A 55,625-nucleotide genomic window follows, 5' to 3' on the forward strand; every position below is an offset into this window, starting at 1 on the left:
CCGTGAAAATACCATGTTTCCACAGACTTGCCATGCTGACGCAGTGCATCTTCTAATAAATACGCATGCTCAATGGATACATTCTCATCCAGCTCCCCATGAATGATTAAGACAGGTGCTTCAATTTGGTGCACATCATTCAAAGGCGTTCTAGCCTCATATGCTTCTGGTACCTTATGCGGAGGACCTCCTATTACACGCTTCATCATTCTTCTCATATCCACACGTTCTTCATAGGTGAGCTTCATATCACTTACGCCTCCCCATGTCACAAAGGAAGCGGCCTCATGCTTCATTTCAACAGCGGTCCATATGCCCATAATTCCGCCACGGGAAAAACCAAAGATATGAATGCGCTCCTGCTTCACCTTTTGATGATGTTTCAACAGCTGAAATGCAGCAAATGCATCTTTCCGATCTTCTCCGGCAAAATCCTCGTTCCCTTCGCCTCCTTGATTCCCTCGGTAGAAGGGCGCAAAGACGACAAACCCTTGCGCAGCAAATTGCACAATTCGGCCAGGTCTAACCATTCCCACATTTTTAATGCCGCCGCGTAAATATAAAAAACCGTCATAGAGACCTTCTCCGGCCGGTTCAGCGAGCAGCCCCTTCATCCGAAGTCCATCGGCCTCATATGTCACTGTATATAAGTGAATATGCGGATGTGGCGACGGGAACCTTCTCTTTTCCACAATCACTTGAATTCTCTCCTTTTCATTCGGTGTTACGTCAAATGCTTGATGATGGCTTCTGCGACGAGCTGTCCTGATTTTGTCACCATCGGAGTGCCGCCGCCTGGATGACTTGTGCCGCCAACAAACCAAAGCCCTTCAATATCCTTTGATTGATTATTGATTCGAAAAAACGCCTGCTTGAATGAGTTTGACGACATGCCATAAATGGCCCCATGATACGCTCCCGTTTTTTGCTGCAAATCAAGCGGGGTTTGTACCGCTTCAAATTCTACAAGCTGGTCAAGATCAAAGAGACCCTTTTCCTTTAGTTTTGTTTTCATATGCTGGCCATATGTCTCCTTTAGCATGTCCCAATTTTGCTCTTTTGTCACATATGGCGCATTGGCTAATACAAACAAGTTACTTCTTCCTGGCCCTCCACTTAAAGCTGGCTCTGAATGACCTGAATAACAGATGTAAAGCGTCGGATCATGAGGAAGCTGTTTTTTCTGAAAAATATCCTTAAATTCTTGTTCATAATTCTCTGGAAAAAACACGTTGTGATGAGACAATTGTTCATAGACTTTAGGGACGCCCAACAAAAGAACAAAACCTGATAACGATGGCTCAATGTTTGCCAGTTTTTGATTTCCAAAGCTCGGGCGGTCTTCTTCATCAATTAATTGGCGATAAACAGTCAGTGCATCTGCCCCCGCAATGACTTGATCTGCTTCATATATCTGCTGATCAGTTTCAACTCCTTGGATTCGCTTATTCTTTACATGAATCTTTTTGACTGATTTATTGAGATGAATTTGGACACCCAATTCCTTTGCCAGTGTCTCAAATGCCTCAACTAAACGATACGTACCGCCCTTAATACCATAAATGCCTTTTTCTCCTTCTAAATAAGCCATCATATTAAAAATAGCAGGTGCCTCGTATGGAGAAGAGCCAATGTAAGTCGCATACCGGCCAAACATCGCCAATGTATGAGGATGACGAAAATATTGACGTAGCAAGCGCTGAACGGATGTAAAAGGTTTGACAGCAAGAAGGGCTTTCATTAACTTGACATCCGCTTTATCCTTCCAAGTCAATAATAAACGATTTAAAAACTGATCCTCTGCCATTTGAAAAAGCTTCTTCGATTCCTGTAAAAATGCCCGGTATTGCTTTGCATCCTCTGGACTAAAAACTGCAATTTGTGATTCCATTTGCTCAATATCTGGCGTAAACTCGACCGTATGTCCATCTGAAAAAACGTTTTTAGTAAGGGGGAAAATCGGATAAAACGTCACATAATCCTCCATTCGTCTATGACAGGAGGTAAATACTTCCTCAAAATACGCCTTCATTGTAATGGTACTCGGTCCTAAATCAAAAGAGTAGCCAGACGCTTGATGGCGTTGTAATTTCCCGCCTAAAGAAGCTTCTTTTTCTAAAATGGTGACCTGGAAACCGCGTGACTGTAAGCGAATCGCAGCCGATAACCCGCCAAGTCCGCCGCCAATAATGATCACTTTTTTCATTCGTACCTTCTTCCTTTCCATTCATAGCCTTCTTTTTTCAGCCCAATTTTCATAGAAGCAAAACCAATGGCCATCAGGCTTATGATACTGACAGGCAATAAAAAGGCCATCGTAGACGTTCTTCCATTTTCGATATCAATGACCGCTTTAATGGATACACCCAGCCCGTAGCAAAGAAGGGCTAAACAGAGATTGACCACATCAAAATGAATCAGTGCGATCATAAAGCAAAGAACAGGAACTACATAAAGGGCGGAGTATAAACAAAAGACACTGCTTAACAAAGCAATGTTTCGATTCACTCCCGGGAACAAATTTTTCCGATATCCTTCCCATACTTCCTGTCCACTCTCATACATTCTCATGTAGACAAAAGAATGAATACTTGCCAGTGTGAACGGAAAGCCCTTCTCTTTCACTCGTTTAGCCAAAGCCATATCATCCACAAGAGAATCCTTGATCGCTTCATGACCACCTATTTCGTGATAACAGTTCTTTTCAATGGCAATAAAACCGCCATGTGCTGCGGCAAAAGCAGGATGTTGAGATGTTCTGACCCACTTCACTGGCAGATGACAGCCAATCGTAAACATCATCATAGGAACGACAAGATGCTCAAAAGGCGTTCCCGTTTTTTGCTCTGGGAAACCTGAAAGCATGCCCGTTTTTTGTATGCATAACTGCTTGTACACCGCTTCAATAGCTCCTTGTTTTAAGCGGACATCTGCATCTAAAAATAACAGCCAATCAGAAGATGCTGCCTCAGCAAGCTGGGAACAAGCATATGATTTTCCAAGCCAGCCGCGCTTCAATACTTGACCTGACTGCACACGAATCCATGGATATGTCTCTGCGAAGCCCTCTGCAATCATTCTCGTCTGATCTGTCGAGTGATCATCCAGCACGATCAACTCTTTCGGATGGAGACACTGATCAACAATCGACTGAAGGCAGGCTTCCAGCCGTTTTTCTTCATTTCTCGCTGGAATGAGGATCGATAATGAAATGGGTTCATCACGTGAAAGAGATGCTGGCTTGAGTACAGGAAATTGCTTCATATTCCAAATCGTAAACATCAATTGGCAGAGCAGCAAAACACTGATGACAATTAAGAAGACCGCCATGTTTTCACCCACTTTTTAAAGGAATCAAACGCATCACTAGTTGACCGGCTTGTCCTTGTTACCTGCCTAAATTGTTCGTTTGTTGAAAAATCTGGATCAGCAATAACCTGTGCTTGATGAGCGTTTAACTGTGTTTCAAGCAGGTCTCCGAGTAAACTTGTTACTTCCTTACTGCGAAGTGATCCGCCAGCTACTAGGACATCTTCTCCAAACTCAACCGATACCGTCGGTTTTTGAAATTGATTAAATGTATAATGCAGCGTCACAGGTTTGATGACGACCTGCTCAAATTGCCTGACTAAAAAAGAAGCTCCGCCTTCCAGTTCAAGCGGCCTTATGTCTTGGTGCATAATTTTCCCCTGTGGGAAGAGCCACACAGCCCCGCCAGCCTCCATCTTCTCCTTTGCGGTCATTAATGCCTGCTTGACACTTTTCAACTTCTCTTTATGAACTGGAAATGCACCAAGTTTTTGAAAAAAAGCATATTGCTTCAACTGCTTCTCTTCCATCATCATGGCATGATCCAGCTCAGACATTTGTTCTATTAAAAGAAAAATGATCAGTCCATCCCACCATGAACTGTGATTAGCAAGATAAAGAACAGGATGCTTCTCCTTTGGGTCAACCGTACCTTTCATCATGACACAGCGAAAATGTTTGTTCAGTAAATATCGTTCAAGATAAAAATAAAAGAGTCGTCTAAACGATCGGTTTTTGTCGCTTTCTTTCAAATCGAACCCTTCCTTCACACAAGATGACAATGATCAGTGCTAAATAAAAAATGACATCCAGCCCGCCCTTTAATGCTAAAAGACCAAAGAAGAACACCATGGCCTGATAAATACGTCCATTCCAGCGCAATGCCTGCTGATCAATGGATACGAGCGGGAACAGAAATGAAAGTCCTGCTCCAATGATACCCCAGCTGACAAAATTCTCAAAAGGGATACCAAAGAAACCTCCGCCGTCATACCACACCCAAAACTTTCGTTCAGCCGCTACCGGATCTAATATGAGATCAAGCAGTACAATCCATATACCCGTTTCGATGGCTCGCTTCCACTTCGATTGTTGTCTTGATAAAAAAAGACTATTTAAAAACACACCAACCCATGCAAAAGCGATCGTCAAAGGCACTCCTGCCACAAGAAATCCAAGCGTCGGATAATAATCATAGGCCCCAAATGGAAAATCAGTTGTGATCCCCACCCATTCAACCGTAAACGTCAACACACCCACAATGGCTGCTCTTACGATCACAAAGCTCCATGCCCCGTAGATATTTCGTCCAATTTCAATGACGCAGCAGGCGTAAAGCACAAGAAAGATACCATTCGCAAACTGAAGCCATGCCGGCACTTCAAAAAAGACCATTAAAATAAGACCTACTACATACCAACCAACAAATACCCAACTCAATCTATACACGAAACCGCTCCTTTATTTCTTCCAAATTCAAGAAAGCATTCATGCTTCTAGTATAGAAAAAAAGACACGTTCTATAAATAAACAATGCGCTTCTTATTTCATCTAGGCACTCACCAAAAATCCCTTTTGACATACTTTAATTAGTGATCTAGAACAAAGGAGGCGAATTACTCTTGAATCGTTCCATTAAAGTCAGACTGGCATTCATATTCGTTGTCCTGCTCTTTATTCCATTTGTCGCCTGTAAAAAAGACCAAGAGCAGACCGTACAAGTAGCCGAGGTGACCCATTCGGTCTTTTATGCACCGCTTTATGTCGCCCTATCCGATGGATTTTTCAAAGATGAAGGCTTAGAGGTTGAATTAAAAACCACTTGGGGCGGCGATAAAACAATGACAGCTCTCTTATCCGGCGGCGCTGATATCGCTCTGACCGGATCTGAATCTTCTATTTATGTGGAAGCACAAGACACGAAAGACTCTGTCATGAACTTTGCACAGCTGACACAAACAGACGGTACATTTCTTGTTTCAAGGGAAAAAATCAATCAATTCTCTTGGGATCAATTGAAAGGAAAGGACTTTCTCGGACAACGGAAAGGCGGCATGCCGCAAATGGTCGGTGAATATGTCCTGAAAAAAGAAGGCATTGATTTGAAACAGGATCTTCGCATGATTCAAAATATTGATTTTGCCAACATTTCAGGTGCTTTTTCCTCTGGAACTGGCGATTTTGTGCAGTTATTCGAACCGACAGCTTCCTTAATTGAAAAAGAAGGCAAAGGGTACATTACCGCCTCCTTTGGTGAGGCTTCCGGCAAGGTGCCTTATACCACCTTTATGGCAAAGAAGAGTTACTTAGAGGAAAACAAAGAGACAGCTGAAGCCTTTACTCGTGCCATTTACAAAGCGCAAAAATGGGTCAAAGCAAAGAGACCAGAGGAGATTGCCAAGACAATCCAATCTCAATTTCCTGATACAGACCTTGATGTCTTATCAACAGCCATTAAACGCTACAAGCAGCAGAACTCCTACGCAACAGATCCCCTTCTAAATGAAGAGGAATGGAACAAATTACAGGAAATCATGAAGGCAAGTGGTGAACTGCCGGAATTTATTCCGTACAAACAACTTGTCGATACATCCATTGCCAAGAAGGTCACAGATCACAAATAGAACAGGAGGTAGCACATGTCTTTCCTTCAAATTGACCATGTGACCCACACGTACTTCTCTTTAAAAGAAAAAACAACGGCCATCAAGCACATCAATATGGAGATCACTCAAGGTGAATTTATCTCATTTATTGGTCCCAGCGGCTGCGGGAAAACAACCTTGCTGTCCATCATCGCAGGCATTACGCCACCCTCTGAAGGTCGAATTTTAATCGAAGGAAAAGAACCGAATCAACAGGAGCATCAAATCGGTTATATGCTCCAGCAAGATTATTTATTCCCATGGAAAACGATCAAGGAAAATGTCATTCTCGGGTTAAAAATTGCAAAACAAGATTCACATGAAGCCACCTCAGCTGCCCTTAGCTTACTGCCAAAGCTTGGACTCAATGATGTCGAAGAAAAATACCCGAAGGAGCTGTCAGGCGGGATGAGGCAGCGTGCGGCTCTCGCCCGAACGCTTGCAGTTGATCCCGGCCTGCTTCTGCTTGATGAGCCATTTTCAGCACTAGATTACCAGACGAAACTGACATTAGAAGACCTCGTCTTTCACACATTAAAAAACTATCAAAAAACGGCTGTTCTTGTCACGCATGACATCGGCGAAGCCATTGCGATGAGTGATCGCATTTTCTTATTCTCAAAGCATCCCGGCTCTATCCAGCGAATGTTTACCGTTCCAGATGATCTGAGGACGCTCTCTCCTTTTGAAGCGAGACAGACAGCAAGTTTCCAAGAGCTCTTTCAAACGATTTGGAAGGAGCTGAAGACAGTTGAAACACAGTGATCTTTTACATGAAGCCTATCGAAAAAAAGTTCGAATGGAAAAACGCATGACGCGAGTCTACCAGTTGATCATTTTCGCCAGTTTCTTTTCGCTTTGGGAGCTTGCGAGCCATTTCAGACTGATTGACCCGCTCATTTTCAGTTCACCATCTGCCGTCTGCCAATTGTTTGTACAAAAATTATCAGATGGTTCATTAATTAATCATATGAGCATTACGCTGTTTGAAACAGTGCTCGGCTTTCTACTTGGTACTTTTTGCGGCATTTTATTAGCCGCCGCCTTATGGTGGTCCACCCGTCTTGCAAATGTACTTGATCCTTATTTGGTTATTTTAAATGCGATGCCGAAAGTCGCTCTCGCCCCCATTTTAATTGTTGCCCTTGGACCAGGCATGATCAGCATTGTCGCGATGGGTGCCATTATCAGTGTGATCATTACCACCATCGTCATTTATACAGCCTTTCAAGAAGTCGATGAGAATTATTTAAAAGTCATGAAAACCTTTGGCGCGAAAAAAAGAACGGTCTTCCGTGAGGTCATTTTGCCAGCAAGTATTCCAACGATGATCTCTGCCATTAAGGTCAATGTTGGTCTTTCTTGGGTTGGGGTCATTGTGGGAGAATTCCTTGTTTCCTCAAAAGGACTCGGCTATATGATCATCTATGGCTTTCAAGTCTTCAACTTTACACTCGTGTTCTTAAGTCTTTTCATTATCGCCGTCTTCGCCACCATCATGTATCAGCTTGTCGAATGGCTGGAACGCCGTTTTCTGCAAAAATAAAAAGCGCAGGGTCATTTCCCTGCGCTTTTTTTAACGAATCAAACCGTTCTTTTCTAAATAAGCCAGACTTTGTCTTAAAACATCATCTTTCATAATAAAACTGAAATTTTTATTTTTTGCGATGGATCTTGGTAAGTCTGCGAAAAGAACGGGTCCTTTCGTTTCAAAATACGTGTCCTGCTTGACGAGCCTTTCAATATCAGCGAAATAAATATTTTTGACAATGACTTTCTCTCTGCCAAGCACCTGATATTGACCAATATACGTTAATTCACGAACAACAGCACCCGTCTCTTCGTGAATCTCTCGTATAGCGGCTTGATCTGCTTCTTCATTTGGCTCTACTTTCCCTCCTGGAAATTCGTAGCCACGATCCTCATGTTCAGTAAGCAGCCATTTTCCTTGATAGCGGCAAATGGCCCAAACATGCTTAGGATGACTTGAAAAAGGCTGCTCTTCAAAAGAGAGCTTGACCGTATTATGATAATAGTCTTTAAATACATGCATGTGAAATCCCTCATATCCTGTCCTTGCTTCTTGTAAAACATCATACCACAGATCACATTTCTCTGAAGAATTTTTATAAAAAGTGAAACAAACGAGTGCTTCTATCTCGTCTGTATGTAAAATAAGTATTCTTGCTAAAACCTTTTTATCATCTCCATCCTCATCCCATTTTAATCATGAAACCTTTTGCCCATGATGACGTAAATCAATAAGTGTTTGTCCTACACAGACGAGGAGGAAACCAGCATGAGCATCACAAATGGATCAAAACAAGAAAATAACAAAGCATGGCCAATGAGGCAACATGAGAAAGAAGACGCTTCTCTTGAGGCAGTGAAGAAACACCTCATGAAAGGACAAAAGTTAGATTTAACAAAAGACAATCCAAATGTAGATCAAATTCATATCGGACTTGGCTGGGACTTATCTGGTCAGCCAATTGATTTAGATACGCAAGTGTTTCTCTTAAATGAAGAGGACAAGCTTCTGTCTCCAAAACACCTGATCTATTATCATCAGCAGCAAAGCTTAGATGGAGCTGTTCGCCATCTAGGTGATCATCAGGTCGGCGGAGGCCATCGGGACAATGAGATCATCATTATGCAGCTAAGCAGAGTCTCACCCGATATTCATAAAATCGTCGTAACTGCCACCATACATGATGCACACGAGCGGGCACATCATTTTGGACAGGTGACCAATGCCTACTTGCGCCTTTCAGATCAAATCACACAACAGGAGATTTGTACCTTTCAGTTAACAGAAGATTATTCATTTTGTACATCCATCATTTGTGCTGAACTAACGAGAGTTGAGAACGAATGGAAAATCACCGCTACCGGACAAGGTACGACCCTTGATTTAAACGACCTATTCCGCATCTACGGATTCACATCTTGACAAAGGAAAGGAGCCGGCACAAATGGGATTTCATTTCAACACGATCGAAGAACTGACCTTACAAGCAGAAGGCAACGGGATCTTTTTTGCCAAAAAAGGCGCTATGATTGCCGATCAAGGTACATTTCAATACCGTAAACGATTACTTGGGACGAATAAAGGAAATATGGTCAGCCAAGTATTTAATCATATTAGCAGAAAATTAACAGGTGAAAATCTTGAGATGATGGAAGTGAGTGGACAAGGTACTTGCTACTTGGCTGATTCCAGCGAGCATGTGACCGTCATCAATCTTGAGCCGAACGGTCCTTGGCAGCATGTTAGCGTGGAAAGTGAAGATTTACTTGCCTTTACTGAAGAATGTCACTATGGCGTGACACCAGTAGGCGTTGGGATTTTATCACAGAAAGGGCTATTTACTTCAAAGCTCTCGTATCAAGGTCACGGGGCGCAGGTTGCCATCAAAACAAATGGAAACCCGCTGATTTTAAAAGCACCTTGCCGTGTAGATCCTGACGCTATTGTCGCTTGGACGGGCAAAGCACCGAAAGTCAAATTAGATGTGAACTGGAAAACGTTCATTGGACAAACATCGGGCGAATCCTACTTGTTTGAATTTCATGAACAGGACCAAATTGTGATTATCCAGCCATCTGAACGAACATCTGGAATGCGGGTCGGGATAGATGATAACCGGTACAAACCCCAGAGTCAGAGTACCTCACACGAAATCACCAACTCACAGCAGGAAAATAGAGGCGGAATCAGTGATCTGATCGGCGGCATCTTACAGCCTCGAAAATAAAAGCATGTAGAATGTCTCTACATGCTTTCAGATAGTTGACAAAAGGCTAAAATGAACTTTCTTTTAGCCTTTTGTCTTCTTTTCAGCGTGATAGAAAACCTTTGCAGTCTAGGAAGGACGAGTACTGGCGCGGAGCGAATTTCACATTCGTGAGCACCGGCACGCAGGACTGACAAAGAATGCGAGGGGTTTGTCTACACGCTGAGCATGTAGAATGTCTCTACATGCTTTTTCAATTCATCAGTCCATTGGTCTCAATAAAGTTCTTTGTCTCTTCGTTACCGAGATCATGAATCATCGAGTAAATCTCTTTTCTTTTCCTATCCATTTCGTCATTTGGACTATCATAATGATATTCAAGAAATGGAACATGCGCCCGAAAGAAACCTTTCCAATCTGTCATATACTGTTCATCAAAATACTCTCTTAACTGCAAGATTTGTTCATCATCTGCTTCTATCTGAAATTGCCAAGCAGCCGCATCTCTGTGCTGTGAGATCGATCCGTCTTGAACGGATACATAGTATGTGTGTCTCGCCATCTGATTCATCCTTTTTCCTTTAGTATGACCAGATATGAAGAAATTACGGCTTTTTGCGCAATTTATTTTTAATCATGTCTAACACATCAATAAACAACTGTGGAATGGGAATTCCGAGAGCTTTGGCTGTTGAGACAATCTGGTACGATTCATAAATAATATAAAAGATGAGCGCTAAATCCTTAATTGTCCCCCCAGTCTTCAGCATGACATCGAAGAAGTGTGCCATGGATATTAAAGAAATCGTCACAACCTTTCGAACAAGCCGGGTCAAAAAACGCTTCATCGTAAGTTGTCCAGTCACAGATTCTCTTAGGCTTGAACAAATTAATTCAATAGCCATTAGTGTCACTAATATCATGAGTAAATATCCTGCTCCACCAAACAGAAAGCCCATTGCCGACAAACTGACTGTAAACAACGAAAAGATGCCTAAATCCTTGCTCACTTGGCATCAACATCCTTTCATAGTGGAACTTCTTACCTCAATAGTATATGCCGCATTTGATGAATAGCTTGGACGACAAAAAATAAAGGCATGGTCAGCTGCTCAAAAAACTCGTGAAGCGCATAAAAAGAGCCGCCTGTGACGGCGGCTTTCTTGGTTAAACTCTGACATCAATAAACGTAGCGTCTGAATCTTTGGGCTGAACAGCTTGAGGCTGCTGCTGCACTTGATCGAGCATCACCATGGCTTGGGCTGTGTTCGTGGCAAGCTGTGAATTCAATAAACTGATATTAAGTGTTTTTTGAATACTCGCCACTTGCTGGCTCATCATTCCTGCAATTGAGGACATCTTCTCCCCTCCCTTCCCTTTTCTCTTCGGCTAAAAGCCCCATCAATTCAATGGGCTGCCTGTCACAAATCCACAAAAAAAGAATGCCGATCTGTTTGATGATCGACATTCCTTTCACATTCGCTTATCCTAAGTATGCTTTGAGCATCCAGTTGTGTTTTTCAATGGATTGATGAATCGCAAGCAGCATATCACCTGTTGTTTCATCGCCAACTTCTGCAGCCAGCTCCATGCCTTGCTTAAGTTCTTCTGCAATATTAGAGAAATCATCATACAGATTTTTCACCATTTGCTCGGCTGATTCATTGCCTTCCGCTTCTTGAATGCTAGAAATTTCTAAGCACTCTTTCATTGTCGCAACAGGTTGTCCATTTAATGCGAGCATACGCTCAGCCAAATCATCGATATAAGTGGCTGTTTCTGTATATAATTCCTCGAATTTTTCATGGAGTGTAAAGAAGTCTTTTCCCTTTACATACCAGTGATAGTTATGTAATTTTACGTAAAGCACAGTCCAATCTGCTACTTGTTTATTGACGACGTTTAATAATTTTTCAGACATGTTGATTCCTCCTTATGTAGTTGCGTTTAGTATGGGATTACCCTTTTTTTATTATACTGAAACCTGCCATCATTTTCTTCTATTTTGACCGCATGAAATATATGTTAATATGGAAATAAGGAGGGAGTTAGATGCTGTTACTTGGGATTATCAGCTTTATCATTATCTCAATCGTTGTCTTTTTATCACTGTGGACGACATCAAAGGCTTATGATTACAAGCATAAAGTCGATTCACCACAGGATGCTGAACCAAACCAACGTCCTAACCCAAAATAAAACCGCTTTCAATGATGTGAGGTATCTTCTTCTTCAGTAGATGAACTCTCTTTTTTCACATCACCTACATGGATGTTTGTCTTCGGCATATTATGCTGCTGTTTAGCTGTCACATGGACTTGTATGATATAAAGGCCATCTTGTTTGAAAGCTGTATGCAATTCATATACACCTTTCTCCTTTTTCTTTGGCTGAATCATCTTGCTGTTATCCTTGTCGCCATCTTTCCACACTTCAAATTCAACATCATCTGCATCATCAACAGGCGTATCACCATATGTGACAGCTGCTTTTACGATAACGTTTTCATTTTTCTCCACTTGCTCCGGCCCTGTTAGTTTGACTTCTAATAACTCAGGCACTTCTCCCTTGTCATTGCTCGCTGCCGAGTTTCCACATGCACTAAGTAATGCGAGCATCAAAATGATTCCTACCATTTTCCGCATTCGTGTATCCCCCTTTTTTACTGACATGTCCATTTTAACAAATATCCCCTATTTTAACAGCTCCCGTTTCATTTCATGTAAAAAACCGGACATTCAATATGTCCGGTTCATCATCATCTTGCTAATTATCCAAATACTTTTAATAGCTCTTCTTGGTCCTGAGACAGCCAGAAACGCATTAAACGTTTTGCTCCTTCAAGATCATGAAGCTTCGCTTGACCGCACTGCTCTTCATTTGCAGCAGGAATTTCTGTTACCTCCACTGCATCTTTGAATGTTGCATCAAGCAGTTCAACGATCTCTCTTGGTGTCGGTGCACCGCTGACAACTAAATAGTAGCCAGTCTGGCAACCCATTGGAGAAATATCAATGATATCAAAATGATCGTATTTCTCTGAGTGTGTTCTAATATTAAACGCAAGTAAATGCTCTAATGTATGAATCGTATCAGGTTTCATTGCCTGCTTGTTCGGCTGACAAAAACGGATATCAAATTTGTTCACTTCCCCATCTGATCCCACTTTATGAACGCCGCAATGACGAACGTAAGGTGCTTTTACAGCATTATGGTCAAGTTCAAAGCTTTCAACTGAAGGCATTAATCACCACTCCTATAATTGCAATTTCCTATATTATAACATATTGCTCCGACCAGTTTAGTTTATAAAACTTCCCTTCCTTGTCCTTTTTTCTTATACTGTGAAAAGACAGACAAGGAGGAACCTCTATGAAACAAATTTTTATCGGCATCATTCGCTTTTATCAAAAATGCATTTCCCCTCTGACACCGCCGAGCTGCAGGTTTTATCCCACCTGTTCAAACTATGGGCTAGAGGCGATCAAAACGCATGGCGCTTTAAAAGGCGGCTGGCTCACAATCAAGCGAATTTTAAAATGTCACCCGCTGCATCCTGGAGGCATGGATCCAGTCCCACCTAAAAAGGAAAAATAACTTACTTTTCTTCATAACCGTTGACAACTAAGTCAAGCTTACCTGTCCCAGGATCAATCACTAGACCATGCACAGGCACATCAGATGGAAGAAGCGGATGATTTTTAACGACAGACACACTGTCCTTCACGCTATCTTCAACTGAGCTAAAGCTTTTGAGCCACTGTTGAAAATCGATCCCTGAGTATTCCAGTACTTCAATTCGTTTTTCGGGAATACCGCGTTCAACGGCTTTATTTAATAGGGTTTGGCTGTCTATTTTACTCATCCCGCAATCGTGGTGCCCGATCACATAAACTTCGTCAGCATTCAATTCATAAACAGCCACTAAAATGCTTCGCATAATACTTCCAAATGGGTGAGAAACAAGAGCGCCAGCACTTTTGACAATTTTAATATCGCCATTTTTCATGTTCATGGCGCGCGGAAGCAGTTCAACAAGTCTTGTATCCATACATGATAGAATGACAGCTTTTTTCTGTGGAAACTTCGTTGTTGTAAACTCTTCATATCGCTTCTCTTCGCAAAATTGTTGATTGTACTCGATGATTTCGTCTAAAAGTTTCATAAGTTTGTCCATTCCTTTTTCTTTTTTTAAAAATAAATATAGCACAATGTTTTAAATTTCGTCACGTTTTGACGTCTATTTTTTTAGAGGAAACATCTTCTGATGAAAATTTTTTATTTTCCTCTTTTCAAATCGTAATTATTACGATACAATAACTCAGGACATTAAATCGTAATCATTTCTATCTAATAGGTTGAGAGGAGACATTCTTAGATGAAAAAAATCTTTTTTATTTTAACAGCTGCTTTATTAGCGGTCGGTCTTGCCGCTTGCTCAAGCAGTGCGGGGACAAATGCTTCAAAAGGAAAAGCAGACGGGAAATTAACCATTTACGCGACGATCTTCCCTATTCAAGATTTCACTGAAAAAATTGGCGGCTCTCACGTAAATGCTCAAAGTGTGTACCCTGCCAATGCAGATGCACACAGCTTTGAACCAAGTTCAAAAACGATGGTTGAAATGGCTGAAGGAGATGCTTTTATTTACAGCGGAACAGGTGCTGAAGCATTTGCTGATAAAACGGCTTCTACGTTAAAAGACCAAGGCGTGAAAACAGTGAAAGCAGCCGAAGGCATCAAGCTATTATCAACACAAGAAGAACATGCTCATGAAGAAGGTGAGGACCATGATCACGATCATGAAGGTGAAGATCATGACCATGATGGACACGACCACGGAGATAAAGATCCCCATGCATGGCTAGACCCTGTTTATGCACAGCAAATGGCAAAAAACATTAAAGACACACTTGTTTCACTAGATCCAGATCATAAAGACGAATACACAAAAAACTATGAATCACTAAAAAAAGAATTACAATCGTTAGATCAGGAATTCAAAACAACGTTATCTAAAGCAAAACATAAAGAAATTCTTGTTTCTCACGCAGCATACGGCTACTGGGAAAAGCGCTATGGCATTGAGCAAATCAGTGTACTAGGACTCTCTGCTTCTGAAGAGCCTTCCCAAAAACAGCTTGAAAATATCGTACAACAGGCAGAAAAGCATCACATCAAGTATGTCATTTTTGAAAATAACGTCAGCAGTAAAGTATCAGATACGATTCGCAGTGAAATTGGGGCAAAAAGCCTTACACTGAAAAATCTAGAATCCATTACAGAAGATGATGCTAAAAATGGCGAAAGCTATGTCAGCTTAATGAAACAAAATTTAAACACATTAAAAACAGCTTTAAATGTTGAATGAATTCATGAACCTCGAGCGATCAGCCGGGGTTTTTTACTGCACAAAAAAACACACCATGATCAGGTGTGTTTCTTTGTTTACATTTGATATTTTTTCTTAAACTGCTCCGCTCTGCCGCCTTTTTCTCCGAATTTCTGGCGTCCTGTATAAAATGGATGCGTATCAGAGCTTGTCTCTACTTTAATGACAGGATAAGTCTTCCCATCCTCCCACTCTACGGTCTCATGTGATGTCTTTGTTGATCTACTTAAGAAGCGGTAACCGCTGTTTACGTCCATAAATACAACTTCATGTGAGGTTGGATGAATATCTCTTTTCAATGTCAAAACTCCCTTCATCATTAAAACGTAACGATTACGTTTTATAATTATATTCTACTCCCTCTTTTACAACTTGTCAAAAAACAAGCTTTCTTAGTCAGGAAGAATAATCTAAAAATGGTGGAGAATAATAAACACCATAAAAAGAGATGCGATAAGAAAGGCGGAGAAAAAATTGACTGATCTCGTTTTAGCTAGAAGTCTGTTCGGCACAACAATGGGCTTCCATATTATTTATGCCTCGCTTGGCGTAGGCATCCCGCTAATGATTTTGTTAGCTGAACTCATCTTTCAAAAAACGAAGGACCCGCATTATGCCATCATGGCCAAACGATGGACAAAAGCGCAGGCTGTTCTGTTAGGGGTCGCCATTCCAACCGGTACCATTGCTGGTACGCAGCTTGCCCTTCTATGGCCTGGTTTTATGGAGGTCATCGGAAAGGTCATGTCACTGCCATTTCAAATAGAAATTTATGCTTTCTTTATTGAAGCACTATTTATGTCTATTTATGTGTACGCAGCAGATCGTTTATCACCAGCCATGCGCATCATTACCGTTATTTTCGTTGTCATTGGTGCAGCAGCTTCAGCGATTCTCATTACAAACGTACATGCTTTTGAAGGAACACCCGCTGGCTTTCAAATGGTCAATGGAGAAATAACGAATATCGAACCTTGGAAGGCCTTTTTCAATCCAAGTTTTGTTGTCACTGCTACACATGTAGTACTGTCTGCTTTTACAACAGGCGCTTTTGTCATTGCTTCTGTCGCTGCATTTAAAATGTTGAAAACAAGAAAAAACGAAAAGCTCTATACCTTTCATCGAAAAGCCCTTTTTCTTGGACTGATTGTAGGCGGACTTTTCTCTTTTCTCACAGCCTTAAACGGTCACGAATCAGCTCAGCTTCTGTATGAATATCAGCCTGAAAAATTAGCGGGTGCTGAAGGTTTATTTGAAACGCAATCGCATGCGCCTCTGGCCATTGGCGGTTTTACTGATGCCAATACGCAAGAAATCAAAGGAGCAATCGAAATCCCTTGGGCGCTTAGTTTTCTTGCAGGAAATAGCTTTGATACTGTGGTTAAAGGGTTAAATGATTTTCCTAGAGACGAGTGGCCGCCTTTATTTATTCACACACTATTTAACGGAATGGTCATTATCGGCTCATTGCTCATTTTCTTTGCTGTGTTAGCACTGTTTTACCGTAAAATTTTAAAACGCGAACATTATCCAAAATGGCTGCTTGTCCTTTATTTATTTGGCGGGCCTCTTAGTCTCTTGGCGATTGAATTTGGCTGGATCTTTGCCTGTACAGGCCGTCAGCCATGGGTGATTTATCGAATGCTCAAAACCTCTGAAGTCGTCACATCATCAGGATCTATCGGTACACTTTTCATCCTTTTTGCCATTGTCTATCTCATTTTAGGCATCGCAACTGTGATTGTACTGACGTACTACTTTAGAAAACATTCAATTGAAGAAGACTTACGGTTAACAGAATCTTAAAAAGGGAGCGATCTTGATGCAAATGGATGTAACAACTGATGCACTCATTGCAATCACCATCTTATGGGGATTCGTGTTTATCTATGCAGTGATGGCATCAATGGATTTCGGTGCAGGATTTTGGTCAATGATTTACATGAACAAAGAGCAGACAAAGGCCGCAAATATCGCAAATAAGTATCTTTCTCCAACTTGGGAAGTAACTAACGTGTTCATTGTAGCCATCGTCGTTGCCTTGTTTAGCCTGTTTCCAGGTGCAACATTTGTGCTAGGCACTGTTCTATTAATACCCGGCAGCATTATTTTATTGCTTCTTGCACTGCGAAGCGGATTTCTCGTCTTCTCTCATTCACTGCCTAAAAAATATAGAAAAGCCGTTACATATATTTCAGGAATTAGCGGCTTTATTATTCCGTCCATTCTCATCATGGTTCTCCCCATTACACATGGTGGATTCATCTTTCAGGAGAATAATGTCTACTCATTAGATTTAGGATTGGTCTTTACAAGCGCAAATGTCTATTCTTTCGTAGGTTTTGCGATTTTCAGTACCCTTTTCCTCTCATCTTTGCTTTTAGCTGATTTTTCTAATGTTGCAAACGAAGATGAGGCTTATAACATTTATAGAAGAGGAGCACTGATTACGGGTCCACTTTCTCTCATGATGGCTTTCTTTATCATGCTCACACTGAGAAGTGAGGCCAATTGGCTGTTCACAAAAATGATGCAGAACATCCCGATCCTTCTTGTTTCTCTACTCATGTTTTTGCTTGCAGGTTTGGCTCTATTTTTACCAAACAGTCGCTTTAAACATCGGAAAGGGAGACCACGTTTAGCGGTTATCGCCATTACAATTCAATATTTCTTAGCAAGCTATGTGTATGGACATGCGCATTTGCCCTATATGGCCTATCCTGATATTACCATCATGTCTGGGTTTACAGATCCCGTCACATTTAGGGCATTATTTATTACGTATATTGTAGGGTTTATCATCCTCTTCCCTGGGTTCTACTTCTTCTGGAAATTGTTTATGAAAGATAAGCGTTATATTCGTCAGGAAGATTAACATGAATGAACGCCCCTTACTTCGGTTACATTATAGATGAAAGACATACTCAAAAGGAGGTCATCTGTATGAGTCAAAAAATCCTTTGTGAAGTAAACAACTGTTCCTACTGGAATGCTGGAAATCGTTGTGGTGCAGATGCAATTTATGTCGTCAGCCATACAGGAAATACGGCTGAGAAAAGTGAAGAAACTGACTGTAAAACGTTTAAACCTCAAGACCTTTAAGTCTCATTAAAGGAGGCGCTTCGCTTTGAAAAACGATCGGCTTGCTCAAACGTTTCTTGAAGAAATTCAGGACGCGGACGAGGCTGCATTTTATCAAGCAGCTCACTCCTTTTTAAATCTTTGGGATTATGAATACGGACATGTTTCCGACATGCCCAATGACATGCATCAGTATATTGGACAGCTTGCTTACGACAGCGGGCTTGTAGAAGAGTAAGAAAGAGCGGATGACCGCTCTTTCTTTTTGTTCAGACAGGAAGGAAAAACTTTCCTCAACTATACAGTGGTTCTATTGATGGTGCAAATGGCTATTCATTCGTTTTCATTTCACAAAATCATGTTTTGTAAACACATCAATTTTATCTGAGAAAGAACGAAGCGCTTGATAATCAACTTCTACGCCCATACCTGGAGAACGAGGCACCTCAATAAACCCATTTTCAACTTTGATTTCAGGAAAAATGATATCCTGCTCCCAATATTTCGACGATGCTGAAATATCCCCAGGAATCGTAAATTGCGGAAGTGATGCAAGTGCCACGTTTTGCGCGCGAGAAATGCCTGTTTCAATCATTCCCCCGCACCATAACGGAATCTGCTGCTCCTTGCAGAACGCATGAATCTTAAGAGCTTCAGTCAGCCCTCCAACTCGTGAAGGCTTCACATTAATAATCTGACAGCTTCCAAGTTCTACAGCTTTTCTCGCATCATCTAAAGAACAAATACTTTCATCCAAACAGATTGGTGTTTTTAAATGCTTTTGCAAATGCCGATGATCGACAATGTCATCTGCGGCTAAAGGTTGTTCAATCATTAATAAACGAATATCGTCGAGCTGCTTCAGTTTGCTAATATCCTTTAATTCATAAGCAGAGTTTGCATCCGCCATTAACGGAAGGTGAGGGAAAGACTCTCTTATCTTTTGTAGAAGTCCAATATCTTGTCCCGGCTTAATCTTCACTTTCACACGCTGATAGCCTTGATCAACAAACTGCTCGATTTGCTGAATCATATCATCTATTGGTCCTAACCCCGCAACGACACCAGATGGAATTCTATCTCTAGTACCACCTAAGACGTCACGTAAGGACTTATTTTCTCGCTTTGCATAAATATCCCACACAGCTGCCTCAATTCCTGCTTTGGCCATTCTATTGCCTTTAAAATGGTACAAGCTGTCTGGTATGTCCGAAGGATGTGTAAAAGATCGGGTCAGCACGTTCGGGATAAAGAAAGCCCTCAGCATGTGATAGCAGGTCTCGATGGTTTCTTCTGTATACCACGGAGAAGAGAAGGCAGATACCTCTCCCCATCCAGTTAATCCTGTTTGATCTTTGACCTCGACAATAATAAACTCACGCTCTGAAATGGTCCCAAGGCTCGTTGTAAACGGCTGTTTGAGTTTCATCGTGACATGATATAAGATCACACGTTCAATTTGAATCATCTAAAAACCCCTTTGATTTGAGTCTGTGCCTCTGCAATTTATTCGACGCATTCCTTGGCAGCTCATCCACAAAGTGAAAAGCGGCGGGCCATTTATACTTGGCTAATTGCGACTGACATAAAGCATAGAGCTCATTCTCCGGAATCTGCTCATCTGTCACAAGGAAGGCAGCAGGTACCTCTCCCCATTTTTCATCATATATACCCGTCACTCCGGCTTCCTTTACATTTGGATGTGTTAAAAGAACTGCTTCAATTTCTGCTGGATAAATATTCTCTCCGCCAGAAATAATTAAGTCTGACCGCCGATCAAGCACAAATAAGAATCCGTCCTCATCTACATAGCCAATATCACCCGTTTTCAGCCAGCCCTGCTCAAATGCAGCAGCTGTTGCCTCTTGACGATAAAGGTAGCCTTTCATGACATTTGCACCTTTTACCATGATTTCACCATGCTCAAAAGGACGACACGGACGGTTCTCATCTTGAATCTTTAATTCACACCCAAAAAGGGGCTTTCCCGCTGATCCAAGCTTTTCCACACTAAATTCGGGCGCAAGTGTCACAATTTGTGAGCAGGTCTCCGTCATACCGTACGATTGAAACACAGGAAATCCTTTCTCCTTACTCTCTTGAAGCATCGCATAAGGCGCAGGGCCTCCGCCTAACAGCAGGCAGCGCAAAGATGACGGACATTCTTCAAGTCCACTTAATAAACGGGACAGCATGGTTTGAACAACTGACAACATCGTCACTCGATGCTGTTCAATAGCATCCTTGACTTCACCTACATCAAACTTTTGATGAAGCACGACAGTCATACCGTATATGACAGATTTAAATATAGCGGATAAACCGCTTATATGAAAAAGAGGCAAGGCAATGAGCCAGCGGTCGTCCTCCCTGATCCCTAAGTTCAATGCCGAGGAAACAGCACTATGAAAATGATTGCCAAACGTTTGCTCCACCCCTTTAGGGCGTCCTGTCGTTCCAGATGTATACATAATAGTCGCCGTCTCATTTAAATCAATATCATGTACGACCTTCTTTTCCATATCATGATCTGCATCAGGTAAAGTCTCTATTGTATAAACAGGTAAATCACCATGATGCTCATTTTCATATGCAGGCTCTGTTAATAAAGCCATGACTTTCGCATCTTCCAGCTGATAACGTCTCTCTGCTTTTGTTAACTTATTGTTCAATAACACAATCTTGAAGCCTAATAAAAAACAAGCGTGAACAAGCATGACCATGTGAGGATGGTTATTCATTAAAATCGCAACCGTATCCCCTTTTTTAAAAGATGCACGTGTCAGTCGATTTGCAAGTTGGTCTACATCTTTCGCTAAATCACGAAATGTCCACTCGTTGTCTTGATAAATGAGTGCGACCCGGTCTGGCGTTAAATACGCACGGTGCAGCAGCCAATTCGGTTGCTTCATCATGACACCTCCTTTTCATAAAAGAAAACAGCTCAGTCTGATGCACTAAGCTGTTTTCATCCATATCATTGAATCAAGGGAAACGAGGGAACTGACCGAAGTCTGGCTTCCGTTTTTCCTTAAAGGAATCGCGTCCTTCTTTTGCTTCATCTGTTGTGTAATAAAGAAGGGTCGCATCTCCTGCAAATTGCTGAATACCAGCTAATCCATCTGTGTCAGCATTAAATGCAGCTTTCAAGAATCGTAAAGCAGTCGGGCTCTTTTCTAGCATGTCCTCACACCACTTCACTGTTTCTTCTTCCAGCTGCTCTAATGGTACAACTGTGTTGACAAGTCCCATATCAAGCGCTTCTTGTGCATTGTATTGACGGCATAAGTACCAGATTTCTCTTGCTTTCTTATGACCCACAATACGTGCAAGATAGCCAGATCCATAACCAGCATCAAAGCTGCCCACTTTTGGTCCTGTTTGTCCAAAAATCGCATTGTCTGCTGCAATGGTAAGGTCACACACGACATGAAGCACATGCCCGCCGCCAATCGCATAGCCCGCAACCATCGCAATAACTGGTTTTGGAATGACACGAATTAAACGCTGTAAGTCTAGGACGTTTAGACGTGGAATTTGATCGTCTCCTACATAGCCGCCATGACCGCGTACTTTTTGGTCTCCACCTGAACAGAATGCTTTTCCTCCAGCACCTGCAAGGACAATGACACCAACATCTGAATTGTCGCGAGCACGTGAGAATGCATCAATTAATTCACTTACAGTCTTTGGTGTAAATGCATTATGTACATGCGGACGGTTAATGGTGATTTTTGCAATCCCATTATATGTTTCATATAAAATTTCGTCATACTGACGCTCAGTTTGCCATTCAATAGCCATCAATATTTCCTCCTCTAATCTTGCGATAAAATAAACTCACTTACTATTTTACCAAAAAAATGTGGTTGTTCCACATGAACTGTATGCCCGGCATGCTCTACTACTGTGAATTGACTGTATTCAAGCTCCTGCTGCATACGTTTGGCGATGTCACAGAACTTTTTATCAAGTGTTCCACAAATGAGTAAAACAGGCTGTTTTATCTGCTTTAATGCTTCCCACATAGACGGCTGTGAACCGGTTCCTATACCTTCTAAGCTGCGAGCCAGCCCGTTAGGATCGGCTTTTAGCCTTCCCTCTCTCAGTTGCGTTAGCCTGTCCGCTGGCAAGGATTTCTGCGAAGCAAACAGCGGAATGTTCTCCCAAAAATCCACAAACTGCGCTAATCCTTCATGTCTGATCTTTTGAGCTAGCTGATGATCATGATTCAGCCTCGCCATCCGCTCTTTAAAAGAGTTCAGTCCTGGAGATGTACTCTCAAGAATCAACTTGTTTACACGTTCTGGATAACGGGAGGCAAATGATAAAGCAATACGCCCTCCCATAGAATATCCGAGAATGTTCACTTTGTGAAGCTTTAATTGATCTAAAATCTCAGCAAGATCTGCCAGCTGCTGGGACATTGCATATCTTCTTATACTCTTTGGTGAGTCTGTGCGGCCATGTCCAAGCAAGCTGACCTGAATCAATCTCGTATGTTTTTCTGTATAAGTATTCAAAAAAGCCCAAGAAGCTGTACTCCCTGTAAAGCCATGTAAACATAACGTGGCATTTTCAGCAGATGGGTTATGGTCTATCACCTCATACGCCACACCATCGTGCATTCGTATTATGAGTGAAGGCATTCTTTTTTCACTTCCCTCAATATCTCGTCCATCATTTGGCGATGTTTGCCCACGCGAGAATGCCGGTCAGTTTCAATCTCAATTAAATGAAGCCCTGGTTCTTGGATATGCGCCAAGTACACATCTTTTAACTCTTCTTTCGTTGTCGGCTTCGAATAGGTTCCCCCATATAGCTTTGATGCATACTCAAAATTCAACCCAGTCGGCGTACCAAAGAGCTTTTCATAATACGGTTCATCGGATGCCTGCGGAAGGAAAGAAAAGATTCCTCCTCCATCATTGTTTAACAACACAACCGTGAGCGGGATGTCCATTAGCTTAGCTGCAAGAAGACCGTTCATATCATGGTAAAAAGACAAATCGCCGATGACTAAAGTGATGGGTTGTTTCAAGGCTGCATATGTTCCAAGAGCTGTGGACACAACACCATCAATGCCATTTGCTCCGCGATTCGCCATCATCCGAAACGGTTTTGACTGCGTTTCAAAAAAGGTATCGACATCTCGAATAGGCATACTATTTCCGATAAAGAGCACACTCTCTTTTGGCAAAAGGTGCTGCAGCTGACGATACACATTTCCCTCAAATGTCAGGTCCTCATCATTGTATTGATTTGCATGTATTCTAAAAGAAGAATTGACACTCTGCCAGCGTCGTAAATTAGATGTATCCTGACGCTTTTCCGCTCTCATCAAGACTTCTTCTACAAAAGAGGCTGCATGACTTTCAATCATGTATGATGCGCTTAAACCAGGATCTCGATAACCACCCGCAGCATCGACGACAATCTGCTTCACTTCCGCATGCTTTTCCAGCCACTTAAATAAAGGCTTAGACACAGGCATCGGTCCAAAACGAATGACCATTTCAGGCAAGAGATACTGCTGCAACGCCTCATCTTTTAACAAAGAATCGTATGCATCTATGATGTATTCTTCACTTTCATGTCCATTTCGCAAAAGAGAAAGCGGGTCAGCTAAAATTGGCAGATGCAAAGCTTTTGCAAGACGTAACACTGACGCCTGCTCTTCCGCCGAGTGAAGTTCACCAGCAACAATGATTCCTTTTGCCGCTTTGTTCATGATAGACACTAATTCTGACATAACCCGGTCATCCGGACGAGCTTGACCTGCTGCTAAAATTTTGTTTGCAGCTCCTTCTTCTCTATCAAAAGGATCAATAGACAAGTCAGGTAACAATGGTTCTCTCAGCGGCACATTCACTTGAACTGGTCCCTTTGGCTCCTGCTTTGACACGTGACTTGCCCTAGCAGCAGCAGTTTGAACATACCGCAGCATCGTTTGGCTTTCTTCTGGCAAGGCTAAGTCTGTGAACCATTTAACAAACTTACCGAATAAGAATTGCTGATCAATCGCTTGAGGTGCCCCAACCTCCCTCAATTCGTGCGGCCGATCAGCAGTTAAAACAATCAGTGGTACCCGGGAATAATGTGCCTCGACAACAGCTGGGTAAAAGTTAGCTGCTGCCGTACCTGATGTACAAATGAGTAGCACTGGTGTTTGGCTCGCTTTCGCAAGACCCAGTGCATAAAAAGCAGCAGACCGTTCATCCACTAACACATGGACATTGATTTCTTGATGAGCAAGAGCGAGCATCGCAAGCGGTGTTGAACGGGAGCCAGGACAAACAACTGCCTCCTTCACACCACTTTGCACAAATTCATCCATTAATCTGCCAATATATCTTGTCATGATTTGATTATTCAATAGGACGACCTCCAAGAGCAGACAGCATTGGTCTTAATTTCACTTGCGTTTCTTCATACTCTTGTTTTGCAAGGGAATCCTCTACAATTCCACATCCAGCAAACAAACGAACTTGGTCTTCCTCAATAAGACCTGATCGAATGGCGACAGCAAATTCTCCATTGTCCTTAGAATCAATCCATCCCACTGGCGCCGCATACCAACCGCGTTTCAACGGTTCGATTTCACGAATCACCTCTACCGCTTTTTCCTTAGGATATCCTCCAAGCGCTGGTGTTGGATGAAGCTGTTCAATTAATGAAAAGAGTGAACAGCTGCTTTTGATTTCTCCCACAATGGGTGTAAATAAATGCTGAATGTTTTTCGTTTTATAAAGACTTGGTTGATTTGGCTTATGCACATGATGGCAGTTTGCTTCAAATGCCTGCTCAATCATATTCACGACAATTTGATGTTCAATCAAATTTTTCTCATCATGAAGCAGTTCCTCACCTAGTGCCTGATCTTCTACTTCATCTTGACCACGTACAATAGAACCTGCCAAACAAGATGAAAAGACTTCACCACCGCTTTTTTTCACTAAACGTTCAGGAGTCGCCCCGACAAACGCTTGTCTTCCCTGCTCTATAGCAAATACATAACTCGTTGTTTGATGTTTTAGTAATTCTGCTAATAGTGGAGCGAGTTCAATTTGATTTTTATAGTGAAGCAAGACTTCTCTTGCTAAAACAACCTTTTCATATTCGTTCACACGAATGTGTTCTGTCGCTTCATGGATTGCTTTCATCCATTCCTGGACATCTAACTCTTCCATATGAACAAGCTCAGCTTGTCCATGATTTCTGACAGGCAATGCATCAAAATTAGAAGCTTTCTGTTCTAACTCTTGAATGAGCTGATGAACATTCCCGTCCACCTCGTTCCATTCATTGATCGTTAGAAACGTGCCCTCTTTTGAAACAGTCAGCATCATCGATGGCACAAAAAAATGAGCCTCGCCAAATGCTTCCCAGTGACGCGCCTTCTCTTCATATGGATCAAATGAAAATCCTCCAAATAAAAGCGGACCAACTGCCGCTTGCTTTAACTCCTTCTCATCATGAAAATGGAACATATGCTGTTTCAGCTGCTCCCATTCTTGATGGACGATATTGAATCGTTCTTTGCCTTGCTCTGATGATTTAATCACGGCCGCTCTGCCAAGTCCAGAAAATATCATTTGGCTTTCTGGATCAGACCAAAAAAACCGCTCGCCTAAAAAATCCGCTTCGCCGCTTTGGAAAAAGGCAAGAGGATCCAGATCGTCAACTCTTCTGGAGTAGCTTATCAAAACAGCATGGTTGACGTTATTCGCTTCTTCTAATGTCGCAAGCGCTTCCTGCCGGAAAGTACTTTGCACTGTTGTCACCATGATACATTCCTCCAAAATCCATGAAATAACATATAAAAATAAAACCATCATGTAAAAAATACATGAACATTCGAGTATGTCGAATGACCTGCTTTTCTATTATAAACCTTAACAGATGAACTTAGTAAAGAAAACAGCTTTTAAAACCTCGAATCCTTATTATATCACGCTTTCAAGATTTTTTCGCTCCCGCTTATTGAAATGAGAACATCTCTTAAAAAATGGTAAGACCTGTTCGAAGATCAAGCTTTCTCTCTATATGGGAACGATTAGCAAACATCTTTTTCTTGTTTCATCGCATCAATATATTGACACCTTTTTGAACTTTGCTAAACTGGAATTTGGACGTGTACGTATTTTTTTATTTAAAGGAGTATATTTTATGCAGCATCAATCGATATCAGATCAGCTTTCACCAATTAAGCCTGATAAGAACTGGCGGATTTGGTGGAATTTACTACGACCGCATACATTAACAGCGGCATTTATTCCCGTTACTTTAGGAACTGTCCTAGCACTTCCGAGTGGTCAAATACATGTTGGGCTATTTTTAGCTATGCTATTTGCATCGATGTTTATCCAAATTGCAACGAACATGTTTAATGAGTACTTTGATTATGTTCGCGGATTGGACAATGAGAAATCTGTCGGTATCGGCGGAGCGATCGTGAGAAACGGTGTAAAACCAAAAACAGTTTTAGGCCTCGCTTATGCCTTATTCGCGCTTTCTTTATTACTTGGGATCTATATTTGCATGATGTCTAGCTGGTGGATTGCACTCATAGGACTAATTTGTATGGCAGCAGGCTATTTTTATACCGGCGGCCCTGTACCAATTGCTTATACACCATTTGGAGAACTTGTATCAGGTGCTTTTATGGGACTAGGCATCATTTTAATTAGTTTCTATATCCAAACAGGAACATTGACATCAAAAGCTGTGCTCATTTCATTACCCATCTCTATTTTAGTTGGTGCCATCTTACTGTCGAACAATATCCGTGATTTAGACGGTGATAAAGAGAATGGACGAAAGACACTTGCTATCCTAGCTGGACGTAAAGCGGCAGTCAACATCCTACTTTCCATGTTTGTGATCTCATATGTACTCATTTTTGTTTATATCTTTATGGATATCGTGGGTCTTTGGAGTCTTCTTGTCTTACTCAGTGTGCCAAAAGCTTATACAGCCATTAAAGAATTTAAGCAAAAAGAAAAACCAATTGAATTAATGAATGCCATGAAGTCGACAGCACAAACCAATACGTTTTTTGGTTTCCTGTTAACGATCGCATTGATCTTACAATACTATCTCGCATAACACGAAACGCCTGCAGCCGCAGGCGTTTTTTATTGAAGAATTGCTTCAAATTGGCACAAGTCTTACATAAAAATTTGCTCATACTAACAATATGTTTGATATGAAAGGGTGATCGCTTTGTTATCTAAAAACGAATTACATCAGTTGAAGCAGCGACTTCTCGATGAAAAACAAGAAATTGAAGCCAAAAGCCATGACGATGAACAGAAAGTATCATTTCCTTATGATTCAGTGGGCGAACTGTCAGCCTATGATAACCACCCTGGCGACCAAGGGACAGAATTATTCGAACGCGGAAAAGACATTGCCTTAAACAGTTTGGAACATGAGCACCTGTCCGATATCACTGAAGCACTCCAAGCAATGGCAGACGGCTCTTATGGTTTGTGTAAAGTGTGTAAAGCCCCTATTCCTAAAGAACGCTTAGAAGCCCTTCCCACCGCCGTCACATGCACAGAGCATTCAAAAGAACAGACCGTTTCACAAAACCGTCCCATTGAAGAGGACTTATTAAGTCCGCCCTCAGGGCAATTTGAAAATGAAGAAAGTGCTGCATATGATGGAGAAGATGCCTACCAAGACGTAGAACGCTATGGGAACTCTGATACCCCATCCGATATGGAATTTCCTCCATTGACTTACGATGATGTGTATACACAATCAGAAGATGAAGATTATGTGGAAGACTACGAAGGGTTTGCAGCTGCTGATATTGAAGGTAAAGCAAGCAAGGTCTATCCAAATAAAGCACACGAAGCTTATGAAGAAGCATTAGATGAAGAAGGTGTCATGACGGTGTTTGGTGACTTGAAGCCGTACGAAGAAGAACCTTATACTAAAAAAAATCATTAGTCCCCACATATTGGGGGCTTGATGTTTATATCATGTAATAATTGGGAAATAAGTTGAAGAGTGAATTGATTGGGAGGAGATTTCTGGATGGCTAAAAAAAGTATCATTTGGGCGGTTATCGTCTTCTTTATTACATACGCATTATTTTCTATTGCAGGGTTCCTGTTCCCTATCGACAGAGAATGGTATGACGCACTAAATAAACCTGAATGGACACCTAGTGGTGGTGTCATCGGTGCGGTCTGGGCTGTCTTATTCGCCCTCATTTCGTTATCTGCCGCCATCATTTATGCAAAGTATGGTTTTCAAAAAATCACATTACCATTTTGGATTCTTTTTCTTTTAAATTATGTATTCAATCAAGCCTTTAGCTTTTTTCAATTTACACAAAAAGATTTATTTGCAGCTACGATCGACTGCCTGCTTGTAGCACTGACAGCACTCGCGCTTGTCATCGTCTCACGTAAACTAAGCAATGTTGTCCCAATTTTATTGATTCCTTATGTTTTATGGGGATTCTTTGCGACATACTTGTCTTATACGATCTATTCCATGAATATGTAAGAAAAGACCGCTATGATGGCGGTCTTTCGTTTTGCGGAAAATAAAAAAGAGGTCTTTATTAGACCTCTTTAAAAAATGACCCGTACGGGATTCGAACCCGTGTTACCGCCGTGAAAGGGCGGTGTCTTAACCGCTTGACCAACGGGCCAGAAAAATGGCGGAGAAGGAGGGATTTGAACCCTCGCGCCGCTTGCGCGACCTACACCCTTAGCAGGGGCGCCTCTTCAGCCACTTGAGTACTTCTCCATTTGGCTCCGCAGGTAGGATTCGAACCTACGACCGATCGGTTAACAGCCGATAGCTCTACCACTGAGCTACTGCGGAAAGTCATGGTGGGCCTGAGTGGACTCGAACCACCGACCTCACGCTTATCAGGCGTGCGCTCTAACCAGCTGAGCTACAGGCCCATGAACGATATGCAAATGGAGCGGGTGATGGGAATCGAACCCACGACATCAGCTTGGAAGGCTGAGGTTTTACCACTAAACTACACCCGCAAAAATATGTATGGGGCGATTGATGGGAATCGAACCCACGAGTGCCAGAGCCACAATCTGGTGCGTTAACCACTTCGCCACAACCGCCATACTGATATTTATTTGTAAAAGTGGCTCGGGACGGAATCGAACCGCCGACACACGGATTTTCAGTCCGTTGCTCTACCAACTGAGCTACCGAGCCATGTATTCATTTGAAAATGGCGGTCCGGACGGGACTCGAACCCGCGACCTCCTGCGTGACAGGCAGGCATTCTAACCAACTGAACTACCGGACCAATAGAGAAAAAATTTGGTTGCGGGGGCAGGATTTGAACCTGCGACCTTCGGGTTATGAGCCCGACGAGCTACCGAACTGCTCCACCCCGCGATGATATCATTTTTTAAAAATATGGCGGAGGAAGAGGGATTCGAACCCCCGCGGGCTTTGACACCCCTGTCGGTTTTCAAGACCGATCCCTTCAGCCGGACTTGGGTATTCCTCCGTATAGATGGTGGACCTTGTAGGACTCGAACCTACGACCGGACGGTTATGAGCCGTCTGCTCTAACCAACTGAGCTAAAGGTCCTTTATAGCGGCGGAGGGGATCGAACCCCCGACCTCACGGGTATGAACCGTACGCTCTAGCCAGCTGAGCTACACCGCCATGATATAAAATAATCTTTTAAAAAGTGGAGCCTAGCGGGATCGAACCGCTGACCTCCTGCGTGCAAGGCAGGCGCTCTCCCAGCTGAGCTAAGGCCCCATAAAGATGGTCGGGAAGACAGGATTCGAACCTGCGACCCCTTGGTCCCAAACCAAGTGCTCTACCAAGCTGAGCTACTTCCCGATCTTAATGGCGCGCCCGAGAGGAGTCGAACCCCTAACCTTTTGATCCGTAGTCAAACGCTCTATCCAATTGAGCTACGGGCGCTTATTTTATAATGCCGAGGGCCGGACTTGAACCGGCACGGTAGTCACCTACCGCAGGATTTTAAGTCCTGTGTGTCTGCCAATTCCACCACCCCGGCGTGGATGGTATAAGCGGAAGACGGGATTCGAACCCGCGACCCCCACCTTGGCAAGGTGGTGTTCTACCACTGAACTACTTCCGCATTACAGGATTTCTTTATGTTGTTTGGCAATGCGGGTGAAGGGACTTGAACCCCCACGTCATAAAGACACTAGATCCTAAGTCTAGCGCGTCTGCCAATTCCGCCACACCCGCATGAAAATGGTGAGCCATGAAGGACTCGAACCTTCGACCCTCTGATTAAAAGTCAGATGCTCTACCAACTGAGCTAATGGCTCGCTTTTAAAGCGACTTGTCTATCTTACCATATGAAAGTGGTGCCGGCAAGAGGCCTTGAACCCCCAACCTACTGATTACAAGTCAGTTGCTCTACCAGTTGAGCTACACCGGCTTTATCTATCCTAACATTATGTAAGAATAAATATGGTGGAGGATGACGGGCTCGAACCGCCGACCCTCTGCTTGTAAGGCAGATGCTCTCCCAGCTGAGCTAATCCTCCACTATGTAGGAATCTCTCGATCCGACAAAGATTATTATATACAGGTTTTACTCATTTGTAAAGGCTATATTAAAAAAATTTTATTTCATTTTTCATAACGTATTTCTTTTAACAGATGATGTTTATGTTACCAGTCAAAATAGCTTCAATTCAGCGATTAACAGCTGTATTTCTCTTCTCTATATTCTCTTTAAAAACGAGTAAATCCTTTAAAAATATCAGCAGCCTTTCAATTTTTATACTTTAATGATATAGATATTTCTTCATTTTAACTGTTAAACGCAATGAATGTTTTGACTATACACCTGCTATTCTTTCTCTCTATTATTTTTCTCTACATTTAAAAGTGAACATGCTTCACAGACTTTCTCGTTGTTTGAGAGCATCTGCACACTTGTCGTCAATTAAATCAATCTGATTCATACAACATAATTAGGTTCATCTTCTTTCAAAAAACACAAAAAAGACCAGTTCCGACTGGAACTGATCCTTTGAAAAGCTTGGCGGCGTCCTACTCTCACAGGGGGAAACCCCCAACTACCATCGGCGCTGAAGAGCTTAACTTCCGTGTTCGGTATGGGAACGGGTGTGACCTCTTCGCTATCGCCACCAAACCTGATGGAGAGAATGTTCTCTCAAAACTAGATAACAATGTTCATTTTTCACATTAGAATATAGGTTAAGTCCTCGATCTATTAGTATCTGTCAGCTCCACGTGTCACCACGCTTCCACCTCAGACCTATCAACCTGATCATCTTTCAGGGATCTTACTTCCTTGCGGAATGGGAAATCTCATCTTGAGGGGGGCTTCATGCTTAGATGCTTTCAGCACTTATCCCGTCCGCACATAGCTACCCAGCGATGCCCTTGGCAGAACAACTGGTACACCAGCGGTGCGTCCATCCCGGTCCTCTCGTACTAAGGACAGCTCCTCTCAAATTTCCTGCGCCCGCGACGGATAGGGACCGAACTGTCTCACGACGTTCTGAACCCAGCTCGCGTACCGCTTTAATGGGCGAACAGCCCAACCCTTGGGACCGACTACAGCCCCAGGATGCGATGAGCCGACATCGAGGTGCCAAACCTCCCCGTCGATGTGGACTCTTGGGGGAGATAAGCCTGTTATCCCCGGGGTAGCTTTTATCCGTTGAGCGATGGCCCTTCCATGCGGAACCACCGGATCACTAAGCCCGACTTTCGTCCCTGCTCGACTTGTAGGTCTCGCAGTCAAGCTCCCTTGTGCCTTTACACTCTGCGAATGATTTCCAACCATTCTGAGGGAACCTTTGGGCGCCTCCGTTACATTTTAGGAGGCGACCGCCCCAGTCAAACTGCCCACCTGACACTGTCTCCCTGCCCGATAAGGGCAGCGGGTTAGAAGGTCAATACAGCCAGGGTAGTATCCCACCGATGCCTCCACCGAAGCTAGCGCTCCGGTTTCCAAGGCTCCTACCTATCCTGTACAAGCTGTACCAACATTCAATATCAGGCTGCAGTAAAGCTCCACGGGGTCTTTCCGTCCTGTCGCGGGTAACCTGCATCTTCACAGGTACTATAATTTCACCGAGTCTCTCGTTGAGACAGTGCCCAGATCGTTGCGCCTTTCGTGCGGGTCGGAACTTACCCGACAAGGAATTTCGCTACCTTAGGACCGTTATAGTTACGGCCGCCGTTTACTGGGGCTTCAATTCGCACCTTCGCTTACGCTAAGCGCTCCTCTTAACCTTCCAGCACCGGGCAGGCGTCAGCCCCTATACTTCGCCTTACGGCTTCGCAGAGACCTGTGTTTTTGCTAAACAGTCGCCTGGGCCTATTCACTGCGGCTTCTCGGGGCTTTAACACCCTAAGAAGCACCCCTTCTCCCGAAGTTACGGGGTCATTTTGCCGAGTTCCTTAACGAGAGTTCTCTCGATCACCTTAGGATTCTCTCCTCGCCTACCTGTGTCGGTTTGCGGTACGGGCACCTCTCACCTCGCTAGAGGCTTTTCTTGGCAGTGTGGAATCAGGAACTTCGCTACTAAATTTCGCTCGCCATCACAGCTCAGCCTTCACGGGAAACGGATTTGCCTATTTCCCAGCCTAACTGCTTGGACGCGGATATCCAATACCGCGCTTACCCTATCCTCCTGCGTCCCCCCATTGCTCAAATGGTGAGGAGGTGGTACAGGAATATCAACCTGTTGTCCATCGCCTACGCCTTTCGGCCTCGGCTTAGGTCCCGACTAACCCTGAGCGGACGAGCCTTCCTCAGGAAACCTTAGGCATTCGGTGGACGGGATTCTCACCCGTCTTTCGCTACTCATACCGGCATTCTCACTTCTAAGCGCTCCACCAGTCCTTCCGGTCTGACTTCACTGCACTTAGAACGCTCTCCTACCACTGTTCGTAAGAACAGTCCGCAGCTTCGGTGATACGTTTAGCCCCGGTACATTTTCGGCGCAGAGTCACTCGACCAGTGAGCTATTACGCACTCTTTAAATGGTGGCTGCTTCTAAGCCAACATCCTGGTTGTCTAAGCAACTCCACATCCTTTTCCACTTAACGTATACTTTGGGACCTTAGCTGGCGGTCTGGGCTGTTTCCCTTTCGACTACGGATCTTATCACTCGCAGTCTGACTCCCAAGGATAAGTCATCGGCATTCGGAGTTTGACTGAATTCGGTAACCCGGTAGGGGCCCCTAGTCCAATCAGTGCTCTACCTCCGAGACTCTTACCTTGAGGCTAGCCCTAAAGCTATTTCGGAGAGAACCAGCTATCTCCAGGTTCGATTGGCATTTCACCCCTACCCACACCTCATCCCCGCACTTTTCAACGTGCGTGGGTTCGGGCCTCCATTCAGTGTTACCTGAACTTCACCCTGGACATGGGTAGATCACCTGGTTTCGGGTCTACGACCACGTACTCATGCGCCCTATTCAGACTCGCTTTCGCTGCGGCTCCGCATCTTCTGCTTAACCTTGCACGGGATCGTAACTCGCCGGTTCATTCTACAAAAGGCACGCCATCACCCGTTAACGGGCTCTGACTACTTGTAGGCACACGGTTTCAGGATCTATTTCACTCCCCTTCCGGGGTGCTTTTCACCTTTCCCTCACGGTACTGGTTCACTATCGGTCACTAGGGAGTATTTAGCCTTGGGAGATGGTCCTCCCGGATTCCGACGGAATTTCACGTGTTCCGCCGTACTCAGGATCCACTCTGGAGAGAACAACATTTCAGTTACAGGGCTGTTACCTTCTTTGGCGGGCCTTTCCAGACCTCTTCGCTTATATCGTTCCTTTGTAACTCCGTATAGAGTGTCCTACAACCCCAAGAGGCAAGCCTCTTGGTTTGGGCTGTTCCCGTTTCGCTCGCCGCTACTCAGGGAATCGCATTTGCTTTCTCTTCCTCCGGGTACTTAGATGTTTCAGTTCCCCGGGTATGCCTTCTCATACTCTATGTATTCAAGTATGGATACTACTCCATTACGAGCAGTGGGTTTCCCCATTCGGAAATCTCCGGATCAAAGCTTGCTTACAGCTCCCCGAAGCATATCGGTGTTCGTCCCGTCCTTCATCGGCTCCTAGTGCCAAGGCATCCACCGTGCGCCCTTTCTAACTTAACCATTTCTTACTTTAGAAAGAATCACTATGTGTGATGAACTTTGCATTGCATTCAATGTGAATGTATTACTTATTGTTATCTAGTTTTCAAAGAACAATCCTGTCTCGCTAGAGACATGTTTGAAGGAATGATCCTTCAAAACTAAACAAGACGAAAAACGTACGCTGCTCCATATATCCTTAGAAAGGAGGTGATCCAGCCGCACCTTCCGATACGGCTACCTTGTTACGACTTCACCCCAATCATCTGCCCCACCTTCGGCGGCTGGCTCCATAAAGGTTACCTCACCGACTTCGGGTGTTGCAAACTCTCGTGGTGTGACGGGCGGTGTGTACAAGGCCCGGGAACGTATTCACCGCGGCATGCTGATCCGCGATTACTAGCGATTCCAGCTTCACGCAGTCGAGTTGCAGACTGCGATCCGAACTGAGAACAGATTTGTGGGATTGGCTAAACCTTGCGGTCTCGCAGCCCTTTGTTCTGTCCATTGTAGCACGTGTGTAGCCCAGGTCATAAGGGGCATGATGATTTGACGTCATCCCCACCTTCCTCCGGTTTGTCACCGGCAGTCACCTTAGAGTGCCCAACTAAATGCTGGCAACTAAGATCAAGGGTTGCGCTCGTTGCGGGACTTAACCCAACATCTCACGACACGAGCTGACGACAACCATGCACCACCTGTCACTCTGTCCCCGAAGGGAAAGCCCTATCTCTAGGGTTGTCAGAGGATGTCAAGACCTGGTAAGGTTCTTCGCGTTGCTTCGAATTAAACCACATGCTCCACCGCTTGTGCGGGCCCCCGTCAATTCCTTTGAGTTTCAGTCTTGCGACCGTACTCCCCAGGCGGAGTGCTTAATGCGTTAGCTGCAGCACTAAGGGGCGGAAACCCCCTAACACTTAGCACTCATCGTTTACGGCGTGGACTACCAGGGTATCTAATCCTGTTCGCTCCCCACGCTTTCGCTCCTCAGCGTCAGTTACAGACCAGAGAGTCGCCTTCGCCACTGGTGTTCCTCCACATCTCTACGCATTTCACCGCTACACGTGGAATTCCACTCTCCTCTTCTGCACTCAAGTTTCCCAGTTTCCAATGACCCTCCCCGGTTGAGCCGGGGGCTTTCACATCAGACTTAAGAAACCGCCTGCGAGCCCTTTACGCCCAATAATTCCGGACAACGCTTGCCACCTACGTATTACCGCGGCTGCTGGCACGTAGTTAGCCGTGGCTTTCTGGTTAGGTACCGTCAAGGTGCAAGCAGTTACTCTTGCACTTGTTCTTCCCTAACAACAGAGCTTTACGATCCGAAAACCTTCATCACTCACGCGGCGTTGCTCCGTCAGACTTTCGTCCATTGCGGAAGATTCCCTACTGCTGCCTCCCGTAGGAGTCTGGGCCGTGTCTCAGTCCCAGTGTGGCCGATCACCCTCTCAGGTCGGCTACGCATCGTCGCCTTGGTGAGCCGTTACCTCACCAACTAGCTAATGCGCCGCGGGTCCATCTGTAAGTGACAGCCGAAACCGTCTTTCATCCTTGAACCATGCGGTTCAAGGAACTATCCGGTATTAGCTCCGGTTTCCCGGAGTTATCCCAGTCTTACAGGCAGGTTACCCACGTGTTACTCACCCGTCCGCCGCTAACATCCGGGAGCAAGCTCCCTTCTGTCCGCTCGACTTGCATGTATTAGGCACGCCGCCAGCGTTCGTCCTGAGCCAGGATCAAACTCTCCGAGGTATGCAGGATGCATATCACACATGCGTTGCTACACGATGTAGCGAACTTAGCATGTGATCATTTCCTGCCTCGTCAGTCTGACTGACTACCTATGAAGTATCATAGGATTTTTTTATAAAAACTCGAATTAACAGGTACGTTTTGTCTTGTTTAGTTTTCAAAGATCATCTTCATTTTCGCTCAGAGGCGACTTTATTAATATAACATTCTATCAAGATGAAGTCAACAACTTTTTTCTTGAATGTTATTTCTCAACCGCGCTGTTTCAGCGGCGAATACAAATATAACACCTTTTAAAAGAAGAAACAAGTATTTTTTCTAAATAATTTATTTTTCCTGATCTCTTCCTATATATTCGTACAAAAAGGGCTTAACTCCATAATTCACTATTGTTGATCCTGTAGGTCTTTAGTATATTTATAATAGATTGAAATTTAATAACCGCAGGGGGAGCCTCGTGCTGAGAGTGAACAATTCGTTGTTCTGACCCTTTGAACCTGTCAGTTAATACTGAAGTAGGAATGTGGAATCACTTGCATACATGCATGTATGCAAGCCGATATGTTTTTCTATGAATCACATACTCATCCTGACATGGTCTCTCCTTGCACAATTCGTGAAAAGGGGATTTTTTTATGCAGCAATCAAATCAATTAGTACGACTGATGGAGATCGCCATCATGACTTCTCTTGCACTTGTTTTAGATTATTTATCAGGTCTCTTTTTAAGAATGCCAAACGGCGGGTCAATTGCACTGATCATGATTCCTGTCATCCTCATGTCCATTAGATGGGGCGTGTCTGCTGGATTTATCATCGGTGTGTTAATCGCAGGACTGCAGCTGATGAACAATCCTATTATTGCTACACCTGTACAAGGATTTCTCGATTACTTTGTCGCATCTGTTGTGATTTGTTTAAGCGGGCTATTCTCAGGATCAATTAAAAAAGCCATTCAGGATAAAAAGCGAAAGAAACAATTCTTCTATATTATCCTAGCTGTATTTGTCGCCAGTTTTTTCAGGCTGCTGACGTTCTTTATTTCAGGCGTAGTTTTCTTTTCTCAATATGCACCAAAAGGAACACCAGGATGGGTGTATTCATTAGTTTATAACAGCACATATATGGTTCCTTCATTTATCATTTGTAGTATTGTTCTTTGTTTACTCATCCCTAGTGCGTCTCGTTTGGTTTTCCCTCAACAAAAATAACCCAGCTGCTTCAGCGGGTTATTTTTTTATGCATAATTTGCTGCTCTATTGAATCTATTAATAGTAGAAGATTTCATGCTGGAGGTACGACAATGAATCCTTACTCCATTATGCTGTGCTGTTACATCCTCAGTCTCGCCTACTTTTTGGCAAGTTTCTATGAGGCATTAAAAATAGCAGGTGTGAAAGGGAAAGTAGAGGCTTCTCCTTTTATATCTTATATTTTACTCGCCACCCTTTTTACTTTTTTCTCTCATTATTATTGGAAGCTGACGATATAATTTGTTGAACATGATCACTTAGTACAGACAGTTCCCATCCATACCCTATTTCCTCATGTTTCTCACCAGCCATCTCGAACTGGCTGGTGACGGCAAAACTGGGTTGAAGCTTTTGATAAAATTGCTTTGCTGAATTTTGCTCAAATACCCAGAGCAGCATATTCTGATAGCCTTTCTCTATTAAATAATCCACACCTTTTGCAATCAAAGCCATACCCGCTCCTGATTTCTGTTTTCTCTGCAACAAATAGATGGCATAAAGCTCACCATCATATATTGAATATCTCTCATCACGCTGTTTTCCGAAGGAAGCAAAACCAAATACTCCGTCAGCATCCTCTGCGACAAACGTGCCTTCAAGCGACCTGCTTCTCCAGCTCTCTTCCCGCTCCTCTACATTCAAAGCATCTAAATACTCTTGTGAAATAATGCCGTGATAAGTCGTTTGCCAGCTCTTCACATGAATTTCGGCAATTTTAGGAATATCATTATGTACTGCATGTCTAACCTTCATCTGAACACCCCTTTTAGCAATTTCCTACTCTATGTTTCATATGATAAGTTGCTATTTTATAAAATTCAATCCCTAATGGATATTCGTTGACATTTTGTCAACACCCCTATATATTGGGTACGACTTCTTCTATTAAAGAGTTGAACTTTATGAAAAGGGTGAGGAAAGAGATGGAATTTAAAACAACTGAGCTTCGGCAGTTTTTAAAAGAACAACTGCAAATACGTTCTCTTTCATTAAGAGAACTGAGTACACAAACAGAAATTGATAAAGCCACACTGTCTAGAATCATGAACGGAAAAAGAAAACCGACTTTGAACCATTTACAGCGGCTTTCAGATGCTCTACACATTTCTTTAGATCATCTATTGATCACGGCTGGATTTTCAATTAAAAACGAAAGAGTTCACGGTGATACGTTCATTCAAGCGGTAGAAGAGATTGAGCGAACGCTGAAAGATCATGATGTCTATGACGGAACGTTCAGCGAGAATGAATTGAAACAGAAGTTAAATGAATATGAGACCTATAGTCAATCAGACGAGGGAAAAGAAACGATCTCAGCAAAGTTTGAAAAAAAGATAGACACGATAAGCGGTGTTGGGCCATTTCTTGATCAATTGAAAAGCATGTACAGCTCGTTCATGAGCGCACGGGGTACTTCTCGAGAATTGATGTTGATGGGAGGCGCATTACTTTACTTCATTATGCCCGTTGATTTAATACCAGATTATATTTTTCCGATCGGCTATATTGATGACGCTGCAGCGGTGCAGGTCGTATTAAACCAGCTGACAAATAGGTCATAGCAGGTGACGGAGACATGAAAAAACAGAACAGCATTGACTTCGCATTATTATTCACTGTCATTTGCTTCTTTGTGATCAGCCTGCTGGCTGTGTATAGCGGATCGGGACAGTATGAAACGCAAGATATGTTTTATTTCGTCAAAAGACAAGTTTTCTGGTATATCGTCGGTTTTGGCCTTATGGCGGCAGTTGCTTACTTTGATTATGAACTGCTTGAGCGTTTATCTTTTCGATTATTTGCAGGTGGTCTTTTCCTCATCATTCTCGTTCATTTTTTTGGCACGAATCAAAATGGCTCCCAAAGATGGATCAGCTTTGGGCCCATGAAAGTGCAACCATCAGAATTTATGAAAATTTTTGTCATTCTTCTGTTAGCGGCTATTTTAAATCGATACAAACATCAGCGCTTTGCGTTTAAAGAAAGCATGATTCCCACAATGAAAATCATATGCTGGACCGCTGTTCCTTTTTTCCTGATTTTAATTCAGCCAGATTTGGGAACGGCACTTGTGATCTTGTCTATAGCTTTTACACTGATGCTTGTGTCAGGCATTTCAAGTAAGATGATCGCTGCATTAATCGCTTCTTTTCTTGGGCTTCTTGCATTTTTGACCTACTTGCACAATGAACATTTTGAGCACTTTACAAAAGTGATTAAACCTCATCAGCTTGATCGCATTTATGGGTGGCTCTCCCCAGATGAATTTGATTCGACATATGGGTATCAACTGAAACAAGCAATGCTTGGCATTGGGTCAGGACAATTATCAGGAAGCGGTTATACAAAAGGAAATCAAGTACAAGGGGGAAATATCCCTGAAGCCCACACAGATTTTATATTTGCAGTTATTGGTGAGGAGTTTGGTTTTATCGGCGCCTCCCTATTGATCTGTTTATATCTTATGATGATCTATCGAATGATTCATGTGGCTATGCATGCGAATACCCTTTATGGGCTGTATATATGTGCTGGGGTGGTTGGACTGATCGTCTTTCAAGTCTTCCAAAACGTAGGGATGACAGTAGGGCTAATGCCCGTGACTGGTCTTGCCCTTCCTTTTATCAGCTATGGGGGCAGTGCGCTTTTAACCAATATGATCGCCATTGGCCTTGTGTTTAGTGTCAATCTGAGGTCCTCATCCTACATGTTTGGACGTAACTGGGATTGAAGGTGATGTCATTGATTCTTTCTCACCTAAAAAAAATCGACCACATTCTTGCTGGGACGATTGTTTGTCTTTGTTTCTTTGGATTACTGATGGTGTACAGTGCGAGTTATCCTTTAGGCGAAATAAAATATGGACAGGGCAGCTACTTCTTCATGAAACAGTGGCAATGGCTTTTGATTGGGTTCTTCTTTTTTATCGCTGCGGCCCTGGTTCCATATCAAGCTTACCGTAAATATATTCGGTGGCTTGTGATGCTGTCATTGTTATGTCTTATCCTTGTCCTGCTTCCTGGAATTGGTGTTGTCAAAAACAATTCACAGCGATGGATTCAATTGGGCTCTCTGATCATCCAGCCGTCTGAGGCTGTGAAATTAGTGATGATCATCTATTTTGCCTATGTATATGCAAGGAAACAAGCGTACATTACATCCTTTAAAAAAGGAGTACTGCCTCCACTTCTTCTTTTAAGTCTAGCTTTTTTATTGATTTTAAAACAGCCAGATTTAGGTACAGCAGTTTCTATTTTATTGAGCTGTGGTATCGTCTTATTATGTGCTGGACTTAAAACACGCCACCTCATTCTACTAGGTTCGACGGCTGCGGCAGGGATCACTTTTTTTGCTGTGACCGCTCCTTATCGCTTGAAACGAATCACTTCTTTTCGTGATCCTTTCATGTATGAGGATGGAGATGGTTATCAGCTGATCCATTCTTATCTCGCCATGAATTCAGGAGGGTTTACCGGGAATGGTTTAGGCGGAAGCATTCAAAAACTAGGATTTCTTCCTGAAGCCCATACAGATTTTATTATGGCCATCATCAGTGAAGAGCTGGGAATCATGGGGCTGTCGTTTGTGTTGGGTGCCTACCTACTCATCATGTATCGCGCCGTTCGAATCGTTCAAGGTTTACAAGATCCATTTGGAAAGCTATTAACGATCGGGCTTACTTTTCAAATCATGATTCAAGCAGTCTTTAATCTAGGAGCTGTCTTTGGGCTTCTCCCCATTACAGGCATTCCTCTTCCCTTTATTAGCTACGGCGGATCTTCATTGGTGTTCATGATGATATCCGCAGGCATTCTTGTGAATCTTTCTTCATCTATCAAAAGAGACCGGCATGTGCCCCAAGTAAAATAGACACCCTCTATCAGAAGGTGTCTTTTGATTTTTATTCTTCTATTTGACGATCAGCGATTTCTTTTTTTCTTGGCTGTTTGATTTCATTCGTCAGTTCTTGGATGCTTTGTTTCACATTGCCTTTGCCAGAGAAATTCTCAATAATTTCTTTAACATCAATTCCAGAAGAAGCTTTCAGACTTTCTTGAAGACTGGACATAAGGTTTGTCGCATAGCCGGTCACTTTATTGGCACCGCTGCCTTCCCCGTTACCGCCTGTATCAACAACTGTAATTTTATCAATGTTAGAAAGTGGAGCAGATACTTGTTTCGCATATTCAGGTAGCATTTTCACAATCATATCGAGAATCGCCGCTTGACCATACTGCTCGAATGCTTCTGCAATTTTCTCTTTCGCTTCTGCTTCCGCAAGTCCTTTCAATCTAATGACTTCTGCTTCGCTTTCCCCTTTTGCACGATCGGCTTCCGCTTTGGCAAGCCCGTCAATCCGAACTTTCTCTGCTTCTGCTTTTGCCATTGCTTCAATGCTGTATTTCTTCGCATCTGCTTCAGCAAGACGCTTCGCTTTTTCCGCCGCAGCCGACTGCTCAACAGCATAACGGTCCGCATCTGCTTTCTTTTTCACTTCAGAATCGTATTGACGCTCACGACGCTGTATCTCTTTTTCTTCTAATTCAATTTGCTTCTGACGTTCAATGATTTTGACTTGCATTTCTTGTTCAGTTACGTGCTGACGATTACGAGCTGTTTCAAGATCGTACGCTTGGTCGGCGCTTGCTTTTGCTGTATCTTGTTCACGTCTGAATTCTGCTCTTTTCAGCTCATTGATTTTTTCTGCTTCAGCGATTTCAGTGGCACGCTCAAGCTCAGATTTCTTCGCATCTTTATCTGCTTCTGCACGTTTGATACGTGTTTCTTTATCTGCTTCTGCTGTTGCAATATCTGCATCGCGTTTCACTTGAGCAATTCTAGGTTTACCTAGTGATTCTAAATAGCCATTTTTATCACGGACATCTTTGATTGTAAACGATACAATGACAAGACCCATTTTCGCTAGATCTTGAGAAGCGACACGCTGTACTTCTTGAGAAAATTTCTCTCTGTTTTTATAAATCTCTTCAACTGTCATTGACCCTAAAATGGAGCGAAGGTGTCCTTCTAGTACTTCTCTTGCTTCATTTTCACGATCTTCTTTTGTTTTCCCTAAAAACTGCTCTGCCGCAGTGGCGATTTCTTCAATTGATCCGCCAATTTTAATGATCGCCGTTCCATCGGCCATGACTGGTACACCTTGTTCAGTATAGACTTCAGGCGTTGAAACATCTAGCTTGCTAGATAGTAAGCTGAGCGGCTCTGCTTGTTGAAAAACAGGGAGTACAAAGGTACCTCCACCTCTTACAATCTTAATCTTGTTTCCACCTTCATCCACGTGGACATTTTTACTTCCGAGGTAACTTCCTGTGACGATTAATGCTTCATCTGGACCAGCTGTCCGGTATTTCGAAACAAATACACCAATAAGTGCAATGAGAATCACAAGCACAATTCCAATAATAATTAATATGGTTGTTCCTGGCATAGCATTCCCTCCTAGATTTCTTCATTTGGTATAACAGATAACACGCCTTTGTTCACTTCGACGACCAGCACCCGGGTTCCATATGGAATCTCCTCTTCGTCGAAACTGACGGCAGGCTTTGAGATTTTCCCGCTGTTACTAATTAACAGCACTTCTCCAAACCCATCTTTTGGTACAGATACAATGATCTCCCCAGTTCTTCCTTTTAGGTCGGCCTCCGTATATGAAAGAGATTCTTCAGCAGAGGAAAGCGGGACTAAGACAAATACATTTAAACAAGTAACGAGAACCACTGCGAGAATGGTAGATAATACTGCGCCAAGTCCACTTCCTACAATTGCTGTTTTTTCAGAGATAAATCCTCCAGCCGAGAAAAAGGTAAGAAATGCGAGGATCAATGTTGGTTGAAGGAACGGGACAGGAATCGCTTCAAACAATCCATCAAATACATCGCCAAAAAAGACGAAAACAAGCGTCAGGATTCCTGATACCATCAATATGTATAAGTACAGCGTCTGAAGAGGCAGCCCAAACACATCCATCTTCCTCACCCTTTCTTTATGAAATGAGCAGCCTTTCATTCATTTAGACCATGCTCACATCCAAGTGTATTCCTTCTAACAGGTAATACGAACCACTTTTGTAAAGGTTTCAAATTTCCTCACAATTCTTCAAAGGAATTCAACGATAGCTCAAGAATGATTGTCATGTACCAGTATGTTAAAATTTGATCTTGAGGTGATGAAAATGAGTTTATTACATGATGCAAGACAAGAATTGTGGCAAGAGCTGCAAGGTTTGAACGAAGAACAATTGAATCAAAAATTATCTGATGATACTTGGAGTATTCAAGAGGTGGCAGATCATTTAAAGAAGATGGACCTAGTTGCAGCAAAACATCTAGCTGCCGAGGGGAAAAAAGCACCGATTAAAGAATATGAGCCAAAGCCGGTGGAAATGGCAGAGGATCGTTCAAGAAAAGCCACTGCGCCTAGTATTGTTGAGCCAGAGCGCAAGCATGTGACACCTACACATTTAAAAGATGAGCTTGATACAGCTCGTGAGAAATTAAATCAAATTTTATCAACGTTTACAGAGGAAGATTTCAAACGCGTGATTGCACATCCTGTGTTTGAAGAACTTTCATTAAAGCAATACCTTGATTTTATCGGCGCACATGAAAAGCGCCATATTCATCAAATTAAAGAAATTAAAGAACAGCTATAAGATGTAAAAAAGACTCCCTTTTGGGAGCCTTTTTTCATTGTTACACTGTTTTAGGTGTTAAATCAAAGCAGCGAGCGTAAATCCAGTTGTATGCTTTTTCGTTGAGGTCTCTTGGGTTTCCAACTGTTTGCGGATCTTTCATTGCTTCTTTAGATAAACGGTCGATCATATCTTTTGGTACACCTTGTTCTTCTAATGAAGGAACTTCTAGGTCTTCCACTAAATCATACATCCAATTCACTGCTGCTTTTGCAGCTTCCTCTGTTGTCATTCTGCTTGTATCAATTCCGAATGCTTGCGCAATTCGAGCGAACTTCTCTGGGTACCCTTTCCAGTTATATTCCATGACAGGTCCCATCATTGCCGCTACACATTGGCCATGTGCGACAGGAATAATACCCCCAAGCGTTTGACTCATAGCATGGGCTGCACCAGCTGATTCACTTCCATAGGAAAGTCCTGCAAGCATCGCAGCTTGTGCCATTCCATATCTTGCTTCTAAATCCTCTCCATCAGCAAAGGCACGGCGAATATAATGAGCAGCATATTCAATGGCCATGAGCGCTACCGCATCTGTAATTGGCTGAGCAAACTTCATCGTATAGCATTCGATCGCGTGCGCAAGCGCATCGATACCCGTCATAGCCGTCACATGCGGCGGCATAGATACATGAAGCTCAGGGTCAATCACTGTTAGGTGAGCTGCAATGAGTGGGCCACCTGTGTTGAATTTGAATTCCCTTTCTTCGTCAGTAATCACTGCCCACTGCGTGACCTCTGAACCTGTACCAGCCGTTGTCGGAATTGTGGTTAACGGAGGGATTCTATTTTCAAGCGGTTTTTTCCCCTCAGCCGCTTCGTAATCAAGAACTGATCCTTCATGAGTCGCTTCCACACCAATAGCCTTCGCTGTATCCATTGAGCTTCCGCCGCCTACTGCGACTAAACCATTACAGCCTTCTTTTTCATATAACGCAGATCCTTCATTCACTAAACGGACTGGCGGGTTTGGTTCTACTTTATTAAATAGAACCACATCAACTTGCGCTTCTTTTAATGAAGCAATCACTGGATCCACAACACCCGCTTGATAAATACCAGGATCTGTGACAAGCAATACCTTTGAAACGCCGTATGCTTTCACTTCTTCCCCAACATGTTTCACTGCCCCAATGCCATGCTTGATAACAGTCGGAATTTCAAACGTATGGAATTTTTGCATGCTTTCAATTTTCATATTTAAAGTCATATAGAATCTCCTCCAGATAAGTGATATTTATTTAAACCAATGAACCGCTTCTGGTTTTGTATTTCGATATAAATGTTTTAGTTCCGTATATTCTTCAAGGCCCGTACGTCCTAATTCACGTCCAAGACCTGATTGTTTATACCCGCCCCACGGTGCTTGGGCAAAATAAGGATGGAAGTCGTTGATCCATACCGTGCCTAATCTTAATTGACGAGCCACTCGTTCGGCTTTGCCGATATCAGAAGACCACACCGCTCCTGCTAAACCATAAATCGTGTCATTTGCCAGCTCGATGACTTCTTCCTCTGATCGGAAGGATTCGACAGTGAGGACTGGTCCAAACACTTCTTCCTGTACAATTCGCATGTCTGATGTACAGCCTGAGAAAATCGTCGGCAAGTAGAAGAACCCTTTTTGAAGCTCCTCTGCTTCAGGTCGTTTCCCACCTGTTTCTAATGTTGCGCCTTCGTCTAAACCGATGCTGACGTATTTTTCTACTTTTTCTCGATGCTCAGCTGAGATGAGCGGTCCACTCTGGGTTCCTTCATCAAAGCCGTTGCCTAGCTTGATTTTTTTCGTACGCTTCACCAGTTCTTCTAAAAATTCATCATGAATAGATTCTTCCACTAACAAGCGTGAACCTGCTGAACACACTTGCCCTGCATGGAAAAACACAGCATTCATTGCCTGGTCAACCGCTACGTCTAAATCAGCATCTTGAAAGACGATATTCGGGTTTTTCCCGCCGAGCTCAAGGGCGATTTTCTTCACATTCCCGCTGGCTCCCTGCATGATTTTCTTACCTGTTTCAATACCGCCTGTGAATGAAATTAAATCGACTTGGTCATTGACAGCCAGCTCATCTCCAACAGTTGCTCCAGGTCCAAGTACTAAGTTGGCAACGCCTGCTGGAACACCCGCTTCTTCCATAAGTTTGAAAACTTTGATCGTGGTTAATGGTGTAATTTCACTTGGCTTTAGTACGATTGTATTTCCAGCTGCAAGTGCAGGAGCGATTTTCCAGCTCGCTTGAAGCAATGGATAGTTCCAAGGAGTGATTTGACCGCATACACCGACAGGTTCTCGGACTAATTCACTTTTTGAGTTTGGAATAGGCGATGCAATGATTTCCCCGCCATCCTTATCAGCAAGCCCCGCATAATATTGGAACACGTTCGCAATATCGTCCATATCCGCTTTGCTTTCTTCTAATGTTTTGCCGGTATCAAGTGATTCTAATTTGGCTAATTCATCTAGGTCTCGCCTAATCAATTCAGCAATTTTAAACACAATATTTCCTCTTTCAAGTCCAGGCATGTTTACCCAATCACCTTGATCGAAGGTTTTTCTCGCTGCCTTAATGGCTAACTGCGCGTCATTTCTTGATCCTTCACTGACTGTCGCGATCACTTCTTGATTAAATGGATTGATGATATCTCTTGTGTCGCCACTCTTAGCGCCAACCCATTGTCCATCGATAAATAGTGTTTGACTCATAGAAGGAACCTCCTCTGATTCTCTTTGGTAAGTTTGTTAAATAAAAATTTAACGTTTTGAACATAATTAACTTAACATGTTCAAATTTTTCTGTCAAAGGGGGATATGCTTCTTTTATTTTGACATTTTGCATTCTTTCGTTAACATATAGTCCATAAAGATTTTTTTGAACGTATTGAATTCACTTAATAGAAAGCAGGGACAAGATGAAAAAGCAGGAACAGCCACAAGCAGAAGAACGCATTTTAGCTGCTAAAGATCTCGTCATTGATTCCATCGCTGAAACAATGGATCTCTATGGCATTACTAGAAGTGCGGGTATTCTATATGGGACGATGTATTTAAATGAGGAAATGACGCTGGATGAAATGCGTGAAGAGCTGCAAATGAGTAAGCCTAGTATGAGTACGGGTGTGAAAAAACTGCAAGACATGAATATTGTCAAAAAGACCTTCCACCGCGGCCGAAGAAAACACAGCTTTGTTGCTGAGAAAGACTTTTTTAAGTTTTTCATGAACTTCTTCCCGCAAAAATGGGAACGAGAGGTCGAGGTTAATCTAGCAGCGATTGAAGAAGCGCAAGAACGCCTTCAAGATGTAGCTCGTGATGATCAGGCGGAGGAACATGAAAGAGAGGAAGCAAAACAGCTCATTGAACAGCTTGAAAGCTCAAAAGCCTATTATGACTGGCTTAGACGATTAGCCCACTCGGTTCATTCGGGAGACATCTTTGACTATATTCCGATTGATCAGAAAGAAAAATAGCCGGGGTGTTTGTGTTTTACAGCTTGAATTTTACAGGAGGATTGATTATAATAAGTTATGTCGTAATACTTCGGGGCATTAGCTCAGCTGGGAGAGCGCTACGCTGGCAGCGTAGAGGTCAGCGGTTCGATCCCGCTATGCTCCATTATCAAAAGCCTATCCAATGACGGATAGGCTTTTTCATTTGATTTTACTCATAAAAGCTTATTTGTCTGGTTCTTGAATTTGATAACCAAAGACTCCTTTTATCTCAACATCCCCACAGCCTTCTTTTTTGGTCAGTTTAATACCATGGGGTCTATAAATGTAGCGCCCACTTGATAAAATTCGGTCTGTTGCACTTAGATCATATTGGTTACCTGTATACTCTTTGACTGATGACGGAAAATCCGTTCCTGATAAAGATGTTCTGTAGAGTGTCACCTCTAGAGTACACCCCTCTGCATTTAGTATAGAAAATTGGTAGCCATAAGTAGATGGATATTGTTCAGGATTATTTTGACCTCCTGGTACCCACAGATCTTTTTCCTGTTCCGTCATGATGAAATCAACTTCTACTTCTCGATAAATGGTCTTAGCTGCAACCTTTTCCATATTAAAATGGAACATGACAATGAAACAAAGAGACATCATTACACATATCCGCTTCATACAACCCCTCCATTCATTTTTACCATTATACAACAAATAACGCTAAAAATGGTTTTATTTTACTTTTTTATAATGGATAAGGGTTGATTCATTCCATATGTGTTAACTTTCTATGACCTTACTTAATGTTTCTTTGGTCTTTGGACCATATATGCCATCCGGGGTTAACCCATGCATCATTTGAAATCGAGACACTGCATTCGCAGTTTTGGGTCCGTAGTACCCATCGATTCCATTGTTGATCGCTCCCTTATCAGGATAAAAATAAATCGATGCTAAGGCTTGTTGTACAGCTTTTACAGCTGACCCTTTTGTAAGAGGCTTCGTCACTTTTAAAATACCTGCAGGCAAACTGTATGTTTTTTTGACCTTGTTGGTTTTAGATGTTGATCTCGTTGATATGGTTTTGATAGATGTTTCTTTCACAGGTTTAGCTGTTGTCATTTGACTTGTAGATGCTGATGCAATACCAGCTTTGAAGCCATCCCACCGATTTAACAGCTTACGCGGACACTCCTTCCCGCTCCAATGCTTATGTGGCACCACGTTAGATAAAGGAATTCCTAAATCCCCCATCAGTTTCCGAATAAGCCATTGGGCGTTTTTAACAGCCTGTTCAAAGTTAGCGCCTGCATTTTCACAAATTTCAATTCCAATTGATTTCATATTGCCGGTTCCCCTGCCATCTCCTGCGTGCCAGCCATTTTCGTTTAAAGGTAAATGCTGATAAATGACCTGATCATCGACCGTGTAGTGCCAGCTAACCCCGGTACTTGCCCGAGCAACAAATGCTGCATGATTTGCCGCATCAGCCCCCCGTCCAGTGTTCGATGTATTATGCACCGTAATATAGAGCGGCTTCATCCTGTTTCCTGGTCTGTTGCGATTTTGTTTTGGGATGAGTGCTTGAATGATCTTCACCATATTGTTTCTCCTTCAAAAATTATTTTGTTAACCCTCTTTGTTTCAGGGCATCTTTTTGCAATTGACCTTTATAGGTCACATAATTATTTTTAAACCAAGCGATCACGGCAGTGACCATAGTGAAAATTGTGGAACCTGCAACATATAGTGCCTCTCCTGCGGTTTGCACTTGCTCCTCGCTAATCGGCAGCACTGTTTGTCCAAACATGACAAGCGTTTGGTTGATAAGCGCAATAAAAAGAAGCACTGTGCGAATCACAGTGCCTTTGTCGAATGTTTTCATGATGTTTTCCTCCTATTTTAAATTCCGTTCAATTTTATCGAGCTTGTCGATCACGACGTCATACTTCTCACTAAACTTTGCTAACACATCATTTTGTGCCTCGATTTGCTCATTGAGTTTGTTTTCTCGTTCTTTTGTTGTGTTGAGAACATAAAACAGAATCCAGCAAAAGAGAACGGCGAATGGGCCTTGTGTCATTAAGTTTTGAACGACATCTACTTCCATTTGAATCACCTTCTTTCCGGCAAAAAAATAAAGCCATTAGGCTTCGTATATTTCTCCAGTTATATTTTGATAGTCTTCTGCCGAGATCCAGCCAATGCTTACATAAAATGCAATGTCCTCTGGGCCGTAACACTGCCAGTCCCAGAATTGTTTGATATCCGCTACAGTTGGAAACATCAATCTGAAGCACCTACTTTTTGCATAGCTAATAGCTGCGTTAATTGTTTTGATAACAAAGCATTTTGTTTCTTTAAAAGTTCTATATCACTTGGCGGGAGAGGGGCCAGTTTTAAGCTGTCTATATACTCTTGGGTCGCTGATTCATACCATTGTTGTTTTTTCACATCAAATGCAGCCTTATAAAAAGAAGGATTATTGGGTGGTGCAATTGTTGTGCATTGCTCTGGAATAATATAATTTCCTTCATCATCCCTTTCGAACACTTCGATAGGTCTGATCAATTCATTTTGCTGATTGTATTCATAGGCTTGTATCATTTGTATCACTTCCTTAATTTAATGGAACAACCATGTCTAAATAGTAGCCAGTTACTGCACTGTTATTCACTGCATGTAAACCAGTTAGTTTTAGCTCTCCTGTATTATAGATATATAATTTACTATGACCCGTTGTACCTGATATGGGAACTGATACTACTATGCCTTTATCGGGTAATCCTGTATTTGGAATACTTCCACAGATCACTTCTCTATTTGCTATTAGGTGACCCCTCAACAATAATAAGTTTCCCCATTTAACATATTGGACCGCTCTGTCTCCAATAGAGGAACCATTGACTAGTGTGACATCTAGCCACTTGACACTTTCAAAATCAGCATCAGTCACTAATTTTTTCCAACCTTTAAATACACCGTCTGTATGAACAGTACCAAACCAATGAGTGTTGTCATAACTTCTAATGACATGAATAGTCTTTCTACCATTTACCGTTTCTAAGATATCAATATTAAACCAAGAAGAATCATTATCGACAGGCATATTTACAACATTAGATCCTACTGCAAAGTAAAAGCCGGATGGCAGCGTTAAAATATCAGTTCCTATTGACATGGAAAGTCTTAATCCCTTTGAATTTAATAGGTTATGGTCATTAAGACGTTTCCAACCGCTCCACTCTTGTTGTGTACCCGTTACATCAGTTGTTGAACGGTTAATATAGACATCTCCTGTATTGTTTGCACCGATGACCCATCCATAGGTATTTTCACTAAAAACAGACAAAGCCCTCATTGAACTTCTTGTCGGAAGATCTGGATGTGCTTCATGAATGTACCATGAATGAACTCCCGGCAATTTTATCAGCTTATCTAAAATACTAGGATCATCTGCATTAATTCTTTCAAAAGCTTTTCCATCGTCAGCAGTAATTTTAGACAATTGTCCTGCATTCCATTTGTTTTTTTCATTTTGAGTCGGCATTTGCATCCAGTTGATTCCGATGTCATTCACAAGATAGGAAAAACAAAATGAGTTGCCTGATGTATCAATTGCAATTCCTACGCCAATATTATTTTGACCTACAAACTGAAAGCCTCTTAGTGCAGCATTGCCTATAGCTGGGGAATCGACTACTCCAGAACCACCTGGCGCATAAAATGAGCAAGCCCCTAGCGCTTTAATTCCCTCATAGATACTGCCACCAGCAGGAATATTGATCAATTGGGACCCGTTATCATTTGTCAGTTTATATAGCTGAGATTCGTTCCATTTTTTCTTTTCTGAACCAGATACGTGAGGAATTGGATCTCTCGTATGAAGGTTGAATTGTTCTAGTAGTTCCTGATCATTTTCAATTAAAATTTTCACTAAATCGTTAAAGAGATCTGCATGAGCTTTATCGCTCGTCTTAAAAGGTTGAGGTGTTTTTATGATCTTATTCTCCTTCCAAAAAACATTACGAATTAGGTGATGTTATGATAAAAATCAGTTATTTCACTTCGTTCTTAGATTTGGAACCAAACGTGATGAATTCATTAGGATTCAAGTCATTAGAACAATATTAAGTACATATTTTTTAAATATCCTGATTTTTATAATATTAATTTGTCACGTCTGCCCTTACCTATGATTGACGCCACTCCAATAAAGTGGATCGATTGCATGGGTCTATTCCCTTCCTTTATTGTAAAAACAACAGAGTCAAACTCATTCTTTCTTCCTGCAATTTGACCCAATAATTTTAACAACATGTATTGTGCATTGCGTTTCTGTTCTCGTTCCTTTGTTGTATTGAACACATAAAATAGAATCTAGTAAAAGTGAACGTCATTAAGTTTTGAACGACAGCTTCCACCGATTTGCACACACACTTTATTTTTCAAATAATCCTATCTTAGCTGTGACAAAGTAACATAAGCCCTATTTACTGTAATAGTTCTTCCAGTGTTTTTGGGTGTAATATAAAATGTTAACTTATCCCCCGCTTTAAACTTTTGTTGAAGGTACAATACACATATACTTGATGAGATAACAGGATTCCAATTACCTAATCGTTGAAATTCTGTACCATTCACATAACATGACAAAATGCTATCTGATCCAACAGGAATGTTATTGCTATTAAGATAAAGCCTAATTAAATACAAACCATTATTTTTCAGTGTAATTTCAGCTCGCGAACGATTATACTCTCCTAAATCGTCTGATCTTGTATCACCAAAATTCAGTTTTGTTGGAACATTTTCAACGGCTGATACAGAAGAATTATCGAGATCATACGTATCAACAAAAGAAGTATTATCCATATCCTCCTTTGTTAAAACACGTTTCCAGCCTTGCCACCCCAAATTTAAATCAAGATAATTTGTATACATGTAATTGTTATAATCTATTGCTATGACCCATCCAAATGTACCTTTTCCATTACTATCTTGAGAAGTAAAATGATACATACCACGACATGATCTTGTAGTTGGGCTGTTTAATGCTTTACCTGTGGCATAAAATGTACCATGCTTCGGGCCTAAAGAAACAACCTTTTCAAGTAAATCTTCACCATCTGAAACAGATAGAATCACCCCTCCATTATCTGAAGTAATCTTAGACAATTGCCCATCATTCCATTTATTTCTTTCAGCATTTGACGGGAGCTTTGTCCAGTTAATAGTAGTATCTGCAGCATTATAGTAAAAACTATAAGCATTACCAGTAATATCTACAGCAAAGCCAGTACCAATGTTATCTTGGCCTACTGTCTGTAATCCTCTCAATGAAAGATTTGATGGGGAATCTTCGACTCCAGAAGCTGCATAAAAAGTACACGTTCCTTTTCCTTTTATCATATCAAAAATCCTAGCATCAGCTCGCACATTAATTAAATGACTTCCATTATCCGCTGTAATTTTATAGCCCTGAGAATCGTTCCATTTTTTCTTTTCTGCTTCAGATGCATGTGGATTTATATCTTTCATATGTTGATTGATTGACTCTAATAGACCCACATCATTGTCAAGAAAAGCCTCAACCATGTCATTAAATAGATCAGCATGGGCTTTATCAGTTGTTTTAAAAGTGCGTGGTGTCTTAATCTCCATGATCATTCTCCTTTCAAATCTATTATCACTATACGCTTCCTTCCACTATATAATGTTATCTAATCACTCTGTGAATCATCACATTTCTGCTTTTTTGTATTAGCTGCTGTATTCTCGCATCATTTGTATGTTTTAAGAACTGCTCTAATATCGTTCTCAAGTAGTGCTTTGAACATGTCATTGAAAAATCAGGTATGGTCCTTTTATTTCTATTCAGTTTTCACTCTTGATGCTTGTTTTATTTCTTGCAACTGCTCTAAAGTGAGCATCCTTTGCTCGTATCCTGCATTTAGATCTTCCATCGAACAATCACCTAATTCAACTGCTTCTTTAACTAATTCAGGTGTCACCCATTGGAAATATAATGCCATAACCCAATAATTCATGTTTCACTCCCTCCTTTAATGAAGAGGATCTCATTTTTCAGCGCCTTTAGTTCATTTGTTAAAAGATCACATTGGTGTTCAAGCTGTTTTCTCACTAGCTTTTCTTTGGCTACTTCTTGTGCTAGATAATCTAGTGGAAGAGGTGGTTCATACCTCGGGTTGGCTTGGGATTCCTCCCACCATTTTTTCAACTCTTCTACCGTTGGCTTTGGCACATCTAGATGCCACTCGTTTAAATACGAACCATCGCCATCATTTCTTAGTTCAAAATCTTTTTGCGGGTCCGCATCGGGGTATTTATACTTAATGGCTTCATATAAAATCATCTGAATCCTCCTACACTCTCGGGAAATTGCGGCCGCCTAATTCCGTAATATCGAAATAGTTGTACCAACCTGAATTATCAGATATATAACGATCAGAATTTCCCGCATAGCCTATATACATGTAAATTTCAACGTAATCTCCTTTATTAGCTGGAACATTCGCAGCCCCATATAAACCTATATCAAGTTTTGCCGTTTCAGAGGGTGTGGCAGGGAGATGTCTATAATGAGATATATTTTTATAATTTTTACCATTTAAAAAAATAGACAGCTCAAAATTTGCATACATTTGAACCGTCTCAATATAGACTCCAGCGTTTACTAGATACATTCCGTTTTCCGGACAAATAAAACGACTATTTTTTATATCAAAATTATTGTGACTATCTTTGATTTTTCGATTAAAAAGGATTTTTTGTCGCTCAGCATTATTAAGCAACTGCTTACCAGTTGTACCAATGTTCGTATGAAGAAAACCAGAGATTTTGTGCCACTCTGTCCACCCTGAGGCTATATACCATTGTCTAAACCAAATACCAGTACTAGTAAAATAACTAGTTGTTTCATTACCGTTGCCATAATAATATTGTATAAAACGATACTCATTTATTTTTTCGTTCTTCACAAAACCTAATTTTGTAGGATATCCGGTATCATTCGCTATAGCCATCAACGTAATCCCATTTGGATATTGCTCACCGCTGACTGATGCATCTTGAATGGCTTGATCGCCTGTTAAAATGAACAAGCTTTCATTTGTGATTCCTTCTATTTGTCTACTGAGCGCATTGTCATTCTCCACAAGTGTATCGACCATCCGGTTAAATAAGTTGGCATGGGCTTTGTCAGAGGTTTCAAACGGTAAAGGTGATTTTATGTCCACTTCTTTTCCCCTCCATTAATAAATATCATCAATCTCAAAAACAAATTCGATGTCGCCGTCTTTTTGTTTGTCTGTCATGGTGCGGATGGCGGTGAATTTGCCGGCTTCGTCGACAAGGGCTAGTTCATTGATGACTTCGCCTGCTAGTTCTCCTTCAGCGATGGTGCAGGTGTAGCGGATTTTTGCCGGTTCCATGAAGGTAAACGAGTCAATATTTTTTTGAATCAGTTCTTTTTTGAGTGCTTGTTCGGTTCCGTCAAGAGAGATCGGTTTTCCATCCTTTGTTCCTCCATTTCCGAACGCCATTTTGACGACTTTTGTGAGTTTTGTTCCTTCTGCTCGTGCCTTTGCCATTTGTTGACGTGCATATAGTGTGGTTACGGTTAATTGATCAGCCATTGTGATCCTCCTTATAGATCTATTTTTTTAGAAGTTGCTGCCAGCATTTTTGATCCATCAAGCGGAACGGATCCATCGAGAATCCAGTAATGCTCCTTGATCAGTAAACTGCCGCCTTGTTCATTTTGAACATGTACTGGTAAGCGGAACGTCATCCTCTTTTTCGCGTGATGTGAAAGCTGGTTCTTTGCACGCAAAGTCAGCGTAGCTGCTTGCTTCGTTTCATACGATGCTCCAGTCATGACATAATTCAGACGATATGCTGTTTCTTTCTCTTGTTGAAGCGGCATTCTCATCTTTAATGAATGCCGAAAACGAGCTGGGACCTCCGTAGTACCTCGTATCCCGCTAAGATAGAACGTTCCATTTAATACGAATTCACCATTGAGTAAAATTGGAATATGATCGAAAAAGCCCACTCTGCTTCGCAGTGTGAGCCGCTGGTGATGATCATTTGTTTCATGAACATCAGTATGATGAATGGCGGTGAACGTATACGCCAAATGTGCTGGCTTTAACG

Annotated in this window: 59 protein-coding genes, 22 tRNA genes, 3 rRNA genes and 1 riboswitch (2 of these 85 running past the window's edge); of the genes, 22 read left to right on the forward strand and 62 right to left on the reverse strand. The window is 42.3% G+C overall.

The window, feature by feature from the left end; translation table 11 throughout:
- The 5 genes in view from MHI41_RS13900 to MHI41_RS13920 are tightly spaced (at most 26 nt apart) and all read right to left on the reverse strand, a layout consistent with a single transcriptional unit that may run on beyond the window.
- Window positions 1-698 carry the 5' portion of a prolyl oligopeptidase family serine peptidase gene (locus MHI41_RS13900; RefSeq protein ID WP_008342969.1) on the reverse strand. It extends 97 nt beyond the left edge of the window, so the window shows 698 of its 795 coding nt (coding positions 1-698); it begins with the start codon at window positions 696-698; its stop codon lies off the left edge, out of view.
- Window positions 699-724: 26 nt separating this feature from the next.
- Window positions 725-2,206: a phytoene desaturase family protein gene (crtI, locus tag MHI41_RS13905; protein ID WP_060781315.1), complete on the reverse strand. Its 1,482-nt coding sequence runs from the start codon at window positions 2,204-2,206 to the stop codon at window positions 725-727.
- Window positions 2,203-3,330, reverse strand: a complete 1,128-nt coding sequence (locus MHI41_RS13910) for a glycosyltransferase (protein WP_060781316.1) — start codon at window positions 3,328-3,330, stop codon at window positions 2,203-2,205. The genes crtI and MHI41_RS13910 overlap by 4 nt, the downstream gene beginning before the upstream one ends.
- On the reverse strand, window positions 3,315-4,061 hold the full coding sequence (locus MHI41_RS13915; RefSeq protein WP_008342962.1) for a lysophospholipid acyltransferase family protein: 747 nt from the start codon (window positions 4,059-4,061) through the stop codon (window positions 3,315-3,317). The genes MHI41_RS13910 and MHI41_RS13915 overlap by 16 nt, the downstream gene beginning before the upstream one ends.
- Entirely contained in the window at window positions 4,030-4,758 is a 729-nt protein-coding gene (locus MHI41_RS13920; RefSeq protein WP_125590921.1) for a carotenoid biosynthesis protein, read from the reverse strand. The genes MHI41_RS13915 and MHI41_RS13920 overlap by 32 nt, the downstream gene beginning before the upstream one ends.
- A 173-nt stretch (window positions 4,759-4,931) precedes the next feature.
- Between MHI41_RS13920 and MHI41_RS13925 the strand changes: the two genes are divergently transcribed.
- Genes MHI41_RS13925 through MHI41_RS13935 form a run of 3 tightly spaced genes read left to right on the forward strand, consistent with a single transcriptional unit; the run spans window position 4,932 to window position 7,500 of the window.
- Window positions 4,932-5,933, forward strand: a complete 1,002-nt coding sequence (locus tag MHI41_RS13925; protein WP_342494259.1) for an ABC transporter substrate-binding protein — start codon at window positions 4,932-4,934, stop codon at window positions 5,931-5,933.
- 15 nt (window positions 5,934-5,948) lie between these two features.
- Window positions 5,949-6,719, forward strand: a complete 771-nt coding sequence (locus MHI41_RS13930) for an ABC transporter ATP-binding protein (RefSeq protein WP_007501922.1) — start codon at window positions 5,949-5,951, stop codon at window positions 6,717-6,719.
- Window positions 6,706-7,500: an ABC transporter permease gene (locus MHI41_RS13935; protein ID WP_007501924.1), complete on the forward strand. Its 795-nt coding sequence runs from the start codon at window positions 6,706-6,708 to the stop codon at window positions 7,498-7,500. Before MHI41_RS13930 ends, MHI41_RS13935 begins: the two co-directional genes overlap by 14 nt.
- A 30-nt stretch (window positions 7,501-7,530) precedes the next feature.
- Here MHI41_RS13935 and ytkD read toward each other — a convergent pair whose 3' ends face one another.
- Entirely contained in the window at window positions 7,531-8,007 is a 477-nt protein-coding gene (ytkD, locus tag MHI41_RS13940; RefSeq protein ID WP_008342951.1) for an RNA deprotection pyrophosphohydrolase, read from the reverse strand.
- 246 nt (window positions 8,008-8,253) lie between these two features.
- Between ytkD and MHI41_RS13945 the strand changes: the two genes are divergently transcribed.
- Entirely contained in the window at window positions 8,254-8,907 is a 654-nt protein-coding gene (locus tag MHI41_RS13945; RefSeq protein ID WP_281215948.1) for a TerD family protein, read from the forward strand.
- 22 nt (window positions 8,908-8,929) lie between these two features.
- Window positions 8,930-9,712, forward strand: coding sequence for an AIM24 family protein (locus tag MHI41_RS13950; protein ID WP_008342947.1), 783 nt, complete (start codon window positions 8,930-8,932; stop codon window positions 9,710-9,712).
- A 232-nt stretch (window positions 9,713-9,944) separates the two neighbouring features.
- Here the strand turns inward: MHI41_RS13950 and MHI41_RS13955 are convergent, their stop codons facing one another.
- The 4 genes from MHI41_RS13955 to MHI41_RS13970 all read right to left on the reverse strand — a co-directional run bounded on the left by MHI41_RS13955 (window position 9,945) and on the right by MHI41_RS13970 (window position 11,612).
- Window positions 9,945-10,253: a hydrolase gene (locus MHI41_RS13955; RefSeq protein WP_342494260.1), complete on the reverse strand. Its 309-nt coding sequence runs from the start codon at window positions 10,251-10,253 to the stop codon at window positions 9,945-9,947.
- Between the two features lie 43 nt (window positions 10,254-10,296).
- A complete protein-coding gene (locus tag MHI41_RS13960; protein ID WP_058213939.1) occupies window positions 10,297-10,701 on the reverse strand; it encodes a phage holin family protein in 405 nt (134 codons plus the stop codon).
- A gap of 157 nt (window positions 10,702-10,858) precedes the next feature.
- Window positions 10,859-11,050, reverse strand: coding sequence for a hypothetical protein (locus MHI41_RS13965; protein WP_008342942.1), 192 nt, complete (start codon window positions 11,048-11,050; stop codon window positions 10,859-10,861).
- Window positions 11,051-11,174: 124 nt separating this feature from the next.
- Entirely contained in the window at window positions 11,175-11,612 is a 438-nt protein-coding gene (locus MHI41_RS13970; RefSeq protein WP_025207844.1) for a Dps family protein, read from the reverse strand.
- A gap of 131 nt (window positions 11,613-11,743) precedes the next feature.
- Here MHI41_RS13970 and ytzI point away from each other — a divergent pair, with 131 nt between their 5' ends.
- Window positions 11,744-11,890: a YtzI protein gene (gene ytzI / locus MHI41_RS13975; protein WP_017358370.1), complete on the forward strand. Its 147-nt coding sequence runs from the start codon at window positions 11,744-11,746 to the stop codon at window positions 11,888-11,890.
- Between the two features lie 8 nt (window positions 11,891-11,898).
- Here ytzI and MHI41_RS13980 read toward each other — a convergent pair whose 3' ends face one another.
- Both MHI41_RS13980 and MHI41_RS13985 read right to left on the reverse strand, forming a co-directional pair.
- Window positions 11,899-12,336 carry a FixH family protein gene (locus MHI41_RS13980; RefSeq protein WP_008342936.1) on the reverse strand — a complete coding sequence of 146 codons (438 nt, stop codon included), beginning with the start codon at window positions 12,334-12,336 and terminating at the stop codon, window positions 11,899-11,901.
- A gap of 125 nt (window positions 12,337-12,461) precedes the next feature.
- Window positions 12,462-12,935, reverse strand: coding sequence for an S-ribosylhomocysteine lyase (locus MHI41_RS13985; protein ID WP_008342935.1), 474 nt, complete (start codon window positions 12,933-12,935; stop codon window positions 12,462-12,464).
- 128 nt (window positions 12,936-13,063) lie between these two features.
- Between MHI41_RS13985 and yidD the strand changes: the two genes are divergently transcribed.
- Entirely contained in the window at window positions 13,064-13,288 is a 225-nt protein-coding gene (gene yidD, locus MHI41_RS13990; RefSeq protein ID WP_008342933.1) for a membrane protein insertion efficiency factor YidD, read from the forward strand.
- 1 nt (window position 13,289) lies between these two features.
- Here the strand turns inward: yidD and MHI41_RS13995 are convergent, their stop codons facing one another.
- The gene (locus MHI41_RS13995) at window positions 13,290-13,856 is read right to left on the reverse strand and encodes a carbonic anhydrase (RefSeq protein WP_019743673.1); all 567 of its coding nucleotides are present in this window, start codon (window positions 13,854-13,856) and stop codon (window positions 13,290-13,292) included.
- Between the two features lie 213 nt (window positions 13,857-14,069).
- Between MHI41_RS13995 and MHI41_RS14000 the strand changes: the two genes are divergently transcribed.
- The gene (locus MHI41_RS14000; protein ID WP_342494261.1) at window positions 14,070-15,062 is read left to right on the forward strand and encodes a zinc ABC transporter substrate-binding protein; all 993 of its coding nucleotides are present in this window, start codon (window positions 14,070-14,072) and stop codon (window positions 15,060-15,062) included.
- A gap of 77 nt (window positions 15,063-15,139) precedes the next feature.
- On the opposite strand, the gene MHI41_RS14005 is transcribed toward MHI41_RS14000, so the two are convergent.
- Window positions 15,140-15,382, reverse strand: coding sequence for a type B 50S ribosomal protein L31 (locus tag MHI41_RS14005; RefSeq protein WP_017358374.1), 243 nt, complete (start codon window positions 15,380-15,382; stop codon window positions 15,140-15,142).
- Between the two features lie 175 nt (window positions 15,383-15,557).
- Between MHI41_RS14005 and MHI41_RS14010 the strand changes: the two genes are divergently transcribed.
- From MHI41_RS14010 to MHI41_RS14025, 4 genes are all read left to right on the forward strand, one after another.
- Window positions 15,558-16,889 carry a cytochrome ubiquinol oxidase subunit I gene (locus tag MHI41_RS14010; protein ID WP_035391038.1) on the forward strand — a complete coding sequence of 444 codons (1,332 nt, stop codon included), beginning with the start codon at window positions 15,558-15,560 and terminating at the stop codon, window positions 16,887-16,889.
- 22 nt (window positions 16,890-16,911) lie between these two features.
- Window positions 16,912-17,958, forward strand: a complete 1,047-nt coding sequence (locus MHI41_RS14015; protein WP_169476099.1) for a cytochrome d ubiquinol oxidase subunit II — start codon at window positions 16,912-16,914, stop codon at window positions 17,956-17,958.
- Window positions 17,959-18,026: 68 nt separating this feature from the next.
- Window positions 18,027-18,185 (forward strand): DUF1540 domain-containing protein, encoded by a 159-nt coding sequence (locus MHI41_RS14020; protein WP_008360682.1) that lies wholly within the window; start codon window positions 18,027-18,029, stop codon window positions 18,183-18,185.
- Between the two features lie 25 nt (window positions 18,186-18,210).
- A complete protein-coding gene (locus tag MHI41_RS14025; protein WP_017358376.1) occupies window positions 18,211-18,402 on the forward strand; it encodes a hypothetical protein in 192 nt (63 codons plus the stop codon).
- Window positions 18,403-18,507: 105 nt separating this feature from the next.
- Here the strand turns inward: MHI41_RS14025 and menC are convergent, their stop codons facing one another.
- The 6 genes from menC to MHI41_RS14055 form a co-directional block, all read right to left on the reverse strand.
- Window positions 18,508-19,632: an o-succinylbenzoate synthase gene (menC, locus tag MHI41_RS14030; protein WP_008342917.1), complete on the reverse strand. Its 1,125-nt coding sequence runs from the start codon at window positions 19,630-19,632 to the stop codon at window positions 18,508-18,510.
- Window positions 19,619-21,079 carry an o-succinylbenzoate--CoA ligase gene (locus tag MHI41_RS14035; protein ID WP_268439167.1) on the reverse strand — a complete coding sequence of 487 codons (1,461 nt, stop codon included), beginning with the start codon at window positions 21,077-21,079 and terminating at the stop codon, window positions 19,619-19,621. Before MHI41_RS14035 ends, menC begins: the two co-directional genes overlap by 14 nt.
- 70 nt (window positions 21,080-21,149) lie before the next feature.
- Window positions 21,150-21,968 (reverse strand): 1,4-dihydroxy-2-naphthoyl-CoA synthase, encoded by an 819-nt coding sequence (gene menB, locus MHI41_RS14040; protein ID WP_008342913.1) that lies wholly within the window; start codon window positions 21,966-21,968, stop codon window positions 21,150-21,152.
- Window positions 21,969-21,982: 14 nt separating this feature from the next.
- Window positions 21,983-22,813 (reverse strand): 2-succinyl-6-hydroxy-2,4-cyclohexadiene-1-carboxylate synthase, encoded by an 831-nt coding sequence (gene menH, locus MHI41_RS14045; RefSeq protein WP_268439169.1) that lies wholly within the window; start codon window positions 22,811-22,813, stop codon window positions 21,983-21,985.
- A complete protein-coding gene (gene menD, locus MHI41_RS14050; RefSeq protein ID WP_342494262.1) occupies window positions 22,798-24,540 on the reverse strand; it encodes a 2-succinyl-5-enolpyruvyl-6-hydroxy-3-cyclohexene-1-carboxylic-acid synthase in 1,743 nt (580 codons plus the stop codon). The genes menH and menD overlap by 16 nt, the downstream gene beginning before the upstream one ends.
- Window positions 24,533-25,951: an isochorismate synthase MenF gene (locus tag MHI41_RS14055; protein WP_017358381.1), complete on the reverse strand. Its 1,419-nt coding sequence runs from the start codon at window positions 25,949-25,951 to the stop codon at window positions 24,533-24,535. The genes menD and MHI41_RS14055 overlap by 8 nt, the downstream gene beginning before the upstream one ends.
- Before the next feature lie 382 nt (window positions 25,952-26,333).
- On the opposite strand from MHI41_RS14055, the gene MHI41_RS14060 reads away from it, so the two are divergent.
- The 3 genes from MHI41_RS14060 (at window position 26,334) to MHI41_RS14070 (ending at window position 28,688) form a co-directional block, all read left to right on the forward strand.
- A complete protein-coding gene (locus tag MHI41_RS14060; protein WP_017358382.1) occupies window positions 26,334-27,272 on the forward strand; it encodes a 1,4-dihydroxy-2-naphthoate polyprenyltransferase in 939 nt (312 codons plus the stop codon).
- 117 nt (window positions 27,273-27,389) lie between these two features.
- Entirely contained in the window at window positions 27,390-28,124 is a 735-nt protein-coding gene (locus MHI41_RS14065; protein WP_025207852.1) for a TraR/DksA C4-type zinc finger protein, read from the forward strand.
- 87 nt (window positions 28,125-28,211) lie between these two features.
- A complete protein-coding gene (locus MHI41_RS14070) occupies window positions 28,212-28,688 on the forward strand; it encodes a tryptophan-rich sensory protein (RefSeq protein ID WP_008342900.1) in 477 nt (158 codons plus the stop codon).
- A gap of 76 nt (window positions 28,689-28,764) precedes the next feature.
- Here the strand turns inward: MHI41_RS14070 and MHI41_RS14075 are convergent.
- The 24 genes from MHI41_RS14075 to MHI41_RS14190 form a co-directional block, all read right to left on the reverse strand.
- Window positions 28,765-28,836 (reverse strand) — tRNA-Glu (locus MHI41_RS14075).
- Between the two features lie 7 nt (window positions 28,837-28,843).
- Window positions 28,844-28,934 (reverse strand) — tRNA-Ser (locus MHI41_RS14080).
- A 3-nt stretch (window positions 28,935-28,937) separates the two neighbouring features.
- Window positions 28,938-29,012 (reverse strand) — tRNA-Asn (locus MHI41_RS14085).
- A 6-nt stretch (window positions 29,013-29,018) separates the two neighbouring features.
- A tRNA-Ile gene (locus tag MHI41_RS14090) sits at window positions 29,019-29,095 on the reverse strand.
- Between the two features lie 16 nt (window positions 29,096-29,111).
- Window positions 29,112-29,185: transfer RNA gene (locus MHI41_RS14095), tRNA-Gly, on the reverse strand.
- An 11-nt stretch (window positions 29,186-29,196) separates the two neighbouring features.
- Window positions 29,197-29,272 (reverse strand) — tRNA-His (locus MHI41_RS14100).
- Window positions 29,273-29,296: 24 nt separating this feature from the next.
- Window positions 29,297-29,369 (reverse strand) — tRNA-Phe (locus MHI41_RS14105).
- A 17-nt stretch (window positions 29,370-29,386) separates the two neighbouring features.
- A tRNA-Asp gene (locus MHI41_RS14110) sits at window positions 29,387-29,463 on the reverse strand.
- A gap of 15 nt (window positions 29,464-29,478) precedes the next feature.
- Window positions 29,479-29,555: transfer RNA gene (locus MHI41_RS14115), tRNA-Met, on the reverse strand.
- Window positions 29,556-29,577: 22 nt separating this feature from the next.
- Window positions 29,578-29,670, reverse strand: a tRNA-Ser gene (locus MHI41_RS14120).
- Window positions 29,671-29,677: 7 nt separating this feature from the next.
- Window positions 29,678-29,754 (reverse strand) — tRNA-Ile (locus MHI41_RS14125).
- Between the two features lie 4 nt (window positions 29,755-29,758).
- Window positions 29,759-29,832: transfer RNA gene (locus tag MHI41_RS14130), tRNA-Met, on the reverse strand.
- Between the two features lie 26 nt (window positions 29,833-29,858).
- Window positions 29,859-29,931: transfer RNA gene (locus MHI41_RS14135), tRNA-Ala, on the reverse strand.
- A 7-nt stretch (window positions 29,932-29,938) separates the two neighbouring features.
- Window positions 29,939-30,015: transfer RNA gene (locus MHI41_RS14140), tRNA-Pro, on the reverse strand.
- A gap of 7 nt (window positions 30,016-30,022) precedes the next feature.
- A tRNA-Arg gene (locus tag MHI41_RS14145) sits at window positions 30,023-30,099 on the reverse strand.
- Between the two features lie 11 nt (window positions 30,100-30,110).
- Window positions 30,111-30,196: transfer RNA gene (locus MHI41_RS14150), tRNA-Leu, on the reverse strand.
- Between the two features lie 12 nt (window positions 30,197-30,208).
- A tRNA-Gly gene (locus MHI41_RS14155) sits at window positions 30,209-30,280 on the reverse strand.
- A gap of 30 nt (window positions 30,281-30,310) precedes the next feature.
- Window positions 30,311-30,393 (reverse strand) — tRNA-Leu (locus MHI41_RS14160).
- A 7-nt stretch (window positions 30,394-30,400) separates the two neighbouring features.
- Window positions 30,401-30,476 (reverse strand) — tRNA-Lys (locus tag MHI41_RS14165).
- 37 nt (window positions 30,477-30,513) lie between these two features.
- Window positions 30,514-30,589 (reverse strand) — tRNA-Thr (locus tag MHI41_RS14170).
- Between the two features lie 33 nt (window positions 30,590-30,622).
- Window positions 30,623-30,698: transfer RNA gene (locus MHI41_RS14175), tRNA-Val, on the reverse strand.
- Window positions 30,699-31,196: 498 nt separating this feature from the next.
- Window positions 31,197-31,312, reverse strand: a 5S ribosomal RNA gene (gene rrf / locus MHI41_RS14180).
- A gap of 61 nt (window positions 31,313-31,373) precedes the next feature.
- Window positions 31,374-34,304, reverse strand: a 23S ribosomal RNA gene (locus MHI41_RS14185).
- 182 nt (window positions 34,305-34,486) lie between these two features.
- Window positions 34,487-36,035, reverse strand: a 16S ribosomal RNA gene (locus MHI41_RS14190).
- Together the 16S, 23S and 5S rRNA genes with 21 tRNA genes alongside form the textbook arrangement of a ribosomal RNA operon.
- A 436-nt stretch (window positions 36,036-36,471) precedes the next feature.
- A riboswitch (TPP riboswitch) is annotated at window positions 36,472-36,574 on the forward strand.
- Window positions 36,575-36,670: 96 nt separating this feature from the next.
- Between MHI41_RS14190 and thiT the strand changes: the two genes are divergently transcribed.
- Window positions 36,671-37,246: an energy-coupled thiamine transporter ThiT gene (gene thiT, locus MHI41_RS14195; RefSeq protein WP_060781330.1), complete on the forward strand. Its 576-nt coding sequence runs from the start codon at window positions 36,671-36,673 to the stop codon at window positions 37,244-37,246.
- Between the two features lie 240 nt (window positions 37,247-37,486).
- Here the strand turns inward: thiT and MHI41_RS14200 are convergent, their stop codons facing one another.
- Entirely contained in the window at window positions 37,487-38,041 is a 555-nt protein-coding gene (locus MHI41_RS14200; protein ID WP_060781331.1) for a GNAT family N-acetyltransferase, read from the reverse strand.
- Window positions 38,042-38,211: 170 nt separating this feature from the next.
- On the opposite strand from MHI41_RS14200, the gene MHI41_RS14205 reads away from it, so the two are divergent.
- The 3 genes from MHI41_RS14205 to ftsW are packed head-to-tail and all read left to right on the forward strand — an operon-like array spanning window position 38,212 to window position 41,158.
- The gene (locus tag MHI41_RS14205; RefSeq protein ID WP_169476055.1) at window positions 38,212-38,850 is read left to right on the forward strand and encodes a DUF1232 domain-containing protein; all 639 of its coding nucleotides are present in this window, start codon (window positions 38,212-38,214) and stop codon (window positions 38,848-38,850) included.
- Between the two features lie 14 nt (window positions 38,851-38,864).
- Window positions 38,865-40,019: a rod shape-determining protein RodA gene (rodA, locus tag MHI41_RS14210; protein ID WP_050826536.1), complete on the forward strand. Its 1,155-nt coding sequence runs from the start codon at window positions 38,865-38,867 to the stop codon at window positions 40,017-40,019.
- A complete protein-coding gene (gene ftsW, locus MHI41_RS14215) occupies window positions 40,016-41,158 on the forward strand; it encodes a putative lipid II flippase FtsW (protein ID WP_342494263.1) in 1,143 nt (380 codons plus the stop codon). Before rodA ends, ftsW begins: the two co-directional genes overlap by 4 nt.
- Window positions 41,159-41,189: 31 nt before the next feature.
- Here the strand turns inward: ftsW and MHI41_RS14220 are convergent, their stop codons facing one another.
- Together MHI41_RS14220 and MHI41_RS14225 are read right to left on the reverse strand one after the other, a co-directional pair.
- Window positions 41,190-42,737, reverse strand: a complete 1,548-nt coding sequence (locus MHI41_RS14220; protein WP_142155829.1) for a flotillin family protein — start codon at window positions 42,735-42,737, stop codon at window positions 41,190-41,192.
- An 11-nt stretch (window positions 42,738-42,748) separates the two neighbouring features.
- Window positions 42,749-43,279, reverse strand: coding sequence for a hypothetical protein (locus MHI41_RS14225; protein ID WP_056702380.1), 531 nt, complete (start codon window positions 43,277-43,279; stop codon window positions 42,749-42,751).
- A 205-nt stretch (window positions 43,280-43,484) separates the two neighbouring features.
- Between MHI41_RS14225 and MHI41_RS14230 the strand changes: the two genes are divergently transcribed.
- Complete coding sequence (locus MHI41_RS14230) at window positions 43,485-43,964, forward strand: DinB family protein (protein ID WP_019743389.1); 480 nt, start codon at window positions 43,485-43,487, stop codon at window positions 43,962-43,964.
- A 40-nt stretch (window positions 43,965-44,004) separates the two neighbouring features.
- Here the strand turns inward: MHI41_RS14230 and MHI41_RS14235 are convergent, their stop codons facing one another.
- Both MHI41_RS14235 and betB read right to left on the reverse strand, forming a co-directional pair.
- Window positions 44,005-45,213, reverse strand: coding sequence for an iron-containing alcohol dehydrogenase (locus tag MHI41_RS14235; RefSeq protein WP_008344050.1), 1,209 nt, complete (start codon window positions 45,211-45,213; stop codon window positions 44,005-44,007).
- A gap of 27 nt (window positions 45,214-45,240) precedes the next feature.
- Window positions 45,241-46,710, reverse strand: a complete 1,470-nt coding sequence (gene betB, locus MHI41_RS14240) for a betaine-aldehyde dehydrogenase (RefSeq protein WP_342494264.1) — start codon at window positions 46,708-46,710, stop codon at window positions 45,241-45,243.
- Window positions 46,711-46,916: 206 nt separating this feature from the next.
- Here betB and MHI41_RS14245 point away from each other — a divergent pair, with 206 nt between their 5' ends.
- The gene (locus MHI41_RS14245) at window positions 46,917-47,474 is read left to right on the forward strand and encodes a GbsR/MarR family transcriptional regulator (RefSeq protein ID WP_035389194.1); all 558 of its coding nucleotides are present in this window, start codon (window positions 46,917-46,919) and stop codon (window positions 47,472-47,474) included.
- A 72-nt stretch (window positions 47,475-47,546) separates the two neighbouring features.
- Window positions 47,547-47,619, forward strand: a tRNA-Ala gene (locus MHI41_RS14250).
- Between the two features lie 59 nt (window positions 47,620-47,678).
- Here MHI41_RS14250 and MHI41_RS14255 read toward each other — a convergent pair.
- The 13 genes from MHI41_RS14255 to MHI41_RS14315 form a co-directional block, all read right to left on the reverse strand.
- Complete coding sequence (locus tag MHI41_RS14255) at window positions 47,679-48,125, reverse strand: hypothetical protein (RefSeq protein ID WP_017359003.1); 447 nt, start codon at window positions 48,123-48,125, stop codon at window positions 47,679-47,681.
- Between the two features lie 102 nt (window positions 48,126-48,227).
- A complete protein-coding gene (locus MHI41_RS14260) occupies window positions 48,228-49,049 on the reverse strand; it encodes an N-acetylmuramoyl-L-alanine amidase (protein ID WP_057079163.1) in 822 nt (273 codons plus the stop codon).
- A 19-nt stretch (window positions 49,050-49,068) separates the two neighbouring features.
- Entirely contained in the window at window positions 49,069-49,332 is a 264-nt protein-coding gene (locus MHI41_RS14265; protein WP_019743388.1) for a phage holin, read from the reverse strand.
- 12 nt (window positions 49,333-49,344) lie between these two features.
- Window positions 49,345-49,557 carry a BhlA/UviB family holin-like peptide gene (locus MHI41_RS14270; protein WP_017367922.1) on the reverse strand — a complete coding sequence of 71 codons (213 nt, stop codon included), beginning with the start codon at window positions 49,555-49,557 and terminating at the stop codon, window positions 49,345-49,347.
- 36 nt (window positions 49,558-49,593) lie between these two features.
- On the reverse strand, window positions 49,594-49,734 hold the full coding sequence (locus MHI41_RS14275) for an XkdX family protein (protein WP_017367923.1): 141 nt from the start codon (window positions 49,732-49,734) through the stop codon (window positions 49,594-49,596).
- Window positions 49,734-50,054 carry a hypothetical protein gene (locus MHI41_RS14280; RefSeq protein ID WP_057079162.1) on the reverse strand — a complete coding sequence of 107 codons (321 nt, stop codon included), beginning with the start codon at window positions 50,052-50,054 and terminating at the stop codon, window positions 49,734-49,736. The genes MHI41_RS14275 and MHI41_RS14280 overlap by 1 nt, the downstream gene beginning before the upstream one ends.
- 13 nt (window positions 50,055-50,067) lie before the next feature.
- Window positions 50,068-51,384 (reverse strand): hypothetical protein, encoded by a 1,317-nt coding sequence (locus tag MHI41_RS14285; RefSeq protein ID WP_342494265.1) that lies wholly within the window; start codon window positions 51,382-51,384, stop codon window positions 50,068-50,070.
- A 521-nt stretch (window positions 51,385-51,905) separates the two neighbouring features.
- Complete coding sequence (locus MHI41_RS14290; RefSeq protein WP_046526571.1) at window positions 51,906-53,111, reverse strand: hypothetical protein; 1,206 nt, start codon at window positions 53,109-53,111, stop codon at window positions 51,906-51,908.
- A gap of 209 nt (window positions 53,112-53,320) precedes the next feature.
- Window positions 53,321-53,497, reverse strand: coding sequence for a phage portal protein (locus MHI41_RS14295; RefSeq protein WP_017367927.1), 177 nt, complete (start codon window positions 53,495-53,497; stop codon window positions 53,321-53,323).
- The gene (locus MHI41_RS14300) at window positions 53,494-53,823 is read right to left on the reverse strand and encodes an XkdW family protein (protein ID WP_017367928.1); all 330 of its coding nucleotides are present in this window, start codon (window positions 53,821-53,823) and stop codon (window positions 53,494-53,496) included. The genes MHI41_RS14295 and MHI41_RS14300 overlap by 4 nt, the downstream gene beginning before the upstream one ends.
- 10 nt (window positions 53,824-53,833) lie before the next feature.
- A complete protein-coding gene (locus MHI41_RS14305) occupies window positions 53,834-54,706 on the reverse strand; it encodes a hypothetical protein (protein WP_046526570.1) in 873 nt (290 codons plus the stop codon).
- 15 nt (window positions 54,707-54,721) lie between these two features.
- Entirely contained in the window at window positions 54,722-55,105 is a 384-nt protein-coding gene (locus tag MHI41_RS14310) for a phage tail protein (RefSeq protein WP_017359000.1), read from the reverse strand.
- Between the two features lie 11 nt (window positions 55,106-55,116).
- Window positions 55,117-55,625, reverse strand: partial view of a YmfQ family protein gene (locus MHI41_RS14315; protein WP_268449079.1) — the 3' portion only. 415 nt of this gene lie beyond the right edge of the window; 509 of the gene's 924 nt are visible here — the last part of the coding sequence; its start codon lies beyond the right edge, outside the window — the gene reads right to left on this strand; the stop codon is at window positions 55,117-55,119.

This window comes from Bacillus sp. FSL M7-0307 (assembly GCF_038627835.1).
Classification (GTDB): Bacteria; Bacillota; Bacilli; order Bacillales; family Bacillaceae; genus Bacillus; species Bacillus altitudinis.

What these genes read in the sequence shown, in the direction of transcription:
- MHI41_RS13995 (WP_019743673.1), bottom strand. Translation starts at nt 13,856, where the DNA reads ATGAAACTTTTAGACGAAATCATCGAGTACAATCAACAATTTTGCGAA.
- MHI41_RS14265 (WP_019743388.1), bottom strand. Translation starts at nt 49,332, where the DNA reads ATGAAAACATTCGACAAAGGCACTGTGATTCGCACAGTGCTTCTTTTT.
- MHI41_RS14230 (WP_019743389.1), top strand. Translation starts at nt 43,485, where the DNA reads ATGAGTTTATTACATGATGCAAGACAAGAATTGTGGCAAGAGCTGCAA.
- MHI41_RS14270 (WP_017367922.1), bottom strand. Translation starts at nt 49,557, where the DNA reads ATGGAAGTAGATGTCGTTCAAAACTTAATGACACAAGGCCCATTCGCC.
- MHI41_RS14260 (WP_057079163.1), bottom strand. Translation starts at nt 49,049, where the DNA reads ATGGTGAAGATCATTCAAGCACTCATCCCAAAACAAAATCGCAACAGA.
- MHI41_RS13950 (WP_008342947.1), top strand. Translation starts at nt 8,930, where the DNA reads ATGGGATTTCATTTCAACACGATCGAAGAACTGACCTTACAAGCAGAA.
- MHI41_RS13945 (WP_281215948.1), top strand. Translation starts at nt 8,254, where the DNA reads ATGAGCATCACAAATGGATCAAAACAAGAAAATAACAAAGCATGGCCA.
- MHI41_RS14015 (WP_169476099.1), top strand. Translation starts at nt 16,912, where the DNA reads ATGGATGTAACAACTGATGCACTCATTGCAATCACCATCTTATGGGGA.
- MHI41_RS14310 (WP_017359000.1), bottom strand. Translation starts at nt 55,105, where the DNA reads ATGGCTGATCAATTAACCGTAACCACACTATATGCACGTCAACAAATG.
- ytzI (WP_017358370.1), top strand. Translation starts at nt 11,744, where the DNA reads ATGCTGTTACTTGGGATTATCAGCTTTATCATTATCTCAATCGTTGTC.
- MHI41_RS13985 (WP_008342935.1), bottom strand. Translation starts at nt 12,935, where the DNA reads ATGCCTTCAGTTGAAAGCTTTGAACTTGACCATAATGCTGTAAAAGCA.
- MHI41_RS13955 (WP_342494260.1), bottom strand. Translation starts at nt 10,253, where the DNA reads ATGGCGAGACACACATACTATGTATCCGTTCAAGACGGATCGATCTCA.
- MHI41_RS14055 (WP_017358381.1), bottom strand. Translation starts at nt 25,951, where the DNA reads ATGGTGACAACAGTGCAAAGTACTTTCCGGCAGGAAGCGCTTGCGACA.
- MHI41_RS14295 (WP_017367927.1), bottom strand. Translation starts at nt 53,497, where the DNA reads ATGAATTATTGGGTTATGGCATTATATTTCCAATGGGTGACACCTGAA.
- MHI41_RS14225 (WP_056702380.1), bottom strand. Translation starts at nt 43,279, where the DNA reads ATGGATGTGTTTGGGCTGCCTCTTCAGACGCTGTACTTATACATATTG.
- MHI41_RS14000 (WP_342494261.1), top strand. Translation starts at nt 14,070, where the DNA reads ATGAAAAAAATCTTTTTTATTTTAACAGCTGCTTTATTAGCGGTCGGT.
- MHI41_RS14235 (WP_008344050.1), bottom strand. Translation starts at nt 45,213, where the DNA reads ATGACTTTAAATATGAAAATTGAAAGCATGCAAAAATTCCATACGTTT.
- MHI41_RS14280 (WP_057079162.1), bottom strand. Translation starts at nt 50,054, where the DNA reads ATGATACAAGCCTATGAATACAATCAGCAAAATGAATTGATCAGACCT.
- crtI (WP_060781315.1), bottom strand. Translation starts at nt 2,206, where the DNA reads ATGAAAAAAGTGATCATTATTGGCGGCGGACTTGGCGGGTTATCGGCT.
- MHI41_RS14060 (WP_017358382.1), top strand. Translation starts at nt 26,334, where the DNA reads ATGCAGCATCAATCGATATCAGATCAGCTTTCACCAATTAAGCCTGAT.
- rodA (WP_050826536.1), top strand. Translation starts at nt 38,865, where the DNA reads ATGAAAAAACAGAACAGCATTGACTTCGCATTATTATTCACTGTCATT.
- MHI41_RS13965 (WP_008342942.1), bottom strand. Translation starts at nt 11,050, where the DNA reads ATGTCCTCAATTGCAGGAATGATGAGCCAGCAAGTGGCGAGTATTCAA.
- MHI41_RS14070 (WP_008342900.1), top strand. Translation starts at nt 28,212, where the DNA reads ATGGCTAAAAAAAGTATCATTTGGGCGGTTATCGTCTTCTTTATTACA.
- menH (WP_268439169.1), bottom strand. Translation starts at nt 22,813, where the DNA reads ATGCCTTCACTCATAATACGAATGCACGATGGTGTGGCGTATGAGGTG.
- MHI41_RS14205 (WP_169476055.1), top strand. Translation starts at nt 38,212, where the DNA reads ATGGAATTTAAAACAACTGAGCTTCGGCAGTTTTTAAAAGAACAACTG.
- menC (WP_008342917.1), bottom strand. Translation starts at nt 19,632, where the DNA reads ATGATTCAAATTGAACGTGTGATCTTATATCATGTCACGATGAAACTC.
- ytkD (WP_008342951.1), bottom strand. Translation starts at nt 8,007, where the DNA reads ATGCATGTATTTAAAGACTATTATCATAATACGGTCAAGCTCTCTTTT.
- MHI41_RS14255 (WP_017359003.1), bottom strand. Translation starts at nt 48,125, where the DNA reads ATGAAGCGGATATGTGTAATGATGTCTCTTTGTTTCATTGTCATGTTC.
- MHI41_RS14020 (WP_008360682.1), top strand. Translation starts at nt 18,027, where the DNA reads ATGAGTCAAAAAATCCTTTGTGAAGTAAACAACTGTTCCTACTGGAAT.
- MHI41_RS13910 (WP_060781316.1), bottom strand. Translation starts at nt 3,330, where the DNA reads ATGGCGGTCTTCTTAATTGTCATCAGTGTTTTGCTGCTCTGCCAATTG.
- MHI41_RS14220 (WP_142155829.1), bottom strand. Translation starts at nt 42,737, where the DNA reads ATGCCAGGAACAACCATATTAATTATTATTGGAATTGTGCTTGTGATT.
- MHI41_RS14300 (WP_017367928.1), bottom strand. Translation starts at nt 53,823, where the DNA reads ATGATTTTATATGAAGCCATTAAGTATAAATACCCCGATGCGGACCCG.
- MHI41_RS13970 (WP_025207844.1), bottom strand. Translation starts at nt 11,612, where the DNA reads ATGTCTGAAAAATTATTAAACGTCGTCAATAAACAAGTAGCAGATTGG.
- MHI41_RS14290 (WP_046526571.1), bottom strand. Translation starts at nt 53,111, where the DNA reads ATGGAGATTAAGACACCACGCACTTTTAAAACAACTGATAAAGCCCAT.
- MHI41_RS13980 (WP_008342936.1), bottom strand. Translation starts at nt 12,336, where the DNA reads ATGCGGAAAATGGTAGGAATCATTTTGATGCTCGCATTACTTAGTGCA.
- MHI41_RS14200 (WP_060781331.1), bottom strand. Translation starts at nt 38,041, where the DNA reads ATGAAGGTTAGACATGCAGTACATAATGATATTCCTAAAATTGCCGAA.
- betB (WP_342494264.1), bottom strand. Translation starts at nt 46,710, where the DNA reads ATGAGTCAAACACTATTTATCGATGGACAATGGGTTGGCGCTAAGAGT.
- MHI41_RS13930 (WP_007501922.1), top strand. Translation starts at nt 5,949, where the DNA reads ATGTCTTTCCTTCAAATTGACCATGTGACCCACACGTACTTCTCTTTA.
- thiT (WP_060781330.1), top strand. Translation starts at nt 36,671, where the DNA reads ATGCAGCAATCAAATCAATTAGTACGACTGATGGAGATCGCCATCATG.
- menB (WP_008342913.1), bottom strand. Translation starts at nt 21,968, where the DNA reads ATGGCTATTGAATGGCAAACTGAGCGTCAGTATGACGAAATTTTATAT.
- MHI41_RS14245 (WP_035389194.1), top strand. Translation starts at nt 46,917, where the DNA reads ATGAAAAAGCAGGAACAGCCACAAGCAGAAGAACGCATTTTAGCTGCT.
- yidD (WP_008342933.1), top strand. Translation starts at nt 13,064, where the DNA reads ATGAAACAAATTTTTATCGGCATCATTCGCTTTTATCAAAAATGCATT.
- MHI41_RS14275 (WP_017367923.1), bottom strand. Translation starts at nt 49,734, where the DNA reads ATGTTTCCAACTGTAGCGGATATCAAACAATTCTGGGACTGGCAGTGT.
- MHI41_RS14035 (WP_268439167.1), bottom strand. Translation starts at nt 21,079, where the DNA reads ATGATGAAGCAACCGAATTGGCTGCTGCACCGTGCGTATTTAACGCCA.